This window comes from Nocardia mangyaensis (genome assembly GCF_001886715.1).
Taxonomy (GTDB): Bacteria; Actinomycetota; Actinomycetes; order Mycobacteriales; family Mycobacteriaceae; genus Nocardia; species Nocardia mangyaensis.
This window is the reverse complement of record NZ_CP018082.1, coordinates 4415009-4472679: the sequence shown is the minus strand read 5'-3', so window position 1 is coordinate 4472679 and position 57671 is coordinate 4415009. Positions and strand designations below refer to the sequence as shown.

The 57671-nt window shown below is 66.9% G+C and carries 52 protein-coding genes and 1 pseudogene (2 of these 53 running past the window's edge); 38 read left to right on the top strand and 15 right to left on the bottom strand.

Translation table 11 applies throughout. The features are described 5' to 3' along the window. Positions 1–503: the 5' portion of an S-(hydroxymethyl)mycothiol dehydrogenase gene (locus BOX37_RS20325; protein ID WP_071929049.1), read on the bottom strand. The gene continues 583 nt to the left of window position 1, outside the view; the window shows 503 of its 1086 coding nt (coding positions 1–503); its start codon is at positions 501–503; its stop codon lies beyond the left edge, outside the window. 161 nt (positions 504–664) lie between these two features. Here BOX37_RS20325 and BOX37_RS20320 point away from each other — a divergent pair, with 161 nt between their 5' ends. After that, positions 665–1951 carry a helix-turn-helix transcriptional regulator gene (locus tag BOX37_RS20320; protein WP_240504959.1) on the top strand — a complete coding sequence of 429 codons (1287 nt, stop codon included), beginning with the start codon at positions 665–667 and terminating at the stop codon, positions 1949–1951. Positions 1952–1972: 21 nt separating this feature from the next. Here the strand turns inward: BOX37_RS20320 and BOX37_RS20315 are convergent, their stop codons facing one another. From BOX37_RS20315 to BOX37_RS20305, 3 genes are all read right to left on the bottom strand, one after another. Next, complete coding sequence (locus tag BOX37_RS20315) at positions 1973–3043, bottom strand: isopenicillin N synthase family dioxygenase (RefSeq protein WP_071929047.1); 1071 nt, start codon at positions 3041–3043, stop codon at positions 1973–1975. Positions 3044–3138: 95 nt separating this feature from the next. After that, positions 3139–4449, bottom strand: coding sequence for an amidohydrolase family protein (locus tag BOX37_RS20310; RefSeq protein ID WP_071931698.1), 1311 nt, complete (start codon positions 4447–4449; stop codon positions 3139–3141). 282 nt (positions 4450–4731) lie between these two features. After that, positions 4732–5775: an isopenicillin N synthase family dioxygenase gene (locus BOX37_RS20305; RefSeq protein WP_071929046.1), complete on the bottom strand. Its 1044-nt coding sequence runs from the start codon at positions 5773–5775 to the stop codon at positions 4732–4734. Between the two features lie 458 nt (positions 5776–6233). Here BOX37_RS20305 and BOX37_RS20300 point away from each other — a divergent pair, with 458 nt between their 5' ends. After that, positions 6234–7370, top strand: coding sequence for a nitrate ABC transporter substrate-binding protein (locus BOX37_RS20300; protein WP_240505434.1), 1137 nt, complete (start codon positions 6234–6236; stop codon positions 7368–7370). Between the two features lies 1 nt (position 7371). Here the strand turns inward: BOX37_RS20300 and BOX37_RS34145 are convergent. The 3 genes and pseudogenes from BOX37_RS34145 to BOX37_RS20285 all read right to left on the bottom strand — a co-directional run. After that, positions 7372–7470, bottom strand: a pseudogene (locus BOX37_RS34145) (cytochrome P450); the annotation flags it as partial. Between the two features lie 518 nt (positions 7471–7988). Continuing rightward, a complete protein-coding gene (locus tag BOX37_RS20290) occupies positions 7989–8777 on the bottom strand; it encodes an IclR family transcriptional regulator (protein ID WP_071929044.1) in 789 nt (262 codons plus the stop codon). Positions 8778–8829: 52 nt separating this feature from the next. Beyond that, complete coding sequence (locus BOX37_RS20285; protein WP_156910467.1) at positions 8830–9294, bottom strand: MarR family winged helix-turn-helix transcriptional regulator; 465 nt, start codon at positions 9292–9294, stop codon at positions 8830–8832. A gap of 102 nt (positions 9295–9396) precedes the next feature. On the opposite strand from BOX37_RS20285, the gene BOX37_RS20280 reads away from it, so the two are divergent. The 14 genes from BOX37_RS20280 to BOX37_RS20220 all read left to right on the top strand — a co-directional run bounded on the left by BOX37_RS20280 (position 9397) and on the right by BOX37_RS20220 (position 23909). Next, positions 9397–10485, top strand: coding sequence for an NAD(P)-dependent alcohol dehydrogenase (locus BOX37_RS20280; RefSeq protein ID WP_071931697.1), 1089 nt, complete (start codon positions 9397–9399; stop codon positions 10483–10485). After that, a complete protein-coding gene (locus BOX37_RS20275; protein WP_071929043.1) occupies positions 10482–11912 on the top strand; it encodes an aldehyde dehydrogenase family protein in 1431 nt (476 codons plus the stop codon). Before BOX37_RS20280 ends, BOX37_RS20275 begins: the two co-directional genes overlap by 4 nt. Positions 11913–11933: 21 nt before the next feature. Beyond that, a complete protein-coding gene (mhpA, locus tag BOX37_RS20270; RefSeq protein WP_071929042.1) occupies positions 11934–13523 on the top strand; it encodes a bifunctional 3-(3-hydroxy-phenyl)propionate/3-hydroxycinnamic acid hydroxylase MhpA in 1590 nt (529 codons plus the stop codon). A gap of 31 nt (positions 13524–13554) precedes the next feature. Next, a complete protein-coding gene (locus BOX37_RS20265; protein WP_071929041.1) occupies positions 13555–14427 on the top strand; it encodes a fumarylacetoacetate hydrolase family protein in 873 nt (290 codons plus the stop codon). 8 nt (positions 14428–14435) lie between these two features. Continuing rightward, on the top strand, positions 14436–15362 hold the full coding sequence (locus BOX37_RS20260) for a VOC family protein (RefSeq protein ID WP_071929040.1): 927 nt from the start codon (positions 14436–14438) through the stop codon (positions 15360–15362). A 520-nt stretch (positions 15363–15882) separates the two neighbouring features. Further along, the gene (locus tag BOX37_RS20255) at positions 15883–17481 is read left to right on the top strand and encodes a bifunctional 3-(3-hydroxy-phenyl)propionate/3-hydroxycinnamic acid hydroxylase (RefSeq protein ID WP_071929039.1); all 1599 of its coding nucleotides are present in this window, start codon (positions 15883–15885) and stop codon (positions 17479–17481) included. After that, positions 17474–18403 carry a VOC family protein gene (locus BOX37_RS20250; RefSeq protein ID WP_167659968.1) on the top strand — a complete coding sequence of 310 codons (930 nt, stop codon included), beginning with the start codon at positions 17474–17476 and terminating at the stop codon, positions 18401–18403. The genes BOX37_RS20255 and BOX37_RS20250 overlap by 8 nt, the downstream gene beginning before the upstream one ends. Position 18404: 1 nt before the next feature. After that, positions 18405–19238, top strand: a complete 834-nt coding sequence (locus BOX37_RS20245; RefSeq protein WP_071929038.1) for a fumarylacetoacetate hydrolase family protein — start codon at positions 18405–18407, stop codon at positions 19236–19238. Continuing rightward, complete coding sequence (locus BOX37_RS20240; RefSeq protein ID WP_071929037.1) at positions 19235–20203, top strand: TAXI family TRAP transporter solute-binding subunit; 969 nt, start codon at positions 19235–19237, stop codon at positions 20201–20203. The genes BOX37_RS20245 and BOX37_RS20240 overlap by 4 nt, the downstream gene beginning before the upstream one ends. Before the next feature lie 21 nt (positions 20204–20224). Then, complete coding sequence (locus BOX37_RS20235; RefSeq protein WP_071929036.1) at positions 20225–21223, top strand: hypothetical protein; 999 nt, start codon at positions 20225–20227, stop codon at positions 21221–21223. Next, positions 21220–22317: an alcohol dehydrogenase catalytic domain-containing protein gene (locus BOX37_RS20230; protein ID WP_071929035.1), complete on the top strand. Its 1098-nt coding sequence runs from the start codon at positions 21220–21222 to the stop codon at positions 22315–22317. The genes BOX37_RS20235 and BOX37_RS20230 overlap by 4 nt, the downstream gene beginning before the upstream one ends. Before the next feature lie 25 nt (positions 22318–22342). Continuing rightward, positions 22343–23017: an MBL fold metallo-hydrolase gene (locus BOX37_RS20225; protein WP_071929034.1), complete on the top strand. Its 675-nt coding sequence runs from the start codon at positions 22343–22345 to the stop codon at positions 23015–23017. A 296-nt stretch (positions 23018–23313) separates the two neighbouring features. After that, positions 23314–23451, top strand: coding sequence for a hypothetical protein (locus BOX37_RS34140; protein WP_156910466.1), 138 nt, complete (start codon positions 23314–23316; stop codon positions 23449–23451). Between the two features lie 26 nt (positions 23452–23477). After that, entirely contained in the window at positions 23478–23909 is a 432-nt protein-coding gene (locus BOX37_RS20220; RefSeq protein WP_071929033.1) for a hypothetical protein, read from the top strand. 62 nt (positions 23910–23971) lie between these two features. Here the strand turns inward: BOX37_RS20220 and BOX37_RS20215 are convergent, their stop codons facing one another. Next, a complete protein-coding gene (locus BOX37_RS20215; protein WP_476703563.1) occupies positions 23972–25180 on the bottom strand; it encodes an IS110 family RNA-guided transposase in 1209 nt (402 codons plus the stop codon). 235 nt (positions 25181–25415) lie between these two features. Between BOX37_RS20215 and BOX37_RS20210 the strand changes: the two genes are divergently transcribed. Both BOX37_RS20210 and BOX37_RS20205 read left to right on the top strand, forming a co-directional pair. Then, positions 25416–26147, top strand: coding sequence for a class II aldolase/adducin family protein (locus tag BOX37_RS20210; RefSeq protein WP_071929032.1), 732 nt, complete (start codon positions 25416–25418; stop codon positions 26145–26147). Beyond that, a complete protein-coding gene (locus BOX37_RS20205) occupies positions 26144–28102 on the top strand; it encodes an acetoacetate--CoA ligase (RefSeq protein ID WP_071929031.1) in 1959 nt (652 codons plus the stop codon). The genes BOX37_RS20210 and BOX37_RS20205 overlap by 4 nt, the downstream gene beginning before the upstream one ends. On the opposite strand, the gene BOX37_RS34135 is transcribed toward BOX37_RS20205, so the two are convergent. Then, the gene (locus BOX37_RS34135; RefSeq protein ID WP_156910465.1) at positions 28077–28259 is read right to left on the bottom strand and encodes a hypothetical protein; all 183 of its coding nucleotides are present in this window, start codon (positions 28257–28259) and stop codon (positions 28077–28079) included. The genes BOX37_RS20205 and BOX37_RS34135 overlap by 26 nt on opposite strands. A 723-nt stretch (positions 28260–28982) precedes the next feature. Between BOX37_RS34135 and prcB the strand changes: the two genes are divergently transcribed. From prcB to BOX37_RS20165, 8 genes are all read left to right on the top strand, one after another. Then, the gene (prcB, locus tag BOX37_RS20200; protein WP_071929030.1) at positions 28983–29807 is read left to right on the top strand and encodes a proteasome subunit beta; all 825 of its coding nucleotides are present in this window, start codon (positions 28983–28985) and stop codon (positions 29805–29807) included. Positions 29808–30273: 466 nt separating this feature from the next. Beyond that, entirely contained in the window at positions 30274–31113 is an 840-nt protein-coding gene (locus BOX37_RS20195) for an SH3-like domain-containing protein (protein ID WP_071929029.1), read from the top strand. A 41-nt stretch (positions 31114–31154) separates the two neighbouring features. Next, positions 31155–31856 carry a thiocyanate hydrolase subunit gamma gene (gene scnC / locus BOX37_RS20190; RefSeq protein WP_071929028.1) on the top strand — a complete coding sequence of 234 codons (702 nt, stop codon included), beginning with the start codon at positions 31155–31157 and terminating at the stop codon, positions 31854–31856. An 11-nt stretch (positions 31857–31867) separates the two neighbouring features. Next, a complete protein-coding gene (locus BOX37_RS20185) occupies positions 31868–32224 on the top strand; it encodes a thiocyanate hydrolase (RefSeq protein WP_071929027.1) in 357 nt (118 codons plus the stop codon). A gap of 342 nt (positions 32225–32566) precedes the next feature. Further along, positions 32567–33745: a ThiF family adenylyltransferase gene (locus tag BOX37_RS20180; RefSeq protein ID WP_206045686.1), complete on the top strand. Its 1179-nt coding sequence runs from the start codon at positions 32567–32569 to the stop codon at positions 33743–33745. After that, positions 33742–34374, top strand: coding sequence for a GNAT family N-acetyltransferase (locus BOX37_RS20175; protein ID WP_071929026.1), 633 nt, complete (start codon positions 33742–33744; stop codon positions 34372–34374). The genes BOX37_RS20180 and BOX37_RS20175 overlap by 4 nt, the downstream gene beginning before the upstream one ends. A 175-nt stretch (positions 34375–34549) precedes the next feature. Then, complete coding sequence (locus BOX37_RS20170; protein ID WP_071929025.1) at positions 34550–35524, top strand: AraC family transcriptional regulator; 975 nt, start codon at positions 34550–34552, stop codon at positions 35522–35524. 200 nt (positions 35525–35724) lie between these two features. After that, positions 35725–35937 carry a helix-turn-helix domain-containing protein gene (locus BOX37_RS20165; RefSeq protein WP_071929024.1) on the top strand — a complete coding sequence of 71 codons (213 nt, stop codon included), beginning with the start codon at positions 35725–35727 and terminating at the stop codon, positions 35935–35937. Positions 35938–35964: 27 nt separating this feature from the next. Here the strand turns inward: BOX37_RS20165 and BOX37_RS20160 are convergent, their stop codons facing one another. After that, entirely contained in the window at positions 35965–37338 is a 1374-nt protein-coding gene (locus tag BOX37_RS20160; RefSeq protein ID WP_167659967.1) for a cutinase family protein, read from the bottom strand. 322 nt (positions 37339–37660) lie between these two features. On the opposite strand from BOX37_RS20160, the gene BOX37_RS20155 reads away from it, so the two are divergent. The 4 genes from BOX37_RS20155 (at position 37661) to BOX37_RS20140 (ending at position 41283) form a co-directional block, all read left to right on the top strand. Next, positions 37661–38788 (top strand): polyprenyl synthetase family protein, encoded by a 1128-nt coding sequence (locus tag BOX37_RS20155; protein ID WP_084759884.1) that lies wholly within the window; start codon positions 37661–37663, stop codon positions 38786–38788. Between the two features lie 74 nt (positions 38789–38862). Further along, positions 38863–39825, top strand: a complete 963-nt coding sequence (locus BOX37_RS20150; RefSeq protein ID WP_071929022.1) for a phytoene/squalene synthase family protein — start codon at positions 38863–38865, stop codon at positions 39823–39825. A 248-nt stretch (positions 39826–40073) separates the two neighbouring features. Further along, positions 40074–40736: a fasciclin domain-containing protein gene (locus BOX37_RS20145; RefSeq protein ID WP_071929021.1), complete on the top strand. Its 663-nt coding sequence runs from the start codon at positions 40074–40076 to the stop codon at positions 40734–40736. 55 nt (positions 40737–40791) lie between these two features. Continuing rightward, positions 40792–41283: a DUF6764 family protein gene (locus tag BOX37_RS20140; protein ID WP_071929020.1), complete on the top strand. Its 492-nt coding sequence runs from the start codon at positions 40792–40794 to the stop codon at positions 41281–41283. An 87-nt stretch (positions 41284–41370) separates the two neighbouring features. Here BOX37_RS20140 and BOX37_RS20135 read toward each other — a convergent pair whose 3' ends face one another. The 3 genes from BOX37_RS20135 to BOX37_RS20125 form a co-directional block, all read right to left on the bottom strand. Continuing rightward, on the bottom strand, positions 41371–43212 hold the full coding sequence (locus BOX37_RS20135; protein ID WP_071929019.1) for a glycoside hydrolase family 15 protein: 1842 nt from the start codon (positions 43210–43212) through the stop codon (positions 41371–41373). A 120-nt stretch (positions 43213–43332) separates the two neighbouring features. Next, positions 43333–44196: an alpha/beta fold hydrolase gene (locus tag BOX37_RS20130; protein ID WP_071929018.1), complete on the bottom strand. Its 864-nt coding sequence runs from the start codon at positions 44194–44196 to the stop codon at positions 43333–43335. Positions 44197–44268: 72 nt separating this feature from the next. Next, positions 44269–44892 (bottom strand): TetR/AcrR family transcriptional regulator, encoded by a 624-nt coding sequence (locus BOX37_RS20125; RefSeq protein ID WP_071929017.1) that lies wholly within the window; start codon positions 44890–44892, stop codon positions 44269–44271. Between the two features lie 75 nt (positions 44893–44967). Here BOX37_RS20125 and BOX37_RS20120 point away from each other — a divergent pair, with 75 nt between their 5' ends. From BOX37_RS20120 to BOX37_RS20085, 8 genes are all read left to right on the top strand, one after another. Next, positions 44968–46179 carry an oxygenase MpaB family protein gene (locus BOX37_RS20120; protein WP_071929016.1) on the top strand — a complete coding sequence of 404 codons (1212 nt, stop codon included), beginning with the start codon at positions 44968–44970 and terminating at the stop codon, positions 46177–46179. A gap of 271 nt (positions 46180–46450) precedes the next feature. Further along, positions 46451–47947 carry a hypothetical protein gene (locus BOX37_RS20115; RefSeq protein ID WP_338039714.1) on the top strand — a complete coding sequence of 499 codons (1497 nt, stop codon included), beginning with the start codon at positions 46451–46453 and terminating at the stop codon, positions 47945–47947. Positions 47948–48175: 228 nt separating this feature from the next. Continuing rightward, the gene (locus BOX37_RS20110) at positions 48176–49408 is read left to right on the top strand and encodes an AAA family ATPase (protein ID WP_071929015.1); all 1233 of its coding nucleotides are present in this window, start codon (positions 48176–48178) and stop codon (positions 49406–49408) included. Next, positions 49405–50628 carry a vWA domain-containing protein gene (locus BOX37_RS20105; protein WP_071929014.1) on the top strand — a complete coding sequence of 408 codons (1224 nt, stop codon included), beginning with the start codon at positions 49405–49407 and terminating at the stop codon, positions 50626–50628. The genes BOX37_RS20110 and BOX37_RS20105 overlap by 4 nt, the downstream gene beginning before the upstream one ends. Before the next feature lie 236 nt (positions 50629–50864). After that, positions 50865–53093, top strand: coding sequence for a SulP family inorganic anion transporter (locus BOX37_RS20100; protein WP_071931691.1), 2229 nt, complete (start codon positions 50865–50867; stop codon positions 53091–53093). A gap of 202 nt (positions 53094–53295) precedes the next feature. Further along, the gene (locus BOX37_RS20095) at positions 53296–55485 is read left to right on the top strand and encodes a SulP family inorganic anion transporter (protein WP_071929013.1); all 2190 of its coding nucleotides are present in this window, start codon (positions 53296–53298) and stop codon (positions 55483–55485) included. A gap of 44 nt (positions 55486–55529) precedes the next feature. Further along, positions 55530–56015, top strand: coding sequence for a TIGR02611 family protein (locus BOX37_RS20090; protein WP_071929012.1), 486 nt, complete (start codon positions 55530–55532; stop codon positions 56013–56015). Then, on the top strand, positions 56012–56683 hold the full coding sequence (locus BOX37_RS20085) for a (2Fe-2S)-binding protein (protein ID WP_071929011.1): 672 nt from the start codon (positions 56012–56014) through the stop codon (positions 56681–56683). Before BOX37_RS20090 ends, BOX37_RS20085 begins: the two co-directional genes overlap by 4 nt. A gap of 5 nt (positions 56684–56688) precedes the next feature. Here the strand turns inward: BOX37_RS20085 and BOX37_RS20080 are convergent, their stop codons facing one another. Both BOX37_RS20080 and BOX37_RS20075 read right to left on the bottom strand, forming a co-directional pair. Then, the gene (locus tag BOX37_RS20080) at positions 56689–57381 is read right to left on the bottom strand and encodes an ABC transporter permease (protein ID WP_071929010.1); all 693 of its coding nucleotides are present in this window, start codon (positions 57379–57381) and stop codon (positions 56689–56691) included. Next, a protein-coding gene (locus BOX37_RS20075) for an ABC transporter ATP-binding protein (RefSeq protein WP_071929009.1) crosses the window boundary here: on the bottom strand, positions 57381–57671 show its final stretch. It continues 627 nt past the right edge of the window; the window shows 291 of its 918 coding nt (coding positions 628–918); its start codon lies beyond the right edge, outside the window; it ends in the stop codon at positions 57381–57383. Before BOX37_RS20075 ends, BOX37_RS20080 begins: the two co-directional genes overlap by 1 nt.

Here is a 57671-nt window from a genome sequence, read left to right as displayed (position 1 = left end):
AGTCCGGCCATCACACCGCAGCCGATCAAGCCCGCGACGGCGGGGTCGGCGGCGGGGTCGACCTTGGTGCACTGTCCGGCGTGGACGAGTGTCTTGTCGGCGAACGCGCCGATGCCGAGCGCGGGGGTCAGCTCGGTGCCGTCGGTGAGCGTCATCTTCTGCGTGGCGTTGAAGGTGTCGAAACAGTACTGCGGCCGGCCGCGTTTGCAGGCCCGGCATCGCCCGCACACCGCCCGCCAGTTCAGGACGACGAAGTCGCCGACTTCGACGGAATCGACACCCGCGCCGACACTTTCGACGGTGCCCGCGGCCTCGTGGCCGAGCAGGAACGGGAACTGGTCGTTGATGCCGCCCTCGCGGTAGGTCAGGTCGGTGTGGCACACCCCGCACGCCGCGACCGCGACGACGACCTCGCCCGGCCCCGGATCGGGGATGACGATGTCGGTCAGTTCGACCGGGGCGCCCGGCTTCCTGGCGATGATTCCGCGAACCTGCTGCGGCATGGGTGTGAACCTCCGAGGGTGATGAGTGAACAGCGATACGGGTATGCGCGCTGCGCATCGACGCTAGCTCGACAGTTTGGCGGAAGAACCTGGTCGGAAGGCGGGCGAAACCTAGCCCTCCGGTGAGGTCCGGCCGGCCTGCCCGTCCTACAATCGGCGGCGTGTATGACCCGGCGAGATGTCAGTCGAAGGAAGTGCCGCTGCGGACTCTGCGGGAGGTGGTCGACGGTCCGCTGGTTGACATCGCGGCGCGGCTGTCACGGTGTCTGTCCGGGCACTGGCCACATCTGGCGCTGGTGATCTTCACCCGGGAATGTAGCGGTCGGCCGCGCAAGGTCGCGGGACCGGCCGAGATCGTCGACCGGATCGCCATCGCCGAACTCGAGGCGCTGAAGGCCACCGTCGAGCCCGGCGACTCCCGCGCCGACGAGGTGGTGCTCGCTGGTGCCCGGCGATGGGTGTGGGTGGTCCGTGACCGCTGTGACACGCTGCTGGTATTGATGCCACGCCAGCGCGAACCGGTGCCGCTTCAACATGAACTCGTAGCCGTTTTCGGCATGGTGGCGACATCGATCAGTCAGCAGGTGGCACAAGCCAGCCCCGACTATCTCGCCGAATCCCGGGCCGCGTCGGCAGCCAGAGCGCGGGCGATCAGCGAGCTGACCGCAGCGCACGAGGCGGTGCTCGCAGGTCTGCTGGTCACGCTGCGTGCGCCCGGTCTCGACGACGCGCAGGCCAGAGCCGCCGCGACCTCGGCAGCGTCAGTGGCGTTGATCGCGCTGCGATCCGGCGAAGCCTCCGATCGCACACTGTCGGAAGAACCGCCCGCGGCGGCGTTCGAACGGTTGCATCGCGAGCTGGAGCCGCTGCTGCACCGCCGGACGATCACCGCGGAGTTCGACGCGCCGCCCGTCGACGGGCGGCGACTACCGGGCGAGATCGCCCACGGTGCCCGGGCCATGACCCAGTCCGCGGTACTGGTCTTCACGGCACAACCCGATCTCGAACGCCTGCGCATCGCCTGGACGTCCGACACGGACCGGCTGGTTGTCGACATCCGCGACAGCGCGGCCGGACAACTCGACACCGCCGCGCTGACCCGGAGTCTCGCGGGTCGGGCGCGGACGCTGCGCGCGGAGTTCGACATCGAGGTGGTAGCGGGTTGGGGGAGCCGGGTGCGCGTGCGGATACCGCTCGACCCGCCGGTCGCCGCCGTCGAACGGGCGGAATTGAGTGCGCTGAACCGGCGCGAACGTGAAGTGCTGGCCCGAGTGTCGGCCGGAATGCGGAACAAGGCGATCGCCGACGACCTCGGGATCGCGGAAAGCACGGTCAAGTTCCACGTCGCTGGTCTGTTGAAGAAGCTCGCCGTGTCGTCTCGCGGCGAGGCCGCTGTCATCGGAATTCGAACTGGACTCACCGCGAGCTTCGATTCAGCCCAGCCGTGATACCAGGTCGAACCCCGAGGCTCAGACGGCCTGTGTGTCGCTGCGAGCCGCCCCGAGAGCTGAAGTGAGACGTTGTGCTTCGCGAGAGGCGTCGGTCGGCGCGATCCCTGCCCGCAACCCAGCCAGTTTGGCATTGATGTTCTCGGCGACAGTGATCGGCGAGTACTCAGGACGGTCGGTCCGCGCACATCCGGGCAGTGTTTCGATGACCGCGTCGAAGTTGCCGTCGAAGAAGAACGCCGCCGATCGCCGACGAATGATGCGACCGTCGACGATCGGCGGGTCGACGCGGTGAATCGTCGAGACCCATCGGTCATTTGTCCATCGCGCCATGGCATCTCCGAGATTGACGATCAGGGCGCCATCCGCGGGTTGCACATCCTGCCACACACCGTCCGGATCCAGAATCTGTAGTCCAGGCACCTGATCAGCCCACAGAATCGTCAGAATTCCGAAATCGGTGTGCGCCCCCATCCCGGTCAACTCACCCGCGAGTTCGATCTCTCCTTCGGGAAGTGCGTAGTTGTTCAGGTTCAGCACGTCGATCGAATGATCCACCAGGTCGTCGAAGTAGTCGGTGGGAAGCCCGAGGCCATCGGTGAAGCCACGCAACAGCTTTCGGGACACATCCCGTGCGTGGCCGAACCATTCTTCCACCCCGGGCCGGAAAGCGGGCACGACATCATCGGGCCACAGGTTCTCCGGGTAACTGGACTCCGGCAGATTCAATCGCTGCGGGTACGACGAGCGGCCGGCACCGACGGTGAATGCCTCGAAATAGTCGTTCATCTGGTTGGCGTTCGCCACTCCGAGGCTCATGCTCAACGACTCGCTCTTCGGGGGGCTGTAGCCGCGGTTCTCACCTGCGCGCGGCATATAGCTCTTTTTGACACCCAATGGCAGCGCATAGAACGCGTCGAACGCCTCAGTGAGCCCCTCGACCGCAGCCGCTGGAACGCCATGGCCGACGATCTGCATGAAACCGACTGTGGTAGCAGCCTCGTCGAGCGCACGCGCGACCTCGGCGCGCTGCGCGGCTGTGCTCTGCGGATCGACATAGGCGGAGATGTCGATGACCGGAACGTTGAACATACTGTCCTCCTGACAAAGAAATGGATTCGAGGATGCGCGATCGACTCTCCTCGGTCGATGACACAAAGGCGCCTGCGCGTCGCCGGACCGGCGAGTCAGACGTCCAGCCCGGCGAGCTCTTTGGTCAGCGCGTCCTCGTCTACGCGTGTGCTCCTACCATCGCGGAATACCACCTCACCGTCGACCAGGACAGAGTCGACGATTGCCGCGCTACCGGCGGTGAGGATCATCGCGCCCGCGTCGCGCACCGGTAGGGTCGCGTAATCACGGTCGAATCGAACAACGGTGAGATCCGCTGGCGCACCGATGGTTACGCCGCCCTTGACCGTCGGCAACCCGAGGTTCCCATTGGCGCCTCCGCACGCGATGTCGACCATTTCGGCGAATCCCATAATATCCGCCCGTTTGTGTGCTACCCGCTGAAGATAGGACCCGATCCGGAATGCCTGGAACATATCCTGGGTGTCGTTGCTCGCTGCTCCGTCGACGCCGAGACCGACATTCATCCCTCGCTCCAACATGGCGGGGACGGGGGCGACTCCACTGCCCATCCGCATGTTGCAGACGGGGTTGTATGCCACCGCGACGCCGCGTTCGGACAGTAGCTCCTGCCCCGGACCGTCCAGCTCGACGCAGTGCACGGCCAGCAGCCTCGGCCAGAGAAACCCGGCGGTGTCGAGGAATTCGACCGCACCCTTCCCCACGTGCTCTCTGCACATGACGTCATCGACACTCGTCTCGAGGAGATGAATCATCACCGGAATGTCATGGCTGTCCGCGTACTCGCGCGTAGCCGCCAACCCTTGCACGGAGATCGATCGGGGATTGGGCACCGCGAGAGCCAAGGAGATCGTCGACCCAGCGGTCAGTTCGATCAGTTCGGTCACGTGGTCGAGCACATCGTCGATCGGCGACAACAAGGCCGGCTCGAAACCCCAGCGACGGGACGCATCGGCGCGATCGGCGATGCCCCGGCCCAATACCGCACGTATTCCAGTGTCGCGCAGCCCTCTTACGACCGCTTGGTGTACCTCGGATGACGGCGACGGCCACATATGTTCGACCACGGTTGTCGTTCCCGACCGCAACAACTCCAAGGCTGCGGATACCGTTGCCAAGTACGCGCGCTCCGGGGTGATCCGGACGGTCTCGGTGCCGATCAGCTGTAACCATTCGAGCAGACCTGTGTTCTCGGCCATACCGCGCATGAGTGATTGCTGCAGATGAGTGTGCGCGTTGACGAAACCCGGTATCACGTGCCGGGTTTCGGAGCCGCGCACGGCGGCTGGAACAATGTCCGTGACAATGCCGCCAACGATGTGAATATCACTGTGCTCGCGCCATTTTCCGCCTGTGAACACTGAAACGTCGGATAGTACGTCCGTTGTCTTGATCGCTGAGATCATCTGCGTGAAACCTTCTGAGGCGAAGAGATCGGATGCGCTTTTCGACGTCTGCGACCTCACGCGGTCGAGACGGACGCGAACAAAAGGGCTCTTGCCTTTTGCTACATACGTTCTCGTGACTGTCAGAGTAGCGTGGATTTTGAACTCTGCGCTACCGACGGTTGTGGATTTTACACGCACGCAACAGCCTTGTGCAATGCCATTGCTGCGGAATGCCGCTGAGTCCAGAATTACGGGCCCTGATCTCCGATTCGCTGTCGACAGCCATGCGCGAGCAGGCCTCTACCGTGCAGACTGTGCCGTGGCCAGCCGCTGCGCTTCCCGTTCGGCATCCCTCGGTGCTACACCCTGCTTCATCCCGGCCAGCTTGGCGTTGATGTTCTCCGCGATGGTGATCGGCGGATACCCTGGCCGATCGGTGCCTGAGCAGCCCGGCAGGGTCTCGATGACTGCGTCGAAGTTGCCGTCGAAGAAGAACGCCGCCGAACGACGTCGGATGATCCTGCCGTCGACGACAGGCGGATCGACGCGGTGCATGGTCGACAACCAGCGGTCGTTGGTCCAACGCGCCATCGCGTCACCAAGGTTCACGATCAGCGCGCCCTCCTCGGGCTGCACGTCGTGCCACATGCCCGTGCGGTCGAGTACCTGCAGTCCGGGGACGCGGTCGGCCCAGAGGACGGTGAGGATGCCGAAATCGGTGTGCGCGCCCATCCCGGTGAGCTCACCAGCGAGTTCGATCTCCCCCTCCGGCAGGGTGTAGTTGTTCATCTTCAATGCGTCGATCGAATGATCGGTGAGGTCGTCGAAGTAGCCTGCGGGCAGACCGAGCGCGTCGGTGAACGCGTGCAGCAGAATCCGGGACAGGTGGCGTGTCTGCGTGAACCAGTGCTCGATGGCCGGCCTGAACTGCTCGACGGTGTCGTCGGGCCACGTGTTCGTGGGGTAGCTCACCACGGGCAACTCGTCGACTTCGTACCAAGAACCTTCCGAGCCCACGGTGAACGCCTCGTAGAAATCGTTCATCTGGTTGGCCGCGGCGACACCCAGGCTCATGCTGAGCGACTCGCTCTTGGGGGGGCTGTAACCTCGATTCTCTCCCTGACGTGCGTAGTTCTTCTTGACCTCGAGTGGTAGGTCGTAGAAGGCGTCGAGTGCCGCGGTGAGGCGGTCGATGGACTCCTGCGCGATGCCGTGCCCGACGACCTGCATGAAACCGACGTTGGTAGCGGCTTCGTCGAGTTGGCGAGCGACCTCGGCGCGCTGTGCCGGGGTGCTCGCCGGGTCGGCGTACGGCGAGATGTCGATGATCGGCACTGTGAACATGGCTGTTCCTTCATCTATTCGGCGAACTCGGATCCTGCCGTGTACCTGTCGGCGATCGGACCGTCGAGCCGCGTCCGTGCGTCAGGGTTGAACCCTCTGGTGTGAGTGCATGTAATGATCGAGCTTGTCGTGACGTTTCTATTCTTAATTGCATGTATTGCGATCGCGTATCCCCGCGTAAACAGTGCGTGACCTACCCGCGCATCGGATGGTGTCCACCGCTGGAGATCAGCATTAATGTGCATGTCACAGCCATTTTACTGCGGTTCAAGGCTCTGCGGGGCGCGGGGATGCGCACGACTCGCGCGGGCAAGAACCGGGACTTACAGTTACATGCAATTCGTTCGAGGGTCGATATCGTCGGCTCGCTCACCGTTTCCTGCGAGGAGAACATCATGTCCCGTCATCGGCCCCTTCCTCACCCATCGCCGCAGGTGAGAGCCTTCGCGCGTGCGACGATGACGGCGGCCACCGTCTCCGCATGCGTCGCCGCACTTGTCGGCTGCGCTGATTCGAGTTCGCCGTCGAGTTCCGCGCAGGCGCTGCCGCCCGCACCTGCGGAGTACAACCTCGCCTCGGTCTGTCCCGAGAACGTAGTGGTGCAGCTGCAGTGGCAACCCTCGTCGGATATGGCAGGCGTTATCGGCTTGATGGGCCCCGGTTACAGCGTGAACACGGATCAAAAGTCCGCTTCGGGCCCGCTCGTCTACGACGGCAAGGACACGGGGGTTCGCATTACTTTGCGTGCGGGCGGCCCCGCGATCGGATTCCAGTCGGTGCCGTCGGCGATGTATGTGGACGACAGCATCACTCTCGGATTGGTGCACGGCGACCAACTTGTGGCGGCCGGGACAAGGCAGCGTGTCGTCGCAGTTACCCCGCTACTGCAGTACAATCCGTCGATTCTGATGTGGGACAGTGCACAACATCCCGACTGGCGCACGATCGCTGACATCGGAAAGTCGGACGCGACCGTTGTCGTTTCCAAGGACCAGATCTTCCCGCAATGGCTCGTAGCCAAAGGACTTCTCAAACAAAGCCAGATCGATACAGGGTACGACGGTGCGCCTGCGCGTTTCGTCGGCGATCCGTCGATAGCCCAACAGGGATTCGCCAACTCGGAACCCTATGTCTACGAGCACAAGACGCCATCGTGGAACAAGCCGGTCGCGTATGCGATGGTGCATGACGCCGGTTACGACGTCTACGCGTCGAACGTCAGCGTGCGACCCGACAAATTGGAAGCACTGACACCGTGCCTGCAGAAACTCGTGCCGATGATCCAGCACACCGGCAAGAATTACGTGAACACGCCCGACGAAATCAACACGACCGTCACCGATTGGGTGGCGCAGGATGGTTCGTTCTATCCGTACAGCGTCGCCGAGGCGGCCTATTCGGCGCAGACTCTCAAAGACAAGAAGATTATCGCCCCAGACTCGGCAGGTGTGTGGGGCGGCTACGACATGGCGAAGGTGCAAAAGTCCATCGACGAGTTGATCCCGGTGCTCAACACGGGAGGGTCAGGTCTGCCCGCACGAATTTCCGCAACTGATCTGTATTCGACGCAGTTCATCGACGTGAACGTGCGGTAGGCAGCGCGAAACCCGCTCCGATGCACCGGCGCGCCCCGCCACCGAACGGCAGCCGGGTATTCGGCGCCACGCTGCCGTCGAGGAAGCGGCCGGGCCGGAACACCGCGTTCGGCTGGCGTCGGTTGATCGACGCCGATTACCTCGGCCCGGCGAGTACGCCTACCGAGGGCAATGGCGGCGACGGCTACCTGTGGTGGCTCAACGCCGGTGAGACCTATCGCGGTACCAAGGTCGCGATGCCCGGCCATCCCACCCGACCCGATCCATCGCGTCGGTGCCATCCCTGGTGGACATCACCACCAAGATGGTCGCCGCCTCCACCAACGTCCCTCGGCACCGCGATCGAGGTCGACGAAGACTCAGATCCAGCGCGAGTTGGATCGCGTCGCGCAGGACGACGACATCGGCGCCGAGTGGTGAAGGTCCGGAGAGGCTGTTGTGGAGCGTGGTCTGCGAATGGTCCTGCACCTGTTCGAGTTTCACGGAAAGGCTGGCGCCGATGCCGGACCCGGTGTCGCATGGCATAGTCCACGATCGGGTTGGGCGGTATTCGGTGACGAGCAGTTCGACCTCGTGAAGCATGGGGAACACCCAGTGGGGAAGGCGGGGCCTGATGTTTCAGGAGTCGCGAAGTTCGAGCTGGCGTGAGATAGCCGCTGCCGCGTCTTTCACCGCGGACTCGACCGCGCGGAGTTGGCCGCGGGGCACGCGGGCTGCGAGGGCGGCGACGCTGACCGCGGCGCAGACCGAACCCGCGGCATTTCGTACCGGTGCGGCCACGCCGAGGATGTGGGGGTCGAGTTCGCCCTGCGACACCGCGATTCCGGCTTTGCGGATGCGGGACAGTCGCGTGCGTAGCGCTGCGGGATCGGTGAGGGTCTTGGCGGTGAAACGTTCGAGCGGGGCCTGTTCCAGCACCGAGGTGACCTCGTCGGGGTCGGCCCAGGCCAGCAGGACTTCGGCCGCCGCACCCGCGTTGATCGGCAGGACCTGGCCGCGCTCGTAGGACAGTCGCACCGCGTGCTGGGCTTCGACGAGGTCGAGGCAGACCACCGAGCGACCGGAGCGGCGGGTCAGCAGCACTGTTTCGTCGACCTGCGCGGCCAGCTCCCGCATCACCGGCAACGCGGCGTCGGACAGCCCGAGGCCGGCGCGAGCGAGGCGGGCGAGTTGAAAGATCCTGGGCCCGAGGCGAAATCCGCCGGGAGTTTCCTCGATGAACCCGTTGCTGGACAGGCTCTGCAGGTAGCGGTAGCCGGTCGAGCGGGCGACACCGAGCCCGGCGGCGACCTCGGTGCCGGTCCATACCGGCTTGTCGGCGGAGAACAGCAGCAGGATGTCGAGGGCGCGATCGGCCGTGGAATTGCGTTCCCGGTAGGTGCTCGGCGCGGCGTTCCGTTCGGTCATACGCACACGCTAATCACTGTTTTGGGTCCTGTAAAGCAGGATGCATGTGCTGTTATATAGGATCATCCTGTGCGCCGAGTACTTCGGCCAGCGCGCGCAGGTCCGGCAGGGCCGCCGCGATGCGGGCGCGGGACTGCTCGCTCAGCGTCGCCAACGCATCGGAAACTCCGGCGTCGAGGCGGTCGGCGAGTTCTGTGCTCGCGGCGCGCATCTTGGCGGTGGGATGGAGTTGGATCACCCGGCCGTCGGTCGGGTCGGCGCGCCGGTCGAGAAATCCGTCTTTGGTCAGGTTCGAGACCAGCGTGCTGACATTGTTGGGCTGCATGCGCAGTGCCTCGGCGATCTCGCGGACGGTGATGCCGGGGCGGCTGTCGACGAGTTTGAGGACCTCCACCTGGGCCAGCGGTCGTGGATTCTCGCCACGGGGCGTTCCCTGACTCTGTCGGAGCGCTCGATGTAGCGTCCAGCTGGTTCGGGTGATCTCGGCCGGCAGGTCGCCGTGGTCGGTGGGAGGCACGCCCCAGTTTAGCTCTAGTGATAGATCTTCTCGGGCTGCTGTGTGTCCTGTATTACAGGATGGTGCTTTTGTAATACAGGACACACTCGTAGCGTGGCGGTCATGCCGATCGATTCCCTCGCCGCGGTGGCCCGTGCGGCCGCGGACAACTTCTCCTGGGAGAACGTCATCCTCGACGACCCCGGCCCGGGCGAGGTGCTGGTCCGCCTGGTCGCCGCCGGGGTCTGCCACACCGATCTCTCGGTCCTCGCAGGCCGGTTGCCGACGCCACTGCCCGCCGTTCTCGGACACGAAGGCGCCGGTGTGGTCGAAGCAGTGGGCGCTGGTGTCACCACCGCGGCGGTCGGTGACCGTGTGGTGTTGTCGTTCGCATCCTGCGGCGCGTGCGCTCGCTGCCGAACCGGGCGTCCCACTCAGTGCCCCACCTACTTTCCGCTCAACTTCGGAGCCCGTAGGCCTGATGGGACAACGCCGCTGCGGGATCGATCGGGGCAGCCGATCGGCGGATTGTTCTTCGGTCAGTCGTCGCTGGCGCAGTACGCGGTGGCGTCACAGCACAGTGTCGTGCCGGTGGTCGTCGAGGACGACGACGAACTGGCGGTGCTCGCCCCGATCGGATGCGGCATTCAAACGGGTGCGGGCGCAGTGCTCAATCTCCTTCGCCCGCAGCCGGGGTCGCGTGTCGCTGTAGTCGGGGCCGGGGCGGTCGGCCTGTCGGCGGTGATGGCCGCGCGGCTGTGCGGTGCGAGCGAGATCGTGGCCGTGGACCGGATTCCCGCGCGGCTCGGCCTGGCGCGCGAGCTCGGCGCCACCGCGACCACGACGGACGCGGGTGAACTACGCGACTTCGACTTCATCATCGAGACAACCGGGGTTGCGAGCTTGCTCGAGGGGGCACTTGGACAGATCCGGGCGGGCGGCACTGTCGCCATCGTCGGCGCGCCCGCGGCGGGAACCCGCGTCGCTGTCGACGTCAACGCCATGATCGACGGCCGGACCCTGCTCGGTGTCACCGAGGGCGGCAGCGATCGGATCACCTTCATCCCGGCACTGATCGAGCTGTATCGCGGCGGACGGCTGCCGCTGGATCGGCTCGTGCGCTTCTACCCACCGACCGAACTGCAACGCGCTGTCGACGACACGCGTGCCGGTATCACCGTCAAACCCGTCATCCGATTCGAGGCCCCATGACACTCCCACACGCCCGCAACCTCATCGACGGCCAATGGCGCGACGGCCACGCCGTCGGCGCCAGCCTCGACCCGGCCACCGGCCTGGTGTTGGGCACCTTCGCCGACGCGGGTGCGGTCACCGCCCGGGCGGCGATCGACGCCGCCCGGCGGGTATTCGACACCACGACGTGGTCGCAGGACCGGCACGCTCGGGCGACGGCGCTGTTCGCGCTCGCCGACGCGATGACGCTTCGCCGCGACGAACTCGTCGAGCTGCTGTCGCGGGAGAACGGGAAGAAGCTCGCCGATGCCGCCATGGAGGTCGACGCCACCATCCCCAAGCTGCGATACAACGCCGCCCTCGCCCTGACCGACAGCGGTCGGGCCGCGCAGCTGGCGCCGGGGATGTATTCGATGGCACTGCCCCAGCCCATCGGTGTCGCCGCGGTGATCGTGCCGTGGAATTCGCCGATCATCCTGGCGGTGCGCTCGTTCGCGCCCGCGCTGGCCGCGGGGTGCACCGTGGCGATGAAGATGCCCGCGCAAACCGCGTTGACCAACGGGCTGGTCTACGAACTCATCGCCGAGGCGTTTCCTGCCGGTGTGGTCAACGCGTTCACCGAGTCCGGCAATACCGGTGCGCCGGTACTGGTTTCGGACCCGAACACCGATGTGATCAGCTACACCGGCTCCACCGTGGTGGGGCGTGCCATCATGGCGGCTGCGGCGCCCGGCCTCAAACCGGTCTCCCTCGAACTCGGTGGCAAGTCGCCGATGATCGTTTTCGACGACGCCGACCTCGCCGCGGTCGTGCCGACGCTGACCGCCGCGATCACCACCTTCAGCGGTCAATTCTGTATGGCCGGTAGCCGAATTCTGGCGCAGCGCGGCATCGCCGACGAACTGCGTGAGTTGATGGCCGAGGCGATGACCCGGGTGAAGGTCGGTCCCGGCACCGATCCCGAGACCGACATGGGTCCGCTGATCGACCGGGCCGCAGCCGAGCGCGTGGACCGGCTGGTCGGCGAGGCGGCCAAATACGCGAAGGTACTGGTCCGTGGCGGACTGGTCGAGCCGACCGGGGCGAGCGCCTTCCTTCGCCCCGCCCTGATCGAAGTAGCCGACGTGACATCGCCGGTGGTGCAAGACGAGATCTTCGGTCCCGTAGCCACTTTCGAGATCTTCGATACCGAACTCGACGCGATCGAGCGAGCCAACGCCACCCAATACGGGCTGGCCGCCTCGATCTGGACGCGGGATGTCGACCGCCCCCTGCGGGTCGGACGCCGGATCGACGCGGGCACCGTATGGACCAATACCTGGGGCGTCGTCCACGACCAGATGGAGGAAGGCGGCTTCAAGCACAGCGGTGTGGGCAGGCTCAACGGCCGCCGCGCGATCGAGGAGTTCCAAGAAATCAAACACCTTGTCCACCAGGGCAACTGAGAACCATTCGAGCGAGGAACAATGCGCAATCCAGATCACGACGTGGTGATCGTCGGCGCGGGACCGGTCGGGCTGGCCACCGCGCGCATGTTGGGGCTACGCGGCCATGATGTGGTCGTCGTAGAGCGCTGGCCGCAACCGTATCCGCTGCCACGCGCCGTGCACTTCGACGACGAGATCGGCCGGGTATTCGGATCGATGGACCTGACCCGACAGATCCAAGCGATCTCGGACCCGGTTCCCGACCATTACGAATGGCGCAACGCCGACGGCGAGGCGCTGCTGCGCATCGACTGGTCGGGCACCGGACCCAACGGCTGGCCCACGGCCAACTTCTTCTCGCAGCCCCAACTCGAACAGGTGTTGGCCGACGCCGTCGAGGCGATGCCCAACGTCACGCTGATCCGGGGAACCGAGGTCCGCACCGTCGACGAGCAGCTCGGCCAGGTGGTGGTCGGCGTGGCCGACACCGTTGTCGACTCCGGGCATGCCGCGCCCGCACCGACCGTCGACCGGACCATGACCGCCCGCTATGTCATCGGCTGCGACGGAGCCAACAGCCTCGTGCGCAAACGGATGGGCGCGACGATGCACGATCAGGGCTTCTTCTTCGACTGGCTGATCGTCGACACGATCCCGACCGACGACATCGTCTGGTCGCCGCAGAACTGGCAACTGTGCGATCCCGCCCGCCCGACCACGATCGTGTCCGGTGGGCAGGGGCGGCGCCGCTGGGAATTCATGCGGCTACCCGGAGAGGACTCCGCCGAGCTCGGCACCGTCGAACGGGCCTGGGAGTTGTTGTCGTCGTGGGGGAGAACCCCGGCGAATACTCGACTGGAACGGCACGCGATCTACACCTTCGCCGCCCGCTGGGCCGACCACTGGCGGGCCGGGCGGATGATGATCGCCGGTGACGCGGCCCATCAGATGCCACCGTTCGCCGGCCAAGGGATGTGTTCGGGCCTGCGCGACGCGGCAAATCTGGCCTGGAAGCTGGATCGAGTTCTGCGCGGGGTGTCGTCGCCGGATCTGCTCGACACCTATACCAGCGAACGCAGCGTGCACCTGCAGCACGCGGTCGCGATGTCGGTGGAGCTGGGAAAGGTGATCTGCGTGCTCGATCCGGCCGAGGCGGCACGTCGCGACGCGCGCATGATCGCCGGAAACGCCGATCCCGCAGTGGTATTGCCCGTCACTGCCCGGCCCGTGCTCGGGTCCGGAGCGGTGCGGGCGAGCGGGGAATTGTCGGGGACGATGAGTCCGCAATTCCCCGTCGAAGTCGACGGCGCCGCGGTCCTGCTGGATGGTGCCACCGGGTACGGGGCGCTGCTGATCCTCGCCGCGCAACGGCCGGCCGTCGGCCTGCTCGACGAGTCGCTGCTCGCGTCGCTGACCGAGGCCGAGGTGTCGGCGCTGTCGCTGGCTGACAGCGGCCACCCCGACCTGCGTGATCACCACGGAACCTGGACGGCATGGCTCACTGCCAATTCCCTTGCCGCCGTGTTGATAAGGCCTGACCACTACGTGTTCGGCACGGCCGAGACCATCGACGGCGCCGCGACCCTGGCGGCCGACTATCTCGCCTGCCTGACGACCAGCGTCTCCTGACGCACCCCCATCACCGAGGAGAACAACTGTCATGCGAATTGCGAACCTGCGGGGCCGCGCGGCCATCGTGCACGGCGAGCCAGGACAAGAGCGTGCCACCGACATCGCCACGGCTTCGGCGGGCCGATTCGGTGGGGACTTCGCCGAGCTGTACGCCGAGTGGCGCACAGTGCGGGAATGGGCGGCCGAGCTGACATCCGACGAGGTCGAGCGGCACTCTGTCGCCCTCGACCGCTCCGAGCTGGGCGCACCCTCGCCCGTTCCGCGGCAGGTCTTCGCGGTCGGACTGAACTACCGGGCCCATGCGGCGGAGTCGGGATTCGATGCGCCCGAACATCTTCCGCCGGTCTTCACCAAATACGTCTCCAGTTTCAGCGGCCCCGACACCACGGTGACCATCCCCGCAGCGGGAAATGTGGACTGGGAGGTCGAACTCGTGGTGGTGATCGGGCAGACACTGCGGTGCGTCGAGGCTGCACAGGTATGGGCAGGGGTAGCGGGCTTGACCGTCGGCCAGGACATTTCGGAACGCGTCTCCCAATTACGGGGTCCCGCACCACAGTTCGGGCTCGCCAAGTCCTTTCCCGGGTTCTCGCCGCAGGGTCCGTGGTTGGTGACACCGGATGAGTTCGCCGATCCCGACGACCTCGAGCTCGGGTGCTCCGTCGACGGTGAAGAAGTGCAGAAGAGCCGCACCAGGGACCTCATCTTCCCGGTCCCGTCCCTGATCGCCGCCCTGTCGCGCACGGTCACGTTGTTCCCCGGCGACGTGATCTTCACCGGCACCCCGGCCGGAGTCGGTGTCGGCCGGGAGCCGAAACGGTTTCTGCGGCCCGGCGAACGTCTCGATTCCTGGATCGAAGGCATCGGCACGTTGCAGCAGACCTTCGTCGCGACGCGGTAGGGGCCGACATGGCACTGCACGGACTGGGCAAGGTCACCATCGGGGTTCCCAACCCGGCCGAAACCATCAGCTACTACACCGATTTCGGGCTCGATCACCTCGGTGAGGGGCGATTCGCCACCCGCGACGGCGGTGAACAACTTCAGGTGGTGCACGCACCGTTACGTAGGCTCCTCGACCTCACTGTCGCCGCCGACGACAGCGACGACATCGCCTCGGTGGCCGCCCGGCTGGCGGCGATCGGGGTGTCGAGCGACAGCAATCCGCTGTCTGTGCGTGCCGTCGAACCGGTCACCGGCACCGTGGTGCGGGTATTGGTGCGACCGCGCATCGTCACCGAGCCGGCCGTAGCGCCGACGCCGTACAACGGCCCCGGCCGCATCGACCGGTGGGGCCGGGCACCGTTTCTGTCGCGCACCGAACCGGTCCGGCCACGCAAGCTCGGACACGCGGTGCTCGGCAGTACCGACCTTGCCGCCACCATGCGCTTTTTCGTCGAGGGCTTGGGTTTCCAGGTCAGCGACTACATGGGCGACAAGGCCGCCTTCTTGCGATGCTCGGTCGAGCACCACAATGTGCTGGTGCTGGCCGCGCCGGTCAATTTCATGCATCACACCAGCTGGCAGGTCGACGACGTCGACGAGGTCGGCCGGGGTGCGCAGGCGATGCTCGAAGGTCATCCCGAACGTCACATCTGGGGTCTGGGTCGCCATTTCGCCGGCGCCAACTTCTTCTGGTACCTCAAGGATCCCGCAGGCAACTTCTCCGAGTACTACTCCGATATGGACACGGTGCCCGAAGACGAGCTCTGGAGCCCCGCGGTACTGGAAGGCCTGCAGGGGCTGTATGCCTGGGGGCCGCCGCCCCCGCCGTCGTTCCTGGAACCCGACGACCTGGCCGCACTGATGACCGGCTCGCACTCCACCCGAGGGTGACATCCGCCGGTTGATACACGTCGCCGAGCCCTTCGGCAGGGGGGCTCGGCGACGTGGGTCTCGCGCTCTCGGGTCGTTGCGGGCCCAGTGAGCCGAGCTTGGCGGAGTAGTCCACGGGTAGGACGATCGCCGCGAACAGTTCGTTGTCCGCAATCGCCGCGGTGGCTGCTTCGACGGAGTCGAATCGCTGCCGGCCCACCGCCTCGCCCGGCTGCTGTGGCCGGTCCACGATGCAGACCAGCGGTCAGGACGACGCTGGGAATCAGCCAGTTCTTGGGATGCCGAAGTAGCTCAGCACCGGCATCGGCGGCGGCTCGTGGCCGAGGGGAATTCGGGACAATAGTTAACTCTAGCAGTATAGGTATAGAACCAGAGTTATATTCTGGGTGTGAGCGCGCTCATGCGCATGCAGGCGCTCACCAGTAGTGTCCTGTCTTATAGGACGACACTTTTGTAATGCAGGACACCATGTCAGGGTTGGGCTATCGAGTTCGTACCGACAGCGGGAGAAGGTGAGGTGATGGCGCCGGTGAAGTCGCCAGACGAAACCGAGGTGGTGATCTGCGGTGCCGGGCCGGTCGGTCTCACAGCCGCGGCCCTGCTCGCCGCGCGGGGTGTCGACGTGGTCGTGGTCGAACAGAATCAATCGACCAGCGACGAGCCCAAGGCCATCAGTATCGACGACGAATCCCTGCGGGTGTATCAGCGCGCGGGCATCGTCGACGAAGTACTGCCGATCGTGGTGCCGGGCACGGGCACTCGCTACTACGACCGTCACGGCGCGCCGCTGTTCCAGGCGCGTGGACCGCAGCCGTTCCGACTGGGGTATCCGTTCAAGAACCCCTTCGCGCAGCCCGATCTCGAGCGGGTGCTGGTCAAAGCGCTGGGGCAGATGCCGAATGCTTCACTGCGGTTCGGCGTCGAAGTGACCGGGTTCGGGCAATCGGCCGACTCCGTGCGAGTCCACGCGCACACCGACAGCGGTCCGGTGGCCCTCGACGCTGCCTACGTCCTCGGCTGCGACGGAGGTCGATCGGTGACCCGGCTCGGCCAGGGCATCGAGATGACCGGACGTAGTTACCCCGATGTGTGGTTGGTCGCCGACACCCTCGACGATCCGCACACCGAACGCTTCGCCATGCATCACGGCGATCCGGCCCGCCCGCATGTCATCGTGCCCGGGCTCGACGGCCGCTGCCGGTATGAATTCCGGCTCTTCGACGGTGAGGGCACGCCCGGCCAGGTGCCGTCGTTCGAGCTGATCCGCGCATTGGTCGCGCCCTACCGTGACCTGACACCGGCGCAGATCGAACGTGCGGTGAATTACCGGTTCAACGCGGTCATCGCCGACGAGTGGATGGTCGGGCGCACCTTCCTGCTCGGCGACGCGGCGCACATGATGCCGCCCTTCGCCGGCCAGGGACTCAACTCCGGCATACGGGACGCGGCAAACCTGACCTGGAAGATCGCCGATGTCCTCGCCGGCCGGCTCGCCCCGTCGGTGCTGACCAGCTATCAGCGTGAACGTGCCGCCCATGCGCAGGCCACGGTTCGGATGTCGGAACGCTTGGGGCGCGTCGTGATGACCACCTCGGCGCGAGTGGCCGAGCGCCGCGACGCAGTGATCGAGCGAGCATTGGGCACCGAGGAGGGTCGCGCTTACCTCGAGCAGATGCGGTACCGACCGGCCCAGCGCTTCACCGAAGGATTGGTTCTCGATGCTGATCGACACCACGGTGTCGGAGTCGCGCTGGGGCAGCCACTGGTCTTCGACACCGCTCACCACCGCGTCGCCCGGCTCGACGACGTGCTCGGTATGGATTGGGCGCTGATCGGCGTCGATGTCGACGAGCAGGCTTGGGAGGCAGCCGAGCCGGTCGTCCGGCAACTCGGAACGACCACCGCGCTGCTCGCGCTGGGGGAGTACCTCCCACGGACTCGACGTCGGGTCCTGATCGACATCGACGGGGCAGCCGCCCGCGAATTCGAACCTTATGCCGGGCAATTCGTGCTTCTCCGCCCGGACCGGGTGGTCGCGGCCGCCTGGTGCCCCGACCGGACCACCGACACGGTGACCGCCATCTCGACCTGGACAGAAAGGGCTTTGAGCCATGGATAAACCACAGCGGATCGTCTTGCAGGAACGCGCGGCGGCAGGCACCCTGACCCGTACCACCGTGTCCCACATCGGATTCCGCGTACCCGACGTCGCGGCGTCGGCCGCGTTCTACGGCCGGGTGCTCGGACTGCAGGTGCACGAGCAGCTGCCCGAGGGCGGACTTCGCCTGGGCTGGGGCACCGGGCATCACGTCATCGATCTCCTCGAAGGCGAGAAGGGGCTGCACCACTACGGTTTCGAAGTCCGCGACCTCGACGGTGTCGAGGGCATCGCGAAACGGCTGACCGCCGCCGGTCACTCCGTCTCGCCACTGGACCCGGCCCATCTCGACGCCGGACTCGGCACCGCCGCCGGCATCGTGACCACCGACCCCCACGGCACACCCGTCCACTTCCACACCGCCGTGGCACGCGAGGGCGAGAATGCCGCCGACACCGGTCGCCGACCGATCAAGTACCAGCACATCACCGTGGCCACCGACGACGTGGTGCCGATGGTGGAGTTCTTCGTCGACACCGTCGGATTCCGCATCTCCGATCAGCTCGAGGACGGCCGATTCGCGTGGCTGCGCAGCGACCGCGACCACCACACCCTGGCCGTGGTCAACGTCGGAGTGGGCGGCGACATCGACCACTACTCCTTCGACCTGGCCGAATGGGAGGACTTCAAGGCCTGGTGTGACCGGCTGACCGACGAGAACGTCGACGTCACCTGGGGTCCCGGTCGCCACGGCCCGGGCAACAACCTTTTCGTCTTCTTCGACGACCCGGCGGGCAACCACATCGAACTGTCCGCCGAGATGGAGAAGTTCCACGACGACCGCGTGACCTATGTGCCGCGTCGGTGGAAGCCGATTCCCACTTCCGTGAACCTGTGGGGCGGCCAGCTCGCCTCCTGGCGCAAGACCAGCGAAGGACACTGACATGGCGTACATGACCTACGAACATCGCGGCGCGCGGCGCGTCGGCGAAGTGCAGGGATCGGCGCTTGTCCCGCTGCGCGGCCTCACCGAGATCGGCCCCGAGACCACCGTGGAAGCGCTGGCCGAGGCCGAGCGTGACACCGGTGGCCGCGTCGAGATCGATGCGGTGCGGCTGCTGCCGGTGGTGCCCAACCCGTCGAAGGTGTTCTGCGTCGGGCTGAACTATCGCGAGCACGTCACCGAGACCAAACGCGAGCTGCCGACCTATCCGGTGCTGTTCCCCAAATTCGCCGACAGTCTCCTCGGCGCCTACGACGACATCGTGTTGCCGTCGGAGTCGACTCAGGTGGACTACGAAGGTGAATTGGCCGTCATCATCGGCAGGCCCGGCCGCCGCATCGCCGAAGCCGACGCAGGCGAACACATTCTCGGCTACAGCACGGCCAACGACATCACCATGCGCGACTTCCAGTACAAGACCCACCAGTGGATGCAGGGAAAGGCTTGGCAGGCGAGTACGCCGCTCGGCCCGTCGCTGGTGACGCCGACCGAGGTCGACCTGTCGACGGCGGGCATCCGCACCGTACTCAACGGCGAGAAGGTCCAGGAATCGGACCTGTCGATGCTGATCTTCTCCATCCCCCGGTTGATCGCCGAGATCTCGACCTTCACCACCCTCGCCCCCGGTGACGTCATCTTGACCGGCACCCCCGGTGGCGTCGGCTATCGCCGCGATCCGCAGCTGTTCCTGCATGACGGTGACCAGGTCAGTGTCGAGATCGATGGCGTTGGAGTGGTCCGCAACCTGGTGCGCAGCGAGGTGGTTCCCGCATGAGCACCAGGCCCGCCGAACCTCGGATCACCCGATCGCTGCGACTGCAACTGCAAGGTGATTGGGGCACCGCCAATCTGCACCGGGTGTGTGGCTGGATCTCGCAGGAACTCACCGACCGAGCAGGCCCACACACGCGAGTCGGCATCTGGAACGGCCGCGGATTCTCCGACAACGTGCGCGCGGTGGGGCGCGGTGACGTCGATATCGCACTGACCACTCCCGCCGCGTTCACTGCGGTCGCGCTCGACGGCCGCGGCACCTACCGCGACGAGTGCTATCCCGATCTGCGCGCGCTCGGCGTTGTGCCCCAACGTGATCGACTGGTCTTCGCCGTGCACGCCGATCTCGGCGTCAGCACGTTCGCCGAGCTGCGCGAGCTGAAACCGGTACTGCGGGTGGCGACTTCGGTCGACGACGGGGTCAATGCCGTCGGCCTGGCCGCGCACGAATTGCTCGCACGATCAGGCGTCGATGTCGAGGGCTGGGGTGGCCAGTTCCTCGGCGACGAACGCCCCTTCGAGTCGCTCGACCACGTCCTCGCCGGCCGCGCCAACGCCATCGTGCACGAGGCCGTCATGCTGCCGCACTGGCAGCAGTTCGGCGGCGACTACCGCTTCCTCGAAGTCGAACCCGAGGTGCTCGCCTCCTTCGACCGGGACTTCGGGTGGCCCGCCGCCACGGTCGCCGACGAATTCTTTCCCGGCCGCAGCGCGTTCCAGACGCTGGACTTCTCCGATTTCCTGGTCGTGGCCCGCGCGGACATGGCCGAGGACCTGGCCTATGCCGTCGCCTGGATTCTCGGGGAAACCCGACACCTCCTGGAGGCCCAATATCAGCACCTGCCGCCCGAACGCAGTCCGGTCACCTACCCGCTCGACCCGCCGACCATGGGCATCACCCCGATTCCGCTGCACCCCGGCGCGGCGGCCTACTACCAGGCACTGCCTGCCGAATTCGTTTCCTGACGAGACAAAGAGGTCTCTGCAATGAGTGTTGTCATCGAAGACATCGTGACCATGACGTCCGGGGTGCCCCTGCGCAGCATCCGCCGCGACGAACGGCACCTGCTCTCCCCACCGCACCCGGGCAAGATGCCGATGAAGCTGTGGCGCGATCATCCGCCACTGACGGTGGTCCACTTCCCCCAGCAATACCAGGCACAGCCGTTCGCCCCGCCGCGCGGGGTCTACGAGAACGACCAGATCCGCATCGAGTGGCAGACGATGGACAATCGCCAGCCCTTCTACCACCGCAATTGCGACGTCGACGAGATCTCCTACCAGATCGACGGCGAACGCACCCTGATGACCGAACTCGGCACCATCGAACACCGGCCCGGCGAGTTCTCCCGCATTCCGCGCGGTGTCGCGCACGACAACTACGGGCGCACCGAAAGCCATCTGCTGTTCTACATTCCGGCGCCGGTCACCGAAACAGGTAGTGCGGTGCGCACTTCATCGCCAGCGCTGCCGCCGTTTCCCGGATGGCAGCCGGGACAGCTCAACGAGGCCGTCACTCAGTGCATGGGATCACCGGGCCACGACATCACCGTGTTCGGCATCGACGAGCACGAACTGCTCGACCGTGTCACCGACGAACCCGACCGGATCTCGGTATTCGCTGTCGGCCCGGGCTCGAATCCGCTCTACGCGGTCGACCAATTCAGTTTGGGCACAAAAACATTCACGGCTGAGTCGGTAGACGTGCGGCGCTACACACGGGCCCTGGACGCCGACGAGATCCAGTACCAGATCAGTGGCTCGCGCACACTGGTGACCCAGCGCGGGATCGTCGAACTCGGTCCGGGCGACTTCGTCCGGATCCCGCTCGGCATCGCCCACACCAGCGTCGGCCATGAGGACGGCGCGTACCTCAGCGTGCTCTCCCATCGCGAACTGCCCCAGGTTGCCGAGACCTCACGCACCGCACAGCCCTGCACACCCGAATACCTCGATGCCCTCGCCGGGGAAAGAAGCTCGCGATGACCATGCTCGCCGCCCGCGCCACCGAAGGCGCGCACACCCTGACCCTCGAACAGATCCCGATTCCGCAGCCAGGACCACTCGACGTCGTGGTCAAGGTCGTCTCCGCCGGGCTGGCACCCGGCATGATCGCCCTGCTGAAAATGGGCGCCTTCAAACATCTTCCGACGACACTCGGGCACGAAGCCGCAGGCACAGTAGCCGCGGTGGGCGAGCAGGTCGCCGACCTGGAGGTTGGCGATCGGGTGCGGGTGCACCCCAACCTCAACTGCCGCAACTGCGACTACTGCCGCACCGACCGCGACATGATGTGCCCCCAGCAGGCGATGATCGGGCACGCGGGCTTCGGCACGATGCCGATGCCGCTCTACGAGCGCTACCACGACGGTGGCCTCGCCGAATACATCCGGGTACCGCACTGGCTGATCGACCAGCTCCCGGGCAACGTCAGCTTCGACGTCGCCGCCAAGGTGCACGACCTGGCGAATGTCGTGCGGATCTTGAAATGCGCACAGCTGCCGCTCGGCTCGACGGTCGTCACCACCGCCGCCACCGGGACGATGGGCACCGCGACGATCAAGCTGGCCGAGCACTTCGGCATCGCCCGGCTGCTGCTGGTCGGCCGCTCCGCCGAACGGCTCGCCGCGGTCACCCCGCTGGCAGGCAACGTGGCGGTCGACACCATCGCACTGGACGAATTGCCGACCGACTGGGAGAGCACCGGCGGTCTCACCCGCCGGCTGCGCGAGCTGGCCCCGGCCGGCGTCCACGCCGTCGCCGACTACATCCCGGCCGGTGCGGCCACCAGCCAGGCGATGGCTGCCCTGCGCACCGGCGGCACCATCGCGCACATGGGCGGCAACACCACGCCGTTGTCGCTGCCGCCGCTGGCCTTGATGGTGAACTGCTGGCGTTTCGTCGGCACTCGCGCCTGCACCAGGTCCGACGCCGAACAGGTCCTCGCCCTGCTCGGATCCGGCGCACTGAACGTGGACGAACTGATCACCCAGCGCTTCCCCCTCGCCGATGCCGATACCGCGGTCGACGCGATGGTGAACCGCAAGGAGCCGATGTGGATGACCGTGGTCAACCCCTGAACACCCCACCGGAAGGCGAAAAGCTATGAACATCACCCACTTCGGGCACGCCTGCGTTCTCGTGGAGATACCGGGCGCGGCCGCCTCGACGCGAATCCTGTTCGACCCGGGTACCTACTCGCAGGGGTTCGAGGACTTGGCCGACCTCGACCTGATCCTGATCACCCATGCTCACCCCGACCATCTCGACGGTCCGCGGCTCGCGGCGCTGATGGCGGCCAACCCCGCCGCCCAGCTGATCGTCGGCGAGGGCACGCTCGGGGCACTGGACAGCCCCGACTATCCCGAGAACATGCGGCGGCCCGCGCACGTGGCGCAGCCGGGCCAGAAGCTCTCGGTGCTCGGTCACGACATCGTGATCACCGGCGGTGAGCACGCCTGCGTCCATTCGGCGTTGCCCACCTCGGACAACGTCGGCTATCTGATCGACGACGCCGTCTTCCACCCGGGCGATGCTTTCGACGAGATCGCTGCGACTGTCGATGTGTTGTTGCTGCCGATCGGTGGGCCGTGGATGAAGATCGGCGAGGGAATCGACTACCTGCGGTCGATCGCTCCGCGCGTCGTAGTGCCGATTCACCAGGCAGGTCTGGCGCCCGCACACCAGAACATGCACTGCCAGTTGCTGAAGAACCTCGCGCCCGAGACCACCGAAGTACTGGTTCTCGACCACGCGACCTCGCACCCGATCACGCCCTAGCAGTGCCCTGACTTGCGGTCGGCTCGCCAACACCGACGCCGCCCGCGAGCCGACGCCAGGCCACGCTCGAGCTATCGACCGCGCCGCGGTCCCCGCCCGGCTGCTGCGGTTGCGTGCGAAAGCTCGGCCTGGCTCGGCGGTCGGCGAGTTGCTGACCCAGCTCGCCCGCCCCCCGACCTTCCATGACCGGTCCGGTCATGGAAGGTCATCCGGCTACACCTTCTCCACAGGAGCTGCCCGTGTGTCGATTTCTCTCGGCAACGATTGTCTGGCATCGACTTTCGGCAGGATTGATCTTGCGCGGCACTTCCGCCGCCGGATCCGTCGACGCCTGTCGCGCCTACATCGACCACCAGCATCGGCACTACGCGATCGACCATGTGCACTGGGACTGGACCGTACCCGACGACTGGTACGGGCAGGCGAACTCATGATGGCGCCCCGAACCCGTGGAAGTCGTGTGTGCACGATCGAGACCGCCCAGGCCGAAGTGAGCGCGGCCGTGCGGGCTGCCCTTGCGGGTGATGCCCCCGATCTCAGCCCGCAACAGATCAGCAACCGACTGTGGACGATGATGGGCTCCGACCAGCGCCGCACCGATCTCGACGCCGCTGTACGAACACTGACGCAGGCAGTCGGCCGAGCGATCGACGAAAGTGATGTCGCGCGACTGGTAGCCCATGGTCACCAACGCATCCACGACGAGGTGGCCACGATTGCCCTGTGCTGGGGCTACGATGCCGACGCCGCCAAGCGGCTGGCTTCGCGCCTGGTGACCTTGGTCCTCGTCACCCTCGGCTACGCAGACGATGCACCATCACGCGCTGAGGACGCCGTACTCCCCGGCACCGACCGCGTTGTCCTCGATCCTGCTGCCGCCCGATCCCTCTGAAATCCCAGGAGAACCTCAATGACGTTGTCAAGCGCTCGAAGTCCCGATAAGGCATGACCATGTCAGGCGGGTGTCGTTGCCGCGCTGGGCGTTCGGTAAGGCGTGTGGTTGTTGAGCATGGCCCACAAGACGTTGAGGCGGCGTCGCGCCAGCGCGATGACGGCCTGGATATGTCTTTTGCCTTCAGCTCTCTTGCGCTGGTAGTAGGCGCGGGAAGCGGGGTCGTGGCGGGTTGCGACCAGTGCCGACATGTAGCAGGCGCGCAGCAGGCGACGGTCGTAGCGTCGTGGCCGTTTGAGATTGCCACGGATGCGCCCGGAATCGCGAGGGACCGGGGCCAGGCCGGCGACGCCGGCGAGGCGGTCGGGCCCGGTGAACACGTTCATGTCGCCGCCTGTGGCGGCGAGGAACTCAGCGCTGAGCAGAACACCGAATCCGGGCATGCTCAGCAGGATCGGGGCGTGGTGATGGCGGCGAAATCGTTGCTCGATCATCGCATCGGTGTCGGTGATCTCTTCGTCGAGTCGTATCACCTCTTCGGCCAGTCGAGTGACCATCTGTGCGGCGATGTGTTGACCGATCACCACGCAATGCTGGGCTTTCGCTGCCGCGATGGCGGTGGCGGCGACCTTGGCGGCGTTGCGTGCCTTGCGTTCTCGCAGCCAGGCGGTCAACGCCTCGATTCCGAGGCCGCGCAGTCCGTCTGGAGTGTTGTGGTTGGTCAGCAACAGCACCGCCGCCCGGCATTTGCTGTAGTCGAATGCCCGCTCGAGCGCCGGGAAGTACTCCAGCAGCTGGGCGCGCAGCCGGTTGAACGCCCGGGTTCGATCGCAGGTCAGGTCGGTGCGCCGTGCGGTGAGGATATGCAGATCGGTGGCGATCTCGTCACCGGCGCGCAGTGGTTGCAGATCGCGGCGCATGCGCGCCTGATCGGCGATGATGGCCGCGTCCTTGGCATCGGACTTGCCGTCACCGCGGTAGCTGGCCGATGCGTGATAGACGGTGCGGCCAGGGATATAGAGCAATGTCTGGTCGTGCTCGGCGAGCAGCGTGATCAGCAAGGCCGCGCCACCATGGTTCAAATCGATGGCCCAGACCAGCTGCCCGCCGTCGGCCAGGGCCACCACGTCCTCGATCAGACCACGCAGCGCGGTCTCGTCGTTGTCGACTTTTCGGGACAGGCGACGCCGACCGTCACTGTCGATCACCACGCAGTGGTGGGCGGACTTACCGCCATCGATTCCCGACCAAAGTTGTTGAGACACAACCACCTCCACCAGCCGTTGCCGTTCCTGCGGTTCGGTCGACGACCACGCCGTCGTGTCCTTACACAGCGATCGAATCGCGTCTCTCAATCAGCGGTCGAGTCGTCGGGGAGCAGCGGGCGGCCATTCTCCTGCGGCCATCAACCTCGGCAACACCATGACAGCCATACCCGCCACTCCCAGGTGATTCGGAACCCGATGGCTGCGGGCTCTACCACCCACCAAGAAAGGTAAGGACACCGTGACCGACCCACGAACTCACGTTGTGCAGGCGAGCCGAGCTCTCGCCGTCGCAGGTTTGGGCGACATGGTGTGGGGACACGCCTCGGTCCGCGACCCCGAGGGCCGTGGTGTCTGGATGAAGGCATCCGGGTGGGGATTCGAGGAAATCGACGACGACAAGGTCGTCCTCGTTTCACCCGCAGGCGTCGTTCTCGACGGAACAGGTCGACGCCACCTCGAATACCCCATACACACCGCCATCATGGCAGAGCGACCCGACGTCGGCAGCGTCGTACACACCCACGCACCAGCACTGTCGGCGTTCGCGTCACTGAACTGCGACATCCGCCCGATCTCCCACGACGGGGTGATGTTCGCGTACTCGCGGCTGCCACGTTTCACCGAAACCGGTGCCCTGATCGACACCCACGACCTGGGCGACGCGTTGGCAACCACACTCGGCGACGCTGCCGCGGTCCTCATCCCGAATCACGGCGCGGTCACTGTCGGCCCCGACGTGGCGACTGCCGTCATGTATTCCGTACTGCTCGAGCGGGCGTGCCGCACCCAGCTCATGTCCCTGTCGGCGGGTGGTCCGAAGACCTGGTCGAGTGAGTCCGAGACCGAATACAAGCGCAGCCAGGTCTGGAACCCGACGCAAATCCAGGCCGGCTTCGACTACCTGCTCCGCAGCGCCGAACGTGGATCCGATGTTCCGTGCCCGGGTGAGACCGGTGCGGGCCCACGATGAGCGACGACCAGCCAGTGCCACAGTGGTCGCCCACTCCGGATGACATCGCCCAGGCCCAGCTCACCGCGTTCACCGACTTCGTCACAACCCGGACCGGGATCGCCTTCCCCGACTATGCGGCGTTGTGGCGCTGGTCGATCAGCGACGTGCCCGGCTTCTGGCGCACCGTGTGGGACTGGTTCGACCTCGGCAAAGAGCGAGGAGCAGTGCTCACCGAGCAACCTATGCCCGACGCACGCTGGTTCCCCGGAACCCGGCTCAACTATGTCGACCACGTGGTGCGCAACGCCCGCACGGATCAAGCCGCCATCCTCGTACCCACTGAAGACGGCGCCCTCCGCGAGATCAGCTGGGACGAATTGCTCACCCGCACCGCCACACTGGCTCGATCACTACGCTCGATGGGTGTCGGGTCAGGCGATCGAGTGGTCGGGTACCTGCCGAACATCCCCGAGGCGGTGATCGCGTTTCTGGCCACCGCCAGTCTCGGCGCGATCTGGAGCGCGTGCGGACAGGACTACTCGGCCCACGCGGCGCTCGATCGACTCGGTCAACTGGAGCCGCTGGTGCTGATCACCTGCGACGGATACCGCTACGGCGGCAAGATCCACGACAAACGCGACGCCATCACCACGCTGCGCGACCGAATCCCCAGTTTGCGCGCGACGATCGCCGTGCCACACGTCGGGCTCACCGTATTCGAGTCGCTGAGCTGGGACGACGTCGCGAACTACGAGGCAGGCACCCCCGGGATCGACACTGTCGCAGTTCCTTTCGATCATCCGCTGTGGGTGCTCTACTCCTCGGGCACGACCGGCACCCCGAAGGGAATCGTGCACGGCCACGGCGGCGTCCTGCTCGAACATCTCAAAGCGCTTGGCCTGCAATCCGATATCGGCGCCGACGACACCTTCTTCTGGTTCACCAGCCCCTCGTGGATGATGTGGAACTACCAGGTAGCCGGTCTGCTCGTCGGTGCGACCATCGTCTGCTACGACGGCAGCCCTTCCTATCCAGCTCCAGACATGTTGTGGGACTTGGCCGCCCGGACCAGAGCGACCGTGTTGGGTACCAGCCCTGCCTATCTGCTGGCATGCGCGAAGGCCGGAATCGAACCGCGCCGCGAACACGACCTCACGGCGCTGCGCACAGTCGGCGTCACCGGCGCAGCACTACCGGCATCGACGTCACTGTGGGTTCGCGACCGAGTCGGTCGGCAGGTCGCCGTGTCCTCGATCAGCGGCGGCACCGATGTGGTCACGGCCTTCGCCGGGGGCGTGCGCACCGTGCCGGTGTGGCCGGGTGAGCTGTCGGCACCGTATCTGGGTGTCGCACTGGACTCGTGGGACGAACGAGGGCACCCGGTGCGCGGCGGGGTCGGCGAACTGGTTGTCACCCGACCGATGCCGTCCATGCCGGTGATGTTCTGGAACGATCCCGGTGAGGAGCGCTACCGCGAAGCCTATTTCGACACTTACCCCGGTACTTGGCGACACGGCGACTGGATCACACTCACCAGCCGCGGCAGCGTCATCGTGCACGGCCGATCCGACTCCACCCTCAACCGCAACGGCGTCCGGATGGGCAGTGCCGACATCTATCATGTGGTCGACTCCCTGCCGGAAATCGAGGACACTCTGGTGCTGGGCATCGAGCAACCCGACGGCGGGTACTGGATGCCGATGTTCGTTGTCCTCACCGAAGGCACCGAACTCACCGAGCCCCTGCGCCGACGAATCAACCAGATCATCCGTAACACCGTCTCACCTCGCCATGTTCCGGACGACATCATCGTCGCGCCGGGGATCCCGCACACCAAGACCGGCAAGAAGCTCGAAGTCCCGCTGAAGAAGGTCCTGCAGGGCGGCAGTCCCAGCAGGGTCGTCACACCGTCGGCAGTCGACGACCCTGGATTGATCGACTGGTTCGCTACAGTGCGCCGCCCACGAAATTGACCTCGAGACAAATCAGTAGGGCGCCACCGAGGCGCTGGCGCCGCTGCGAGACGCCGATGTAGGCGAGCGGATTACGGAGAAGGCGGGCGGTGTGTGGCAGCAGCAGCGGTGCCCGCAGCGCGACCGGGGGCCCGGGCGCCCCCACGTTTGCTCCCATGCCGCGAGCCGAAAGAGGGCTCGTGGGGGACTTATCCATCAGTGCTACCAATTGCTTTTCGGCAAGTGGGGACCTCTACACGGGGCTCGTTGGCGCCGCTTGCCGTGCGGTGGTCCGCTACATTCTCGCCGGAATCAGCGGGACCGGTGCCACGATCATCATCGATCCGACTCTGCTCAACGGAAGCTCGCCCCCGGTCTTACGGCTGGACGGCGCGATCGACGGTGTCATGGCCGCGGGGATGGCTCCTGGTCAAGGTCGGCGAGGGTGACCTTCTCGACGTCGGCCCCGCACGAGCGGGGGATGGACCCAGGCGCGGCGGGCAGCTCGTGGACGAACCGAAAACGCCTTCCTGGTCTCCGGTGCCGAAGTCCTGGACCTGCCCGCCGCCTTCCCGGGCCTGGACGCGGTCACGGTCTACAACGGGTGGTTTCCCAGCTCGAGCCGCCCGGCGACGGTCCTGTTCGCGTTCACCGGCGCAGCTACCCGCCTAGCCCGGCGGCCACGCCGCGATCGACCTTCTCCACCCGCCCGGTCATCGGCCCACCTGGCGGACCCGACGCCACCGAACGTGCCCGCACCCGCCCGCAGGTCGTTGCCGTGGCTGGCGCGGCGGTCCGGGAAACTGTGTATGACAGCTGTATTCGCGGGAGGCTTCCGTGTTCGAGCAGGTAGTGTCGGTGGCCGGGTGTGGATCGCGGTTGGTATACGGAAGGGGTTGCGATGGCGGGGTTCGAGTGGGGATACGAGACGTCCTCCTTCTCCGACTACCTGCGTGCGAATTCGCCGGAGTTACTGCCGTGGGCCAGTTTCGAGCGCGGCGGTGTGGGGAAGGCGGGCATCGGGGAGGATGCGACCGTGCACGGGACCACGATTGTCGCGGTGAGCTACGACGGTGGTGTGTTGTTGGCCGGTGACAGGCGGGGCACGATGGGGAATCTGCTCGCGAGCCGCGACATGCAGAAGGTGTACATCACCGATGCGTACTCGGCAGCGGGTTTCGCGGGCACGGTGGCCACAGCTGTGGAGATGATTCGGTTGTTCGCGGTCGAACTCGAGCACTACGAGAAGATCGAGAGCGTATCGCTCACCTTCGATGGCAAGGCCAACAAGCTGTCGAAGATGGTGCGAGACAACCTTCCGGCTGCACTGCAGGATATGACGGTGGTTCCACTGCTGGTCGGCTATGACGTGGAAGCCGCCGATCCGAGCAGCGCGGGCCGGATTGTTTCCTACGATGTCGTGGGTGGTCGCAGTGAGGAGCGGTTCGGTTATGCCGCGGTCGGCTCGGGTTCGTTGTTCGCGAAGTCTTCGTTGAAGAAGACCTATGCGCGGGGTATCGACGAGGATCGCGCGTTGCGGATTGCCGTCGAGTCGCTGTTCGACGCCGCCGAGGACGACACAGCCACGGGTGGCCCGGATGTGGCGCGGGGTATCTATCCGACCGCGGTGATCGTCGACTCCAAGGGAGCTCGAGATGTCCCGGAGGGACGTTTCGTCGAGATCACCCGCGAGTTGTTGCGCGACCGCACGGTGGAACGCTCGTGAACTGATTTTCGATCATCGGACGATACCTGTCACGGTCACACCGTGACAGGTATTTTCGTGTCCGGGTCCCCCTATAGCTTTTCTCGATGGACGACATCGAGAAGGTGCGGTTGAACGCCTTGTACCACGAGAGCAGGATCGAACCGAAGGGATTCGCTGCCGACCGCTTTCCGGCTGGCACGGTGTGAAAGGTTGCCGTGATTACACAGTGCAGGTCAGTGCCATTTTGGCGCTGGCCTGCATGTTTTGTGCAAAAACGTGTCATCGGTGGTTCTGAAATCCGGGCCTGATGGACTGTGCAGGCGCCGCTCGTGGCGCCCCGCCTCGACTGTGATTCCCGCTAGGGGCCGTTCAGTAGCCGGAAAGTTCCGGAGACCGCTACCCATCAGCGACGATGAGGCATACATTCGACCTTGTGAGGTGCGCTGCCCAGTAGTTCGACCAAGCCGCTGTGAAGGGAGCCTTCATGAGTACCGCTGCGGAGCGGGCCGCTCAGCTGGATTTGGTGGCCAGGCTCCACTCCGCCTATCCAGAACTTCCCGATGCGCCGACCCCGGATCTCCTCGATCACGAGCGCTTGAAAGCGTATTTGAAGACCGTGCACGACGTCGGCGGCGAGCCGGACGCGGCGATGAAATTCGAGAACAAACAGTACGAGGTGTGGGAGCACAACACCTATGTGACGTGTGAGGTACTCGCCTGGCGCGGGATCTGGCTCTCGGAGGAACGGCGGCGGATGGGCAATGTGGATGTCGGTCGCGCCATCTACCTGGGTTTGCCGTATTACGGTCGCTGGCTGCTGGCCGTTGTGCGCGTTCTCGTCGAGAAGCATCACATCGCGCTCGGGGAGTTGAGCGAACGGATGGAAGAGGTTCGGGCGCGGTATGACGGCGGGCTCGCCGGCAAGACGTTGGCGGCGCAGCCCAAGCGAGAAGGCGATGGTGCGAAGGTCGAGCGGAACGAGCATCACCTTCGTGCTGTCGGCAAGGGCGATCCGCAGGTGTTCGCCGGCCGGGCGGGAGAGCCCGCTTTCCGGGTCGGCGACGCGGTGACGGTGCGCGATATGCCCGCACTGCTGTATACGAGAACTCCGGAATACGTTCGTGGCGCGACCGGAGAAATAGCGTCGGTCGCCTATGAAAGTCCGGCCGCCGAGGACGAGACCTGGGATCGGCCCGACGCCGAACCCGAATGGTTCTACGTCGTCAGGTTCGACCTCGCCGAATTGTGGGACGGCTACACCGGTGCCACGAAAGACACCTTGCAGACCGAACTCCCGCAACGCTGGCTGAAGCGCGCGGCATAGTCCACCAGTCGGCGAACGGCATTGCGCGAGGAAGGGATTCCATGTCCGACCACGACCACGACCACGACCGCACGGTGGCGCCCATGGTGGACGAAGTCACAGACTTCGAAGTCCTGGAGATCGCGCTGCGCGAACTGTGTATCGAAAAGGGCATTTTCACCGCCGAGGAACATCGCCGCTTCACCGAATTCGCCGAGCAGATCGGGCCGACCCCGGCCGCGCACCTGGTCGCCCGGGCATGGCTCGATCCCGACTTCAAAGCGCTGGCACTCACCGAGCCGATGGCGGCGAGCAGGGAAGTCGGCGTGGATTGGCTCGAACCCACCGGTTTCGGAACACCCAGTGATTTCACGGCGTTCGAGATTCTCGAGGACACACCGACGCTGCATCACGTGATCGTCTGCGCTTTGTGTTCGTGCTACCCGCGTCCGATTCTGGGCAATTCGCCCGAGTGGTACCGCACGCCGAACTATCGGCGGCGACTGGTGCGCTGGCCTCGCCAGGTACTTGCCGAGTTCGGTCTGTATCTGAGCGACGAGGTGGCGATCCGGGTGCAGGACTCCAACCAGAAGCATCGCTTCATGGTGATGCCGGTGCGTCCGGAGGGAACCGCCGGATGGGATGAAGATCAGCTCGCCGCGCTCGTCACCCGCGATTGCCTGATCGGCGTGGCGCTGCCCAAGGCGGGCGTGACCAGCAACGTCATCACCGAGACCCGGCCGGCGATCCATCTGGTCGACTGAGGAAGGACCTGATGGTGAGTCCGGTGGAGGAATCCGACATCGCGCCCTTGCGCAGGATCATCGCGCGCAATCAGGTGTGGCCGCGCATGGCGGCCGCCTATGGCGTCGTCAACCTGGTGCCCCCGTGGAAGTCGAGCCTGGACGGTTTGTGCGACGCCCTCGATCGCGCACGGGGCGCACAGGGCGTCCCCGACCTCGTCCAACGCCGAGACGAGGAGGACCAGCTGACCTCAACCCTCTACGCCGGACTTCCCTACCCCGAAAACCAACTCGTTGCCCTGGCGCACACCTTGGTGTCCCGCGGGGTCATCGACGAGGGGGAACTCCAGCAGCGCCTCGACGCCGTCCGGGCCAGGCTGGAAGCCTGAAAGCCGCGTCTCTCCGATCGGGAGGGGGTCGCAGCACCCGCGGCACGCTGCACGATTCGCTGGCCTCGTCTCCTTGTCGCCTCGGCACGGTCGCCGTCGCCGGAGGACTTGGAATCGATGCTTGCGGGATCATTGCGCGAAGGGGTCAGTGCGGTGGAACCGGTCGTCGTTCGCGCCGAACCGATCTGTCATCGCCCCAGTGTGGATGAGTTTTTGCCGCGCCATGCCGGTGGACCGAGGGTTGGTTTGCTGAAGGTGTGCTGTGTGTATTCTTTGCGCGTCCTGGTCGACAGAGGCGAGCGGGTGTCCGTTCGCTCATGAGAGTCGGAGGTTTGTGCACACATGGTCCTGCATGGCTCGGTTCCGCGTCCGGCGGTACTCACGCCCGGCGCCGCGACATCGCATGTCCGTCCCGTGCTGCTCGATGCGTCGAGCCCGGAAGGGCTGCGTGACCTGGAAGCGCTGGCAGCGTCGAGTTCTGTCAGCGTCGTGCACGACACGATCGCGGATCAGCTCGACGAACTGATTCGCTGCGAGGACCCCGCTGTCGCGCATTCGACGGGCTCGCTGGCTGCGTCGCGTCGTCGGATCTGTGGCGAGACGCCGTTGTGGCGGTGGGGAACGTGGGTGTTCTATCCGTGGAACGGCCGGTTGGCGCATGTGCTGCCGCGCGAGGGTTTTCACCGGGTGCGGACCGACCGGAATCGCAACAAGATCGACCGGGCGCAGCAGCGGGACCTGCGTGGGCGGCGGATCGGAGTGATCGGGTTGTCGGTGGGTAACAGCGCGGCTGTGACGCTGGCGATGGAAGGGGTCGGCGGATCGTTCCGATTGGCCGATTTCGACACCGTCGGGTTGTCGAATCTGAACCGGCTGCGGGCAGGGGTGGCTGATCTCGGGGTTTCCAAGGCTGTGCTGGCGGCGCGCCAGATGTTCGAGGTCGACCCCTATCTCGACATCGAGGTGTTCACCGACGGGTTGACCGAGGAGTCGATCGGGCCGTTCTTCGATGGGGTGGGCAGCACCCGGCCGCTGGATCTGCTGGTGGAGGAATGTGACACGGTCTGGGCGAAGGTCGCTGCTCGTGAGTACGCGCGGCGCCGAGGGGTCCCGGTGTTGATGGACGCCAACGATCGCGGTTTGCTGGACGTGGAGCGTTTCGATCGCGAACCACATCGCCCCCTGTTCCACGGCCGCGTCGGCGGGTCGACCTCGTCCGATGTCGCGAAGATGAACCGGGGCGAACTGCTGTCGTTTCTGCTGGCAGTGGTCGATGAGCCGCGGCTGAGTCCGGCGATGCGGGATGCTGTCGGCGAGATCGGGCGGAGCCTGTCGAGTTGGCCGCAACTCGCCTCCGGGGTGATGCTCGGGGGCGCCTTGGTGGCGGACACCGCTCGCCGGATTCTGCTCGGCGAGCAGATCCCCTCGGGGCGAACGTATATCGACCTCGACGAACTCATCCCCGCGATGGATCCACGAATCGCTCCGGCATTCGTGCGGGTGATGGAGGAAGTCCGTTGACGATCGACCTGCGCGATGTGGAACTGCTCGGCCCGCGACTGCGGTTGCGTGATCTTCGTGCCGGTGATCTGGGCGTCTATCAGCGGATCTTCACCGACCCGCAGTTGACCCGCTACATGGGCACCGACAGCATGGGGGTCCGGGCGGCCGCGGCCTCGTTCGACGCTGCCCTGCGCTCCCGCGGCGAGAGTCCGCGGCGCAAGTACACGCTGGCGATCACGGCACCGGGTGCGGACACCATGGTCGGCACCATCGGCCTGCTGGTCGAGGATTTCGGCAGCAACGCGATGATCGGTGGTCTGGTCGTGGTGCCGGAAGGGGCGTTGCGCGCGGGTGGTATCGAGGCGGGGCGGCTCATGGCGGCATTCGCCTTCGGGCCGCTCGGGATTCATCGGGTGTGGGCGGGCCACCGGCACGATCATCCGGTGATGGACACGGTGATGTCGGGAGTGGGCTTGACGCCGGAAGCACGGCTGCGGCAGCTGTACCGAACCCAGGGCCGGTGGCGCGACGTGTGCACCTATGCGGCTCTGCGGCCGGAATGGGCTGCGACGGCGACAGCGGCCGAACGTCGAATCCTGGCGCTACGGCCCACCGAGGCAAGGGAACACGCCACCGCGGTTCGGTGAAGTCGGGTCCGCGACCCTGGCGAATCCGGCTCCGGGCGCGCCACGGCGCGATAGCATCGCCGACTACAGGCCCCGGGTAATCACCTCGGCCTGAGTTGCCACCACCCGAAACGTGTAGCGGCCGGTGACGGGAGGGACTCCACCGCCCGGCGAGAATCCGAGTTGGAGATCGTCCATGGCAGTGCTGATCGACTCCGAGTACTTCGCGCCGGCGGACCGCCGGGAAGCGGTCACCGCGATCCTGCAGGAAGCCGACCTCGGGGCGAACCTGCAGATGTGGGATTCGCCCGCCGAGGTGGTCAGTCGGCACCAGTCCTGGATGCTGGGTCCGATCGCGCTCACCCGCTCGGAGGTGTCCGGTCACCAGGTCCGCCGCACCAGGCGGCACGAGCGGTCCACGCCCAGCGACATCCTGACGGTGACCGTGCAGAACGGGCAGCTTCGCAGGCACGAACAGTTCGGTGCGCAAACGCTGATCGAACCCGGCGCCTGCGAAGTGATCGACCTGGCCACCACGTTCGCCTCGGGCTGGCAGGGTCTCGGCGGAACGCTGTGCCTGCAGTTGTCCAGACAACGCCTCGGCATTTCCGTGGAAACGGTCGCCGCGGCGCACGGGCGGCTGGCGGCATCGCCGCTGTACCCGATGGTCAAGGCGCAGATTCAGCATCTCGTCGAGATCGCCGACCAGCTCGAAGCCGATCCGGGCGCCGCCTCGGTGGGCGAGTCCTGCCTGGAAATGGTTCGGGCGCTGCTGATCTCGGCGGCCGGCCGCGGGCCGGGTGACGGCGCCGCCATCCCGGAGCAACTGCTGATCGAGCAGATCCTCGGGTACGTGCGGACACGCCTGTCCGATTCGACCTTGAAGATCCCCGATATCGCCGCCGCCAACAACATCTCCGTTCGGCACCTGTACAAGGTATGCGCACAGTCGGGTATCAGCCTCGAGCAGTGGATCATCGAACAACGCCTGGTCCGGGCGCGCGACATGCTGATCGACAGAGGTTACGCGCACCGGTCCATCGGCTCGGTGGCCGGTGCCGTGGGTTTCCGCGATGCCGCCCACTTCACCCGCCGATTCCGCGAAACGTTCGGCATGACGCCACGTGACTGGCGTCGTAGCGCCACCGATGCGGACAACCCACTGACGTAGCCAAGGTTTCCGCGCCCGGCGGTGCGCGAGTTTGTGCGTGCACAGTCAGCTGCCGTGCAGTCACAGTCTCCTTCGGGGGCCGAATCGCCCTTATCGTTCGAATGTGGCTGCGCGAGACCGCTTCAGGAGCACGAGTGTTCGCCGACGGACACCCGCCCCGACGCGGTCCGCTCTGAGAGCATCGAGAGAGAGGGGAGACCATGTCCACGATCGGCAAAGCCATTCGGGCGGCGCGGATGGCCTCCGGATTCACGCAGGCGGAGTTGGCCGACTGGATCGGGATCAGGGACGGAAACCAGATCAGCCGTTGGGAACGGGATGTGGTGACACCCAGTGCTGACAGTGTCGGCGAGTTGAAGAGGGTCCTGGGGGTCCGACTCGACAATTCGTCCGGAGATACGGTGTCGTGCTGATCTGAATGCCGCGACGGGCTTCCAGAGCTACGAAACGATCTGGGAGCTCAGGTAGCTCAGCAGGATGTGGACGTCGTCGCCGTAATCGATGTGGGCGGAGGTGGCGTAGAAGTTGGCCACGTCCATGCCTTGGCGCCCGAGTTGGATGAGCTCATCGACGGTCGAGGGGTCGGCGATGCTGAGCAGGGTTCGGGTGGTTGCGTGCAGGTCGGCTCGGATGCCCGCGGCGACGGGGCCGAGCACGGAGCCGATGAGGTCGCCACCGGTGGCGACCAAGGTCGACAGGTGGGCTGCGGCGGCGAGGGGGTCGTCGCGATCGAGGGATTCGACTGCACGCCAGAGGATTTCCTGAATGTGGCCGACCCGGTCGGCGATGCTCAGAAGATCGATGTGCTCGAGGGCGTCGGCGATGACGCTGATGCCCGCGGACCGACCGGAGGGGTCTACGGCGGCGGCCGCGCGCATGACCTGGGCGACCAGGCCCCGGTCCACGCCCGCGGCGGCCTGGACCAACGGGGCCAAGGCGACGTTCAGGTCACGCGCGGCCTGGTGCGCACCGCGGACGTCACCCGCCGCGATGAGCTCCGGGAGGCGGGTGAGATTGTCGAGGATGGTCGGCAGGTTCGCCGCGGTGGCGGTCCAGCCGGCACCCATGGTGACGGCCTGAGCTATGAGGGTATCGGGGTCCGAGGTGGCAGGGACGACGTGCGCGATCGGTGTCGGATCACCGCTCAGCACCCGGCCGACCGTGGCGAGGAACGGGGAGGTGGCGGCATCGAGGGAGCAGTACAGGTCGCCATCGGCACACAGGGTGCGAACCCGATCGGTCAACGCACCGAAATCGCGGCTTCGTGTTCCGGCTATGCCCTGACCGGGCTGCGGATTTCCCAGGGACAAAGTGGTATTCGGATCGCGATGCGGATCGGCCAGCAGTCCGACACCGACCACTCGATCGGCACCGATGGGACCGGTGCCATTGCCGATCTCGGTGGCCAGATCGCCGATGCCGTCCGCGCCCTGGCTGTAGCCGGCGAGGATGACCCGCGTCGAGCCGCACAGGCCACGCAGCGTCTGCTGCAAGCGGGATTCCAGCGTGCTCAGGGACTCCGCGTAGCTCAGGCCCAGGTCGAAAGCACTTGCGGCATAGGGGACGTAGCGCACCGTGATGTCACGGCCGAACCGCCGTTGCAGACCATCGCCGACGGGCCGGAGCATGCCGACGGGCACGCTGGGATCGGCGCTCAGCGTGGTCTCCCAGGTCCCCGGCGCGAAGATGGCGGTGTACGGGGTGCAGGACTGCACGCCGGGTATGTTCGCCCGCGCGACGCCGACCGCGGCGGTGCCGACCGCGACGGCGGCGGCAACCAACGTCGCCGCGGCGGATATCGACAACCTGTTCATCGTCCAAGTCCTCTGTCGCCGAAGGAGATTCGCGACGGTATGGCAGGTGTGGATCGCGCCGAACCGTCGTGCCCAATTCTCGCCACTCGCCGTCGATTCCGCCTGCATTTTCAGACACATTTTCATTTCAGATTAGGAGTCGGTGGCGCCGGGCCGAACAGTGTCGCAATCGGCACCCCGGCACCGCCGATTGCCGGCATGACCGGAACGTGGGCGTTGTAGGCCTGCGTAGCTCGGTTTCGGTCGGGCATGATCGCCGACGCGACGAGTCAAGCGATGCATAAACGATGCGATTTGCGGCGAACGGTGTCACAATTGGTGGGTGGATGCAGAACGAGTTGCCATCGCGCTCCGGCCGCACGAACCCGCTGCCGGCGGTGGCGGTTCCGCGCGGTTCGCGGATTGGCTCGCGCGCACGCAGGACTCGGTCCGTGATCATGTCGATGAGTTCGTCCGCGTGCGTTGCACGGCCGAATTGGACCCCGCTGGGTTCTCCGTGCCTGCTCAGCTGATGATCGACTTCGCCTCGGGTGGCAAGTGTGTGCGGTCGGTGTTCGCCTATCTCGGCTGGTTGTGTGGTGGCGTCGGTGAGTCCGAATCCGCGCTGCGCGCGGCGGCCAGCGCGGAGCTTCTGCATGCGTTCGCGCTCGTCCAAGACGATGTGATGGACCAGTCCGCGGTCCGGCGGGGACGGCAGGCGGTCCACCTGCGTCTCGCCGCGTGGCATGCCGATCAGGGGTTGTCCGGATCGTCGGCCCGATTCGGTGAGTCGGCGGCGATCCTTGTCGCCGACCTGTACTTGGTGTGGGCCGAGCGGATGTTGCGCGAAAGTGGCGTCACCGCCGCGGCGCTGGATCGGGCGTGGCCACGGTATGACTCGATGCGCAGCGAACTGGCGGTAGGTCAGCTCGCCGACTTGTGCAACGACGCGAACCGTGTTCCGGCTCTGGGCGCGGTGATGGACATCGCCCGTAGGAAGTCCGGCAACTACACCGTCCGTCGCCCTCTCGAGCTGGGTGCGGCAATGGCCGACTGCGACGAGACGGTGATGGGCCTGCTCGGTGAGTACGGCGAAGCGATCGGGGAAGCGTTCCAGCTTCGTGACGACCTGCTCGGCGTCTTCGGTGACTCCTCGATCACCGGCAAGACAACCGGAGACGACGTCCGCGAACGTAAGGCCACCACCGTGATCGCGCTGGCCGATCAGCTCGCCGAGCCGTCGGATCGCGCCCGGCTGCGAGATCTCTGGACCCATGAGGTCATCGATGAGCGAGGCGTGGCGCTCGCGCAGGCGGTGATCACCGACTGTGGCGCGCGGCAGCGCGCCGAACAGATGATCGGTGACCGCCTCGAACACGCGCGCCGGTTGCTCGCCGCTGCCGAGCTCGAGCCCTCGGTGGCCGACGCGCTGTACCGGATGGCCTTGTTGTGCACCCACCGGACGCACTGACCGGCTTCACGTCGTCGGCGCCGAGAAGCCCGACCGAAAGGTAGTGATGCGAACGTGACCAGGAGCGATCGACGATGATGCACACCGAACTCGACGCCGCGGGCATCCGCGCCTCGGAGCTGCGCGAGTCCTACCGGAAATGCCGGGACCTCAACGCGCGCCATGGACGCACGTTCTTCCTCGCGACTCGGCTGCTCGCGCCGGCTCAACGGCCGGCGATCCACGCGCTCTACGGCTTCGCCCGGTGGGCCGACGACATCGTCGACGAGCCCCCGAGCGACGATGCCGCCGACACCGCGGCGGCACGGTTGGAGGCAGTGGCGCGGAATCTGCACGACAGTCTTTCCGGTGCCCTCGGAGATGATCCGATACTCGCCGCGCTCGCCGATACCGCCGCCAGATACCGGATCGAGCACGCCTTGTTCGACGACTTCCTCGACTCGATGCGCATGGATCTGACGGTGACCGACTACCCGGACCGGGTCGCCCTGGATCGCTACGTGCACGGGTCGGCAGCGGTGATCGGGCTGCAAGTACTGCCCGTGCTCGGCACCGTGGGCGCTCGAGCCGAGGCCGCGCCTTACGCCGCGGCGCTGGGAAAAGCGTTTCAGCTCACCAACTTCCTTCGCGACATCGCCGAAGACCTCGACCGTGGCCGGGTGTATCTGCCTGCCGACGAGCTGGCCGCTTTCGGCGTGGACCGTGCCCGGTTGCACTGGTGCCGGACGAATCGCCGTACCGACACCAGGGTTCGATCGGCCCTGGCCGCTCAACATGCGGTTGCCCGGGAGTGGTACCGATACGCCGATGCCGGCATCGCGCTGCTGCATCCGGTGTCGCGACCATGTGTCGCCACGGCTGCGGTGCTGTACTCGGAGATTCTCGACCGAATCGAGGAGTCGGAGTTCGCGGTGTTCACCGAGCGGGCCACCGTGGGTAACGCGCGCCGCACCCGTGTCGCCGGTGCGGCGATGGCCCGCGCGCTGTGGGCGCGGCGCGGCGGACGCGCACGTGCACTGGCCGCCGGCGGTATCTGAACGTCATGGACTGGCCAGATGAGCCTGGCAGTTGTGCATCAATTCTGCATCGTTTGGTCGATCGGTTCCGTTTCGGTCCTAGCATCACTGGCAGTGACAACCGCATGTCGGCGACCTTCTCGGCGACTCTGATCAGCGCACTGAACGGCCCTGCACATGCCCGACGAGTCGCGGGCGGGCCTCATCTTCTGGCCGCTGGCGTGACCCGGACAAAGTTCGATGACCGTCGAAAGGAAAGAGTGAGCGCGATGAGTATCAACGCACGACTGAGCGTGGCAGGAGTAGGGGTGGCGGCGGTGGCCTTGTTCGGTCTGCCGGCGTGCTCGTCAGACGACTCGTCGTCGGACTCGGCCGCGATGACGACAACACCAATGATGACGACGCCGTCGCCGTCGCCGACTTCGGAGGCTGGGATGATGGGGTCGAGCCTGGTCGGCCCGGGCTGTGCGGAGTACGCCGCGCAGGTCCCGACCGGGCCGGGATCGGTGGAGGCGATGGCCACGGAACCGGTGGCGGTGGCGGCATCGAACAATCCGCTCCTCACCACCCTGACCGCCGCGGTGTCGGGCGAGCTGAACCCTGAGGTCAACCTGGTCGACACGCTCAACGGTGGTGAGTTCACGGTCTTCGCTCCGGTGGATGAAGCCTTCGCCGAACTGGACCCGGCCACCGTCGAGAGCCTGAAGACCGATACGCCCACCCTGGAGGGGATTCTCACCTATCACGTGGTTCCGGGCCGGATCGCGCCGGACGCCATCGCGGGTACGCAGACGACGGTGCAGGGTGGCACGGTGACCGTCAGTGGCTCCGGTGACGAGCTGATGGTCAACGACGCCGCGGTGATCTGCGGCGGTGTCGATACCGCCAATGCCACCGTCTACCTGATCGATGCCGTGCTGATGCCGCAGTAGAGATCTCGTCGACATCGCGACGAGATTCCGTGAACACCTCTCGAGGAGATCGACAATGAACAGTCACCAGTACGGGCGAGTGGCAGGAGCCGGTGTCGGCGCTGCCCTTGTTGCCGGTGTGATCGCGATGGCTCCGTCTGCGGCCGCAACGCCCGTCGAGTGCCGTGTTCCCGGAGCGGGCACGATCCAGAATTCGTCGGACACGTCGGAATGCGCCGCGTCGAGCGTCGGCGGAAGTGCCGCGGCCGCGTTCGGCATCGATGGATCCGCCGCCGCGTCGGCGGGGTCGCAAGGACTCGCTCTCGCGATCGCCATCGGCGGCGGAACGGCGACCTCTCAGGCGCAGGACCTGTCCGGCCCGGCCGCGATCGCTGTGGGCCCAGGATCGACGGTCGAGGCCAGCGGAGTCCGGCCCGGCCTGGCGATCGGGATCGCCGGCGCCGGCGCGACCGTCACCCTCGACGGGAGGACCGGGCCGACCTGTGTCGGTGGACCTGCGCTGGCCGGGGACTTCCAGACGTTGAACGGATGTGTCTCCCTCGGGTGAGGCTGTGCACGGGGTGAGACTGTGCGCGATCGGTGTGGAGGAGCGTTCGGCGCCCGAGATCCGGAACCAGTCTTTCCCGCGCGGATCTCACCGTGACCTCGTGTGTTCGGACTCGGCGCGGTCGAGCTCCTCGTCCAGGGCGATGGCGGCCGCCACCAAAGCCAGGTGGGTGAACGCCTGGGGAAAGTTGCCCAGTTGCTCGCCGGAGGGACCTATCTCTTCCGCGAACAGACCCACGTGATTGGCGTAGGTGAGCATCTTGTCGAAGGCGTAGCGGGCCTGCTGCAGGCGTCCGGCGCGGGCGAGGGCTTCCACGTACAGGAAACTGCACAGGTTGAAGGTCCCTTCCACGCCACGGAGTCCGTCGGGGGAGGCTTCCGGGTTGTATCGGTAGACCAGGCTGTCGCTGACCAGTTCGGTGTACATGGCGTCGAGAGTGCTCAGCCACATCGGGTCCCGCGGGGACAGGAAGCCCATGCGGGGCATCAGGAGCAGGGAGGCATCGAGGACATCGGTCGCGTAGTGCTGGACGAACGCTTGGCGTTTTTCGCTCCAGCCCCGATCGATGATCTGTTCGAACACCGCGTCGCGTTCCTTCGTCCAGCGTGTCACGTCGGCGGGTCGGGCCTTCGAGGTCGCCAGGCGGATGCCGCGTTCGAAGGCCACCCAGGTCATCAGTCGGCTGTAGGTGAATTCCTGTCGGCCGCCGCGGGTCTCCCAGATCCCCTCGTCGGGTCGGTTCCAGTTGTCGGCGAGCCAGTCGAGCAGTGTCGCGAAGGTTCGCCAGCCCTGGATCGCGCCGTGATCGGAGTTCTGGGCCAAGGCGTCGGCCGCTTCGCCGTAGATGTCGAGCTGAATCTGGTCGGCTGCCCCGTTGCCGAGCCGCACCGGTGCCGACCGTTCGTAGCCTTCGAGATGCGGAAGGATCTCCTCGGTCAGCTCAGGGTCGCCGTCGACGCGGTACATGATCTGCAAGGGCTCGCCGGAGGCGGTGCCGCCGGCGTCGAGGCGTTCGCGCAACCATCGGCGAAAGGCGAAGGCTTCTTCGGTGAACCCGAGATCACTCAGCGCGCGGACCGACAGGGACGCGTCCCGGATCCAGGTGTAGCGGTAGTCCCAGTTGCGTTCACCGCCCAGCTGTTCGGGTAGTCCCATCGTCGCCGCGGCGATCGGTGCTCCGGTGGGCGCGTAGGTGAGCAGTTTGATGGTGATCGCGGAACGATTGACCATGTCCCGCCAGCGTCCGCGATAGGTGGAGGTTCGCAGCCAGGTCTGCCAGAACGTTCGGCACTGGTCGAACTCGGCGAAGGCGCTCTCCCAGGTACGCGGTGCGGGGGCGAGGCCGCCGCTGTTCGTCGTGGTCAGCACGATCATCGCTCGTTCGCCCTCGGTGAGGGTGAACTGCGCGGTGATGTCTGCCCCGTCGTCGTTCAGCGCGACGGGCTCGGTGGCCTGCAGGTGCAGGTCGGCCATGGGGGACCGGAAGGCGGCGGTGTTCTCGTCGGCGCGTTCGAGGGTGTGCGTGGCGCGGCCGTAGTCGAAACGAGGACGGCAATCGAGGGTGAAGATCAGCGTGCCGCGCACGACGCGCACCACGCGCGCCAGCCGGTGACGATCCGACGGTGTGGTACCGCGAATCGGATCCATGAAATCGGCGACTTCCCCCACTCCCTCGGGCCCCGTGAACCGGGTGAGCAGGATCGCCGTATCCGGCAGATAGAGCTGGCGGACAACGATGTCGCTGGTGGTCGCCCCGACCGTGACCCGGCAATAGCCGCCTCGTTCACTGTCCAGCAGGGACGCGAACACACTCGGGGCATCGAATCGCGGTGCGCACCACCAGTCGATCGTTCCGTCGGAGGACACCAGGGCCGCAGTCTGCAGGTCGCCGACGATACCGTGATCGGCGATCGGTGGGTACGAGCTCACAAGCACTCCTCTACGGGTCGCGCGCGGAGATTCGTGAACCAGCCAAGCACCGAAGAGAGGTCTCGACATCACCCGAAACGGATGAGCCGCCCTTGGTCGTCGAGCCCGATCGCCACGCTGTCAGAGGGCGAGCATGGCGGCTGCGACCGGGGCGGATGCGGTGGATGGCAGGGCGGTGCCCATGTCGTCGAGGACGAGCAGTCGCGCAGCGGAGATCTCGGCGGCCATGGCCTCGCCGTTGCCGAGCGGGAAGAACGGGTCGGCGCGCCCATGGACCACGAGAGTGGGCAGGTCGAGCTCGCCGAGGCGCTCTCGCCATCGTGGAGCGCAGTCGATGCGGGAGAACACCATCCCGAGCTGGTTCGCCTGGTGTACGGCGGGATCGCGCGACAGGGTCCGGTCCCAGATCCGGGAGGCTGTCGCGCGTGCCTGCTCCGGGTCGTCGCCCATCATCTCGGCGCCCTGGGCGGCGAACACGGCGACGGCGTCGCGATCGGTCCAGTCCGGCATCGGGTAGGAGAACAACGCGTCCAGGACCGCTGGGTCGTGGTCGGGCAGATCCTCGTCGACCGGGCCCGGTGCCACCGGCCGGGTGGCGACGAGGGTCAGCGCGGAGAACGTCTCCGGGTGGTCCAGCGCGGCGACCTGGGCGACCATCCCGCTGACGCCGACGCCACCGAGATGCGCGGTCTCGACGCCGAGCGCACCGACCAGTGCGGCCGCGTCGGCGGCGAGATCTCGCAGGTCGTAGGCCGGCTGTTCCGGGTCCAGGGTCGTCGAACCGCCTGAGTCGCGCAGGTCGTAGCGGACCACGTGCCGACCGCCCGCGGCGAGCCGCTCACACACCGCGTCGGGCCAGGACAGCATCGTGGTGCCGCCGGCCAGCAGGACCAGTGGATCGTCCTCGCGGCCGAAGCGCTCGATGCCGAGTTCGACACCATTGGCCTGGACCGTGGTCGTGCCGAGACGAAAAGATCTCCCCATGACTGGACTCCTGTCTGTTGGTACATCCAGAGGTGTAGACGACGGAATCGCCCGACAATCATCGGCGCGGTGTCAGGGGGATCGGTTCACCAGGGCGAGGGCGAGTTCGGTACAGAGTTCGGCCAGGTCGGTGGTCGGCTGGCGGGGGTCGCGGAGCCAGGCCTCGACGAGCTGGTTGACCCCGCCGACGACGAAAAGTGCTTCCTGGCGCCGGATCTCGGGGTTGGCTGGCGAATCGAGGAACTCCGCGCTGTACTGCACCACGAGATCGGTGACGATGGCGACGGCGCGGGTGCGCAGTTCCTCGAGTCCGGCGACGCTGTGGGCGTCACTGGTGAGGATGCGGTGGATGCTCGGATCGTCGGCTATCGCGTCGAGGTAGGTCGTCAAGGCCCGCAGCAGCTTGCGTCGCAGGCCGCCGGGCTCGGCGCGGCTGGCTTCGACCATGGTCGTGAAGAGCTCCTCGTGCGCCTGTTCGGCGACGGCGAGCACGAGCGCGTCCCTGGTGGCGAAATGTTCGTAGAAGTAGCGCGGCGTCAGCCCTGACGCGGTGCACACGCGGCGAACGGTGAGCTCTGTCAGGCCGGTGTCACCCCAGATCTGGCGGGCTGCGGCGAGGAGCTTGTCACGGCGTTCGTCTCGTCGGCTCGCCGCGCTGATTCCCCGGTAGGACCGGACCACTTCCGCACGCGCCATTGACAGCACTCTAGCAGTCGACCTACTTTGGATATCAGATGTTATCCAATTTTCGTCGCTCAACGAGGAGTGCCGATGACCACCGTTCCCACCCGTCATCCCGATCGTCCCCATCGCGTCCCGGCGGTCGTCGGCGGCTTCGCGGCGATGCTGGGTGTCCGCAGCCCCGACGACGATCAATGGCGGCGCCTCGGCGCGGGTCTGCTCGTCGGCGACGACGCGATGGATGGGCTGGTCGACTGGATGATCAGCACGGGCTCGAAGCAGACCCGCCCGCTGTTCGACCGGGCACTTGCCCATGGCATCGCCGCGGTGCCGGAGGCGCCCGAACCGCTGCGCGCATTCTTCACCGAGATCGAGACCGTCCCGGCGTGGGTCGACCACGAGAAGCTGGTGCGCGGGACCAAGGTGCTGCTCAGCGGCGGATCCGACGGCATGTACATCGCGCGCGATGTGGCCATGCTCGGCGGCTACCAGTTCTCCGGCTTCAACAAGACGCTGCTGCGCACCGGAGCGTTGGAGAAGGGCTCCAACCAGCGCTGGGCCGAGACCATGCAGTGGGCGATGGACGTGCTGTCCGAAGACGGCCTGTCCCCGCTCGGCCTCGGTTACCAGTCCACGATCCGGGTGCGTCTCATCCACGCCTTCGTCCGCCGCCACGTGGCCGCCATGCCGGACTGGCAGGCCGAGGACTGGGGTCTGCCGATCAATCAGACCGACATGGCGGCCACGCTGGTCGGCGCCTTCATCGCCCCGGCGATCGGCGGGATGGGCCTGGGCATGGTGCTCACCCCCACCGACGCCGACGCGGTCGCGCACATGGTCCGCTACGTCGGCTGGCTGCTCGGCGTCGAGGAGCAGTGGCTGCCGCACTCGTTCCGCGACGGCGTGCGCGTCCTGGTCCACACGCTGTCCGCCCTGGCCGACCCCGATGAGTCGACCCGACTGCTCGCGGTCCCGATGTCACGAGATCCCTTGTCGTGGAACTACACCCGACTGCCCGAGGTCCGCCGCCGCCTCGCCTACGCTCAGCATCTGTCGGTCACGGGAACCTTCCTCGGTCGCTCCACGATGCGCGCGCTCGGTCTGCCGACGGCGATCGTGCCGTGGTACCCGGCGATCCGCATCCCCGCCAACGTCGTCCGCTCGGCCACCCGCCTGCTCCCCGGCGGCCTCGACCGCGCGGCGATTCGTGGTGCGCGGGAACAGGATCGGTTCATGCGAACCCTGGTCGCCACCGGCCCGACTGTCGGCGCTGCCGCCGCAGGACTCACCCACGCGGCCTAGAAATCGTGACCGCCGGCCACCGCGCCGCTGTCCGACCGGAGTCCCTCCCCGGAAGAGGAGGGAAGCCGATGCTGCGGGGAACCTGGGGCGCGCCCTGGGCCCCGAGGTCGATGAAGCAGGCATGTCGTCTCCTCCGGTGACCAGCGGGGCCCCGAGGGCGTTCTCGGACCGGCGGTTGAGGGTGGGTGCTTGTCGGGTGGTTCGGGGTTGTGCATACTGGGCGCATGACTTCCAGTCGAAAGGGCGTTGAACGCCCGGGCCGTTGAGCCCCGTGCCGGTCATCGAACCGGCTTCCTTCCCGCTCGATCGAGCGGAAACCTCGCAGGATCCGCCGTGGGACCCTTCCCGGCTCGCCTTCTGGTCGCGTGTGCGCGAATTCGCCGTGCCACTGCCGATGATCGAGGCCGCGACCGCGCGGCGTCGGGTCGGTGACTGGGCGGGGGCGTGTGCTGCCGCGCATGTCGACGTCGAGTTCGATCTTCGGGCCCTGGCACGGGTCCGTGGTCGGGAACTCGCCGCACGCATACGTGCCGACCTGCGGCATCTGGCCCCGGATCTGTTGCGGTGGAATCTGCCTCGCGTAGCGCCTGACGGATTGCTCCGTCCCGGGTTGACGATGGCCCTGGCGTGCTACGACGACGACGGAATGCACAGTGGCAAAGCCGGTTTCGTGCATCTGGTGGTCCGCACCCCACCGGCGTGGGCTGATGCCGGTCAGCGGATCAGCCTCGCGCTGTGGGACGGGTCGGGCACGTCCGCACACCCACATCCCCGGCCCGACCGGCGATTCCGGTTGGACCTGCACCGCCACCTGTGGGATGCGCGCAGAACCACCGAGCTGCGAACGCGTTGCGGTGCCTCGGGGCGCGACGCGCTGCTCAGGCCTCCTGCGGCGTCATTCAGCACGAACTTCGCGGCCCTGGCGTCGCGAGGGTGTGCCGTCGAGCGGTGGGCCGACGAGGCGGCGATTCTGCTGGATGCCGAGCGAGCCCGAGCTGGCGACCTCGACGACCCGGTACCGGGTGGCTTGATCCTCGTCCGGTGCGGCGTCCGGCGACGAGTGGTCCTGGATGTGCGTGCCGACAGGGGCGTTCCTTCCGTGCCGCGTAACGGGGTGCACGACCAGCCGGTGTTGCGAATCGCGCGAAACCACCCGCAGGGCGCGCTCTCGGCGCTGCCGGTGCTGCCCGATGCCGCCACCTGGGTGCTTCCTGATCTGATGTTGCTTCGAGTCGGCGCGATCAGCGCGGATCGGCTCCATCCTTTGGTCGCCGCGGCCCTCGTCCCAGGGTGGTCGCCGACCGATGCACCCGGCGTTTCGACGAGCGCGAGCAGTCCGCGCATCGTGGAATGCCGTGGTGCTCAGCATCGGATCGGCTTGGTGAACGGTGAGCTCACCGCACTGGATCACGACCCGGCCGAGATCCGGCGGGAAGATCTGCTCGTCGCGCTGACGGGTACCCCACTGCCCTGTCTGCAGGCCATCGACCAAGTGCATCGTCATCCGGACCGGCTCGCCGGTATTCGCGAACGTCTGGACCACGGCGATACCGCCGGTGCGCTGGCACTCGTCGAAGGCATGCTCGGTCCGGGCGCGCGGTTGCGGGATGGTCCGCTGCGGGACGAACTGGACTCCGCCGTGCGGCGCCGGGTCACCTACGGGCTGTTCCGCGCGGGACTGCCCGCACCTGGGCACGGCCTCGATCGGTCACCTCCGCGGCCGCGCAGCGAACGCGCGAGACATCCGCGCCACACGAAGGCGTCCTGACCCGCTGCCATCGGCATCCGCCGAGACAGTCCTGCCCGGCTCGATCTGGCCTGACTCGACGTCGTCGACCCGAGGTTGGCGCCGACGCCACCCCGACGCCGACCGGCATCGACGCCAACGCCTCGCGCTGAGCCCTCACCGCGCCCGAGCCGCTGGCTCCCGTGACATCGGCGAAGAGCGCCGACCAGCGGCCCATCCAATTTCGCTCTACCCAAAGGTGATTCGCACATGACGACTTCCTCTGCTTCGCTCCCGGCCATCGGCTCCCAGCTCGACGTCGCCCGTGACCTGCTCGCCCTGCTCGGCCAAGTCTCCACCGAACCCCGCCCCGACACTCGACTGGAAGCACTGACCCTGGCCGTCGCCGCCGACCTGCCGGTGCTGCTGTGGGGTGAGCCCGGCATCGGCAAGACCGCCGCCCTGACCCAGCTCGCCGAATCCCTCGACCTGCCGCTGACCACGGTGATCGCGAGTGTGCACGAGCCGTCGGACTTCTCGGGCCTGCCCATCCTCGGCGACGATCCCGCGGCCCAAGGGGTCCCGATGGCTCCGCCGGACTGGGCGGTCGAGCTCGCCAGGGCCGGGCGCGGTCTGCTGTTCCTCGACGAACTGTCGACCGCGCCGCCTGCCGTGCAGGCCGCCCTGCTGCGCCTGGTTCTCGAACGGCAGATCGGTGCGTTGAGGCTGCCGTCCGGTGTCCGGATCGTCGCGGCGGCCAACCCGCGTTCCTCGGCCGCCGATGGCTGGGAGCTGAGCCCGCCGTTGGCGAACCGTTTCGTGCACCTGCAGTGGACGCATGACCACGACGTCGTCGTCCGTGGTCTCGGCGGGACATGGCCGCGGGCGACACTCCCGCGGCTCGATCCCGAACAGCTTTCCGAAGCGGTGGCTTTCGCTCGCCGGGCGGTGTGCGCGCTGCTGGCGGCGCGGCCGAAACTGGTGCATCAGATGCCGACCACCGAAACCCGCAGGGGCGGTGCCTGGGCGTCGCCGCGCAGCTGGGACATGACGGTGCGCCTGATCGCCTTCGCCACCGCGGCGGGCGCGAGTCGCGATGTGCTGTCGCTGCTGGTGCGCGGGACCGTGGGCGATGGACCCGGCTTCGAACTGCTCACCAGTATCGATCGAATGGATCTGCCCGACCCGGAGCTGCTGCTCGCCGATCCGGCCGCCGCCGACCTGCCCGCACGCGGTGACCTGCGCCAGGCCGTGCTCGACGGGGTGGTGGCGGCGGTGCGCCGGCAGCCGGAGAAGTCGCGCTGGGACGCGGCGTGGGAGCTGCTGGCCAAGGCGGTGGCCACCGGCGCTCCCGATCTGGTGGTCGTGCCCGCGACAACCCTGGCCACCTTGCGCCGAGACAGCTGGGAGATCCCCCCGGCGATCGAACATCTCGCCGACATGGTGTCGGTGTCCCAGCGTGCCGATCGTGCCGCCGCCCGGGTCGTCGAGGTGCGCCGATGACCGCGCAGTTCACCGGGCTGGACTACGAGAAGCTGTATGCCGCCCGGCTGCAAGCGGTCTCGGCCCGCCCCTACCTGGCCACGGCGCTGTACGCGCTGCACATCATCGAGTCGCGACGGGCGCCGACGATGTCGGTGGACAAGTATTGGCGGTGCTATGTCTCGCCCGCGTTCGTGGACTACATGCCAGAGGAAGAACTCGCCTCGGTGCTGGTGCACGAGGTCTCGCATCTGCTGCGCGACCATCACGGGCGCAGTGACCGCTATGCCCACACCCACGATCTGTCGGGCCCGGGGGAGCGGCTGCGGATGAATATCGCGGCGGATGCCGAGATCAACGACGACATCTTCGGTGACGGATTGGTCTGGCCGAGAGGGGCGGTCACGCCCGCGACCCTCGGTCTGGCCACGGGCGAGCTCATGGAGGATTACCTGAGCCAGTTCACCCTGGGCCCGCGCACCCAGGAGCTGGCCTGGCTCGATTGCGGCAGCGGCGCCGACGGCCTCGACCGCGACTGGGAACTCGGACCCGACGGCACCGACGGACTCAGCGAACAGGAATGCGACGCGGTCCGATACCGGGTGGCGCAGGGCATCGTGGGCAGGCCGGGAAACGCGCCGAAGGGCTGGCGACGCTGGGCGGACCGAGCGCTGCATCCGCCGCAGCCGTGGCGGCAGCTGCTGGGTGCGGCGCTGCGCTCGGCCGTCTCGGCCCCCGGTGTCGGCGCGGACTACACCTACCGACGACCGGCGCGACGTTCGGCGAGCCTGCCGGGAGTCGTCCTGCCGAGCCTGCGCCGGATGCCGCCCCGAGTCGCCGTCGTCATCGACACCTCGGGCTCGGTCAGCGACGTCGAACTCGGCAGTGCCCTACTCGAAGTCGCCGCCATCACCCAGGCCGTCGGGGGTCGCCGCGACCTGGTCACCGTCTTCTCCTGCGACACCGCCGCCCGGATCGCCGAGCCGCTGTGCCGCGCCGAGGGCATGGCGCTGATGGGTGGCGGCGGCACCGACCTGCGCACCGGTTTCACCAAGGCGCTGCGCACCCGTCCGGATGTTCTCGTGGCTCTGACCGACGGCCAAACGCCTTGGCCGACAACGCGTCCCACTTGCCGAACGGTCGTGGGACTGTTCCATCGGGAGCGCTCATACAACGAAGCCGATCCGGACTACGTGCCGGACCGACCACCCGACTGGGCGCGAGTGGTCGAGATCGGGTGAGGCGACCGCCTCGGTCATCGGGCCGGTGCGGTCCTTGCCCGCCGCGCGGAGCCAGTGTGCTGTGGTGCACATCACAGTTGGATCGCGATTCGGCACAAAACTTTCCATATGCTTGGGTAGTTCTTTACTATTGGCCGGACCCTCTGTCTTGGGTCAGTTCTCGCAGCTCAGTATCTATTGCCAGTGCATGTTCGACCGATGAACCGGGCGCCTGTGGCCCCCGGCGAAGGAGAATGATGGCTACCGACAATGGTCCGGGCGCGACCGACGCGACAGCGCGGTCCTCACCGCACGACTTTCTGAGATCTGTACTCCGCCATGATGTTCCGGCGTCGGTCGTGGTGTTTCTCGTCGCGCTGCCGCTGTCGATCGGGATCGCCGTCGCCTCCGGCGCGCCGGTCGCGGCGGGGTTGATCGCGGCGGTGATCGGCGGCGTCGTGGCGGGGTCGCTCGGTGGATCGGCGTTGCAGGTGAGCGGGCCGGCGGCCGGACTCACGGTCGTCGTGGCCGAGACCATCAACCAGTTCGGTTGGCGCGCAACCTGTTTCATCGTGGCGGCCGCCGGTGTGCTGCAGATCCTGTTCGGGCTGAGCCGGATCGCGCGGGCCGCGCTGGCGGTGGCGCCGGTGGTGGTGCACGCGATGCTGGCCGGGATCGGCCTCACCATCGCGCTGCAGCAGAGCCTGGTGCTGCTGGGTGGGGTGTCGAGCAGCTCGAGTCTGGACAATCTGGCCGCGCTGCCCGAGGGGCTGCGCGCCGCGCGGTGGGGTGAGGTGGTGGTCGGCGGCGCCGTGATGGCCATCCTGCTCGGCTGGAAGTTCGTGCCCGCGCGGATCAGGGTGGTGCCCGCCCCGCTGGTCGCGATCCTGGCTGGGGTGGCGCTGGCCTTCGTGCTGCCGACCAGCGTCGAGCGAATCATGTTGAACGGCTCACTCTTCGACGCCATGTCGCTGCCGGAGGTACCGGCGGCTCCCTGGTGGAGTGTGGCCTTCACGGTGCTGACGATCGCGCTCATCGCCAGCGTGGAGAGCTTGCTCTCGGCGGTGGCGGTCGGCCGGATGCGTGGCGGGGAGCGGGCCGATTTCGACCGCGAACTCATCGGTCAGGGTTCGGCGAACGTGCTGTCAGGTCTCGCCGGGGGCCTGCCGGTCACCGGTGTGATCGTGCGGAGCGCGACGAATGTGCGCGCCGGCGCGCGCTCGCGGGCCTCGGCGGTGCTGCACGGCGTCTGGATTCTGGTGTTCTCGGTGGCGCTCGTCGGTGTGGTGGAACAGATTCCGAAGGCCGCGCTGGCCGGGCTGCTGATCGTGATCGGCGTCCAGCTGGTGAAGCTTGCCCACATCAAGCGGGCGCTGCGCACCGGCGATCTGCTGGTCTACGTCGTCACGGTGTCGGGGGTGGTGTTCGGCAACCTGCTCGAGGGCGTGGTGGCCGGGCTCGCGCTGGCCTTCGCCCTGCTGCTGTGGCGGGTCGCGAAGGTGACGATCACCGCCGCGCCGGTTCCGGGTGCCGACCGCTGGCTGGTCACCGTCGACGGCTCGTGCACGTTCCTCGCGCTGCCGAAGCTGTCGGCGAAGCTGGCCGACGTACCCGCCGGGGTGGACGTGACGGTGGAGATGACCGTCGACTTCCTCGACCACGCGGCATCCGAAGCCATTGCCGAATGGGCCGAGCATCGTGAAAAGAATGGTGGCACTGTTGATTTCGTGGAGATGGGGACGGCGCGGATGGCGCGTGCGGATACCGCACCGCCGGTGCGTGGTCAGTCACGCAAAGTCATCGACGAGGCGATCGGGCCGTGGCGGCGCACCGGTGGGGTCGACCCGATCGCGGCGGGTATCGCGGCCTATCACCGCGGGCACGCGCACCTGCTGCGCCCGCACCTGCACGGGCTGCGCGATCGGCCCGACGCGGGCACCTTCTTCCTCACCTGCGCCGATGCGCGGATCGTGCCCAATGTCATCACCAACAGCGGGCCCGGTGACCTGTTCACCGTCCGCAATGTGGGCAATCTCGTGCCGGTCGGCGGTAGCGACGTCTCGGTGGAGGCGGCGCTGATCTACGCCCTCGACAAGCTCGACGTGCGCTCGGTGGTGGTGTGCGGACACAGCGGTTGCGGTGCGATGGAGGCGCTGTACGGGCAGGTCCGAGCCGGTCCCGGGCTCGACGACTGGCTCGCGCACGCCCAGCCGACACTGGCGGCGTTCCATCGCGGTCATCCGGTCGCCGAGGCGGCCCGGCTGGCCGGCTTCGGTCCGGTCGATCAGCTGGGCATGGTGAATGTGGCCCGACAGGTGGCGACGCTGATCGACTATCCAGCGGTGCGTGCCGGGATGGCCGAACGCGGCGTCGCGGTGACGGGATTGTTCTTCGATCTGGCGACCGCGCGGGTGATCGAGGTCACTGCCGACGGCATCGGCGAGTTCGACGACGTCCGCGGCCGGATCGCCGCCGAGCCGGTCTGAGCACACTCTGCTGTGGGGCACCCCACAGCGGGTCAGCGCTTATGGCGACACCCACTCTTTCTGCGGCACACTGGTTTTGCCAAATCTTTACCAATAGGTTGGTCCGCATCCCCGCCCGGTTCGCCGTTGCACCGGGGTCCTTTGCTTCACCGTGAGAAGCCGGTTGGCGGCTGTGTCCGCGCCGAGTCGGCGAAGGAGAGTCATGTCTGTAGAGAACGATCTCGCTCCGCCTCGTCCCCTGTGGCAGCAGACGCTGCTACGTCACGATCTGCCCGCGTCCATCGTGGTCTTCCTGGTCGCGCTGCCGCTCTCGCTCGGCATCGCGGTCGCCTCCGGGGCGCCGGTCGCCGCCGGTCTCATCGCCGCCGTGATCGGCGGTGTCGTCGCCGGTACGCTCGGTGGCTCGGTCCTGCAGGTCAGCGGTCCCGCGGCCGGTCTGACCGTGGTGGTGGCCGAATCCATCGCGCAATTCGGTTGGCGTATCACATGTTTCATCGTGGTCGCGGCCGGCGTGTTACAGATCCTGTTCGGCCTGAGCCGGATCGCGCGCTCCGCGCTGGCGGTGGCGCCGGTGGTGGTGCACGCGATGCTGGCCGGCATCGGTCTCACCATCGCGCTGCAGCAGATCCACGTGCTGCTCGGCGGCTCCTCGCACAGCACCGCGCTGCGCAACCTCGCCGAACTGCCCGGTCAGCTGGTGTCGCTGCGGGGCGCTGACGCGCTGGTCGGCGCCGTGGTGATCGCGGTGATGCTCGGGTGGAAGTACGTACCGCCGAAGCTGCGCGCGGCGCCGGGACCGCTGGTCGCGGTCGTCGCGGGCACGGTGCTGTCGCTGGTGCTGCCGTCCGGCGTCGAGCGGATCGTGCTCAGCGGGTCGCTGTTCGACGCGTTGCAGTTGCCGGAACTGCCCTCTGGCGGCTGGTCGGCCGTCGCCATGATGGTGCTGACCATCGCGCTCATCGCCAGTGTGGAGAGCCTGCTCTCGGCGGTGGCGGTGGACAAGATGCACACCGGTCCGCGCACCGACTTCGACCGCGAACTCATCGGCCAGGGCTCGGCGAACGTGCTGTCCGGCCTGATCGGCGGTCTGCCGGTCACCGGCGTGATCGTGCGCAGCGCCACCAACGTGGCGGCCGGTGCGCGCACCCGCGCCTCGGCGGTCATGCACGGCTGCTGGATCCTGCTGTTCTCGGTGGCGCTGGTCGGCCTGGTCGAACAGATCCCGAAGGCGGCGCTGGCCGGGCTGCTGATCGTGATCGGTATCCAGCTGGTGAAGCTGGCCCACATCCGGCTGGCCCGGCGCACCGGCGACCTGCTCGTGTACCTGGTCACCGTGCTGGGCGTGGTGTTCTTGAATCTGCTCGAGGGCGTGATGATCGGGCTGGCGCTGGCCTTCGGACTGCTGCTGTGGCGGGTGGTGCGGGTGCAGGTCAACGCCTCGCCGCTGGGACAGAAGTGGCTGGTGAGCGTCGATGGGTCGTGCACCTTCCTCGCGCTGCCGCGCCTGTCGGCCGAGCTGGCCAAGGTGCCCGCGGGTGCCGATGTGACGGTGGAGATGACCGTCGACTTCCTCGACCACGCCGCCTTCGAGGCGATCGAGGACTGGCGACGTCAGCAGGAGAGCAGTGGCGGGCGAGTCGAATTCGTCGAGATCGGCAGTGCCCGGATGGCCGGTGCCGCCGCCGCGCCGCCCGCGCGCGGATTCGGGCGACAGGTGTGGGACGAGTTCCTCGGCCCGTGGCGACACCAGAAGTCCGGTAGTGACGCGCTGACCGCGGGTGTCGCCGCCTTCCATCGCAGCCACGCCCACGTCGTCCGCCCACACCTGGACGAACTGCGCGACCGGCAGGACCCGGACTCGTTCTTCCTCACCTGCGCGGACTCGCGGATCGTGCCCAATGTGATCACCTCCAGCGGTCCCGGCGACCTGTTCACCGTCCGCAATGTGGGCAATCTGGTACCGAGCAGCGGCGACGACTCGGTCGAAGCGGCCCTGGTGTTCGCCCTCGAACAGCTCGCGGTGCGCTCGGTGGTGGTGTGCGGGCACTCGGCCTGCGGTGCGATGAAAGCGGTCTACACCGGCGCCGCCGCCGACGGCGGCCTGAGCTCCTGGCTCGAGCACGCCGCGCCCAGCCTCGAACGCTTCCATGCCGAGCATCCGGTCGTGCGGGCGGCCAGGGCGGCCGGTTTCGACGAGATCGATCAGCTGAGCATGGTCAATGTCGCCGTGCAGCTCGAGACGCTGCACCGGCATCCGGCGGTGCGCCGTGCGGTGGCCGAGCGCGGGCTGTCGGTGTCGGGGCTGTTCTTCGACATCGCGGGCGCGCGGGTCATCGAGGTGACCGTCGACGGTGTGCGAACCATCGACGACGAGGTCGCCGTCACAGTGTGATCGTGGGACGGGCGACCCGTGCGGTCGGCTCGTAGGCTGGAAAGATGACCAGCGAGCCGACCGCCGACGCCGTCCGCGCCGACACCGGGGATCCGGCGGACTCCGCCGGATCCCCGTCTCGTTGGACGGTCCTCAAAGAACGCGGGCGCGCCTTCCGGGCAGCCATCGCGCGCCGCCCTACCCTGAACCTCGGCTATCGCATCATCGTCGGCGTGGTCGGTGGTGTGGTGCTGTTGGTCGGGATCATCACGATCCCGTACCCGGGGCCCGGTTGGGCACTCGTGTTCGCCGGGTTCGGCATCCTGGCCACCGAATTCGTCTGGGCCCACCACACCCTGACCTGGGTGCGCGGCAAGTACCGGATCGTCATGGACTGGTACACCTCGCGCGGCTGGGTGATCAGGGCACTGGGCGCGGTGGCCACCTTCGCCCTCGTCGTGGTGACGTTGTGGCTGCTCGGTACATATTCCATGGTGGCAGGCTGGATCGGAGTCGATTGGTCGTGGTTGCGCAGTCCCCTGATGTCGTGAGTACCGTCCCCGGGCACCGGCTCACCGATCCCGCGTGGGTGTCGGCCCGGATCGGTGAGATGGGTCGGTCCTGGGGGACCGACACCCCTCGGGTCGCGGGCACCCTGTGGTGGTGCATGGTCGCTTCGAGTCTGGTCGACCAGATCGCTCGGGCCTACGCGGCGGGCACCCCGGCACCGATCGCCGCGCTCGGCGATTTCGACTGCGAGGTCCGCCCCGACGGCGGCGTCGAGCACACCGAATTCCGCCGGGTGGTGGTCGACGGCACCGGACGGGCGGTGCGTTCGGACGTGGGGGGAGTGCGCGGCGCCGACGCCGACGAGGCGGTCGCGACCGCACTGCGCGAGACTCTGACAGCGGTGATCGCGCAGGTCGCGACCGCGTCCGGCGCGGGTGCGCCATCGCTGTGGGCGGTCGTCGCCGATGCCATCGGCAACCGGGCGCTCGACGCCGGTGCGCCCGAGGCGGCGACCCGGCTGGCCACCGACCTGGGTACCCCGCTGCCCACCCCCCGGTTCGTCACCGTGGGCGGCCGCACCTTCGTCCGGCGCGCTTCGTGCTGCTTGGTCTACGAGGTCTCCGGGTGCCAGATGTGCACGAGCTGCCCGAAACGCTCACCCGCGGAGCGCGCCGAACTGCTGGCCGACGCCGCGCGCTCCCGGTCCTGAACCCGTCACGCGGTCGCGCGCCGCATCACCTGCCAGGTGCCGAGCAGGCAGGCCAGCGCGACCGCGGCGGGCACCACCACCATCGGCACAACCCGCGGTGTCTCGACGAACCAGCGGCCGACCTCGGGCCACCATCGCTGCCAGGTGATCACGATCGCCGCGATACCGCCGGTCAGCAAGACCGTGACGGCCAAGGTGTTGAACCCGACCACCCGCCAGCGCTGATAGATCGCGCCGATCAGCAAACCGACCCCGGCGACCAGCGCGACGATCGCCAGATTCGTCCCGAACTGGAGCAGCCAGCTCGAGGTGAAGTAGCCGGGGACACCGAACATCACCAGCTCCACGCCCCAGCCACCGGTGGCGTTCTCGATGATCGCCAGGACGGTCAGCAGGGTGCCGAATCCGATCACCTGGGCGGCGGCGACCAACAGTGTCGCGGCGTAGTAGTCGCGGCGGGTCACGCTCATCCCCAACGCGAACGGGAACGTCTGCGTCATCGCGCCCAGATAGAACGCCAGGGTCAGGCCCAGCAGGGCCGAGACGCTGCCGGTGAAGTTCGATTCGTCGGTGTCGACCAAGAAGAAGATCACCCACGGGATCGCGAAAGCCAGGGCGAGGATGCCCAGCGGCCAGGCGATCAGCATCGGCCAGGCGACGGCGTGGATGCGGGCTACCGACAGTGCGCGGGCGATCATCACGCGTCCTTCCGTTCCAGATTGGTGGTTTCGACGATGAGCTGTTGCAGCGACACCGGTTCGATCGCCAGGCCGAGGGATTTCGCGTGGGCGATGTCCTCGGCGGCGTTCTCGGTGCGCGCGGTGACCCGGACCTGATTGCCCAGGCGCTCGCGCCGCAGTTCGGGACGTGCGCCGAGGAACAGGTCGACGTCCGCGGCGGACCCGGCCACGGTCAGCGCCGAATCCCGGAGCTCGTCGGCGCTCGCGTCGACGAGCAGACGCCCGCGATCGATCAGCAGGACGTGCTC

What these genes read in the sequence shown, in the direction of transcription:
- BOX37_RS20315 (WP_071929047.1), bottom strand. Translation starts at nt 3,043, where the DNA reads ATGTTCAACGTTCCGGTCATCGACATCTCCGCCTATGTCGATCCGCAG.
- BOX37_RS20310 (WP_071931698.1), bottom strand. Translation starts at nt 4,449, where the DNA reads ATGATCTCAGCGATCAAGACAACGGACGTACTATCCGACGTTTCAGTG.
- BOX37_RS20305 (WP_071929046.1), bottom strand. Translation starts at nt 5,775, where the DNA reads ATGTTCACAGTGCCGATCATCGACATCTCGCCGTACGCCGACCCGGCG.
- BOX37_RS20300 (WP_240505434.1), top strand. Translation starts at nt 6,234, where the DNA reads ATGACGGCGGCCACCGTCTCCGCATGCGTCGCCGCACTTGTCGGCTGC.
- BOX37_RS20290 (WP_071929044.1), bottom strand. Translation starts at nt 8,777, where the DNA reads ATGACCGAACGGAACGCCGCGCCGAGCACCTACCGGGAACGCAATTCC.
- BOX37_RS20280 (WP_071931697.1), top strand. Translation starts at nt 9,397, where the DNA reads ATGCCGATCGATTCCCTCGCCGCGGTGGCCCGTGCGGCCGCGGACAAC.
- BOX37_RS20275 (WP_071929043.1), top strand. Translation starts at nt 10,482, where the DNA reads ATGACACTCCCACACGCCCGCAACCTCATCGACGGCCAATGGCGCGAC.
- mhpA (WP_071929042.1), top strand. Translation starts at nt 11,934, where the DNA reads ATGCGCAATCCAGATCACGACGTGGTGATCGTCGGCGCGGGACCGGTC.
- BOX37_RS20265 (WP_071929041.1), top strand. Translation starts at nt 13,555, where the DNA reads ATGCGAATTGCGAACCTGCGGGGCCGCGCGGCCATCGTGCACGGCGAG.
- BOX37_RS20260 (WP_071929040.1), top strand. Translation starts at nt 14,436, where the DNA reads ATGGCACTGCACGGACTGGGCAAGGTCACCATCGGGGTTCCCAACCCG.
- BOX37_RS20255 (WP_071929039.1), top strand. Translation starts at nt 15,883, where the DNA reads ATGGCGCCGGTGAAGTCGCCAGACGAAACCGAGGTGGTGATCTGCGGT.
- BOX37_RS20250 (WP_167659968.1), top strand. Translation starts at nt 17,474, where the DNA reads ATGGATAAACCACAGCGGATCGTCTTGCAGGAACGCGCGGCGGCAGGC.
- BOX37_RS20245 (WP_071929038.1), top strand. Translation starts at nt 18,405, where the DNA reads ATGGCGTACATGACCTACGAACATCGCGGCGCGCGGCGCGTCGGCGAA.
- BOX37_RS20240 (WP_071929037.1), top strand. Translation starts at nt 19,235, where the DNA reads ATGAGCACCAGGCCCGCCGAACCTCGGATCACCCGATCGCTGCGACTG.
- BOX37_RS20235 (WP_071929036.1), top strand. Translation starts at nt 20,225, where the DNA reads ATGAGTGTTGTCATCGAAGACATCGTGACCATGACGTCCGGGGTGCCC.
- BOX37_RS20230 (WP_071929035.1), top strand. Translation starts at nt 21,220, where the DNA reads ATGACCATGCTCGCCGCCCGCGCCACCGAAGGCGCGCACACCCTGACC.
- BOX37_RS20225 (WP_071929034.1), top strand. Translation starts at nt 22,343, where the DNA reads ATGAACATCACCCACTTCGGGCACGCCTGCGTTCTCGTGGAGATACCG.
- BOX37_RS20205 (WP_071929031.1), top strand. Translation starts at nt 26,144, where the DNA reads ATGAGCGACGACCAGCCAGTGCCACAGTGGTCGCCCACTCCGGATGAC.
- BOX37_RS34135 (WP_156910465.1), bottom strand. Translation starts at nt 28,259, where the DNA reads ATGGGAGCAAACGTGGGGGCGCCCGGGCCCCCGGTCGCGCTGCGGGCA.
- prcB (WP_071929030.1), top strand. Translation starts at nt 28,983, where the DNA reads ATGGCGGGGTTCGAGTGGGGATACGAGACGTCCTCCTTCTCCGACTAC.
- BOX37_RS20195 (WP_071929029.1), top strand. Translation starts at nt 30,274, where the DNA reads ATGAGTACCGCTGCGGAGCGGGCCGCTCAGCTGGATTTGGTGGCCAGG.
- scnC (WP_071929028.1), top strand. Translation starts at nt 31,155, where the DNA reads ATGTCCGACCACGACCACGACCACGACCGCACGGTGGCGCCCATGGTG.
- BOX37_RS20185 (WP_071929027.1), top strand. Translation starts at nt 31,868, where the DNA reads ATGGTGAGTCCGGTGGAGGAATCCGACATCGCGCCCTTGCGCAGGATC.
- BOX37_RS20180 (WP_206045686.1), top strand. Translation starts at nt 32,567, where the DNA reads ATGGTCCTGCATGGCTCGGTTCCGCGTCCGGCGGTACTCACGCCCGGC.
- BOX37_RS20170 (WP_071929025.1), top strand. Translation starts at nt 34,550, where the DNA reads ATGGCAGTGCTGATCGACTCCGAGTACTTCGCGCCGGCGGACCGCCGG.
- BOX37_RS20165 (WP_071929024.1), top strand. Translation starts at nt 35,725, where the DNA reads ATGTCCACGATCGGCAAAGCCATTCGGGCGGCGCGGATGGCCTCCGGA.
- BOX37_RS20160 (WP_167659967.1), bottom strand. Translation starts at nt 37,338, where the DNA reads ATGAACAGGTTGTCGATATCCGCCGCGGCGACGTTGGTTGCCGCCGCC.
- BOX37_RS20150 (WP_071929022.1), top strand. Translation starts at nt 38,863, where the DNA reads ATGATGCACACCGAACTCGACGCCGCGGGCATCCGCGCCTCGGAGCTG.
- BOX37_RS20145 (WP_071929021.1), top strand. Translation starts at nt 40,074, where the DNA reads ATGAGTATCAACGCACGACTGAGCGTGGCAGGAGTAGGGGTGGCGGCG.
- BOX37_RS20140 (WP_071929020.1), top strand. Translation starts at nt 40,792, where the DNA reads ATGAACAGTCACCAGTACGGGCGAGTGGCAGGAGCCGGTGTCGGCGCT.
- BOX37_RS20130 (WP_071929018.1), bottom strand. Translation starts at nt 44,196, where the DNA reads ATGGGGAGATCTTTTCGTCTCGGCACGACCACGGTCCAGGCCAATGGT.
- BOX37_RS20125 (WP_071929017.1), bottom strand. Translation starts at nt 44,892, where the DNA reads ATGGCGCGTGCGGAAGTGGTCCGGTCCTACCGGGGAATCAGCGCGGCG.
- BOX37_RS20120 (WP_071929016.1), top strand. Translation starts at nt 44,968, where the DNA reads ATGACCACCGTTCCCACCCGTCATCCCGATCGTCCCCATCGCGTCCCG.
- BOX37_RS20110 (WP_071929015.1), top strand. Translation starts at nt 48,176, where the DNA reads ATGACGACTTCCTCTGCTTCGCTCCCGGCCATCGGCTCCCAGCTCGAC.
- BOX37_RS20105 (WP_071929014.1), top strand. Translation starts at nt 49,405, where the DNA reads ATGACCGCGCAGTTCACCGGGCTGGACTACGAGAAGCTGTATGCCGCC.
- BOX37_RS20100 (WP_071931691.1), top strand. Translation starts at nt 50,865, where the DNA reads ATGGCTACCGACAATGGTCCGGGCGCGACCGACGCGACAGCGCGGTCC.
- BOX37_RS20095 (WP_071929013.1), top strand. Translation starts at nt 53,296, where the DNA reads ATGTCTGTAGAGAACGATCTCGCTCCGCCTCGTCCCCTGTGGCAGCAG.
- BOX37_RS20090 (WP_071929012.1), top strand. Translation starts at nt 55,530, where the DNA reads ATGACCAGCGAGCCGACCGCCGACGCCGTCCGCGCCGACACCGGGGAT.
- BOX37_RS20080 (WP_071929010.1), bottom strand. Translation starts at nt 57,381, where the DNA reads ATGATCGCCCGCGCACTGTCGGTAGCCCGCATCCACGCCGTCGCCTGG.